The organism is Pseudomonas sp. Irchel s3b6, assembly GCF_900187415.1.
In the GTDB taxonomy this organism is placed as follows: domain Bacteria; phylum Pseudomonadota; class Gammaproteobacteria; order Pseudomonadales; family Pseudomonadaceae; genus Aquipseudomonas.
The window spans coordinates 1-56127 of record NZ_FYDM01000021.1 but is presented as its reverse complement, the minus strand read 5'-3'; the positions used below and the strand labels follow the sequence as shown (position 1 = coordinate 56127).

General features: G+C 59.8%; 52 protein-coding genes and 1 pseudogene (1 of these 53 only partly in view). 25 read left to right on the top strand and 28 right to left on the bottom strand.

The genetic code is table 11. The features are described 5' to 3' along the window. The 4 genes from CKW07_RS23425 to rpsU all read right to left on the bottom strand — a co-directional run. A protein-coding gene (locus CKW07_RS23425) for a bifunctional diguanylate cyclase/phosphodiesterase (protein WP_095147261.1) crosses the window boundary here: on the bottom strand, window positions 1–43 show its start. It extends 3701 nt beyond the left edge of the window; 43 of the gene's 3744 nt are visible here — the first part of the coding sequence; it begins with the start codon at window positions 41–43; its stop codon lies beyond the left edge, outside the window. Between the two features lie 123 nt (window positions 44–166). Continuing rightward, on the bottom strand, window positions 167–2014 hold the full coding sequence (gene rpoD, locus CKW07_RS23420) for an RNA polymerase sigma factor RpoD (RefSeq protein WP_095147260.1): 1848 nt from the start codon (window positions 2012–2014) through the stop codon (window positions 167–169). Between the two features lie 67 nt (window positions 2015–2081). Next, on the bottom strand, window positions 2082–4049 hold the full coding sequence (dnaG, locus tag CKW07_RS23415; protein ID WP_095147259.1) for a DNA primase: 1968 nt from the start codon (window positions 4047–4049) through the stop codon (window positions 2082–2084). A 485-nt stretch (window positions 4050–4534) separates the two neighbouring features. After that, window positions 4535–4750, bottom strand: coding sequence for a 30S ribosomal protein S21 (gene rpsU, locus CKW07_RS23410; protein ID WP_002551877.1), 216 nt, complete (start codon window positions 4748–4750; stop codon window positions 4535–4537). 199 nt (window positions 4751–4949) lie between these two features. Here rpsU and tsaD point away from each other — a divergent pair, with 199 nt between their 5' ends. Beyond that, complete coding sequence (gene tsaD, locus CKW07_RS23405; protein ID WP_095147258.1) at window positions 4950–5975, top strand: tRNA (adenosine(37)-N6)-threonylcarbamoyltransferase complex transferase subunit TsaD; 1026 nt, start codon at window positions 4950–4952, stop codon at window positions 5973–5975. Window positions 5976–6012: 37 nt separating this feature from the next. Here tsaD and plsY read toward each other — a convergent pair whose 3' ends face one another. After that, complete coding sequence (gene plsY / locus CKW07_RS23400; protein WP_095147257.1) at window positions 6013–6582, bottom strand: glycerol-3-phosphate 1-O-acyltransferase PlsY; 570 nt, start codon at window positions 6580–6582, stop codon at window positions 6013–6015. A 74-nt stretch (window positions 6583–6656) separates the two neighbouring features. Between plsY and folB the strand changes: the two genes are divergently transcribed. Further along, the gene (gene folB / locus CKW07_RS23395) at window positions 6657–7010 is read left to right on the top strand and encodes a dihydroneopterin aldolase (RefSeq protein WP_095147256.1); all 354 of its coding nucleotides are present in this window, start codon (window positions 6657–6659) and stop codon (window positions 7008–7010) included. Further along, window positions 7001–7519: a 2-amino-4-hydroxy-6-hydroxymethyldihydropteridine diphosphokinase gene (gene folK, locus CKW07_RS23390; RefSeq protein ID WP_095147255.1), complete on the top strand. Its 519-nt coding sequence runs from the start codon at window positions 7001–7003 to the stop codon at window positions 7517–7519. Before folB ends, folK begins: the two co-directional genes overlap by 10 nt. A 76-nt stretch (window positions 7520–7595) precedes the next feature. On the opposite strand, the gene CKW07_RS23385 is transcribed toward folK, so the two are convergent. The 11 genes from CKW07_RS23385 to CKW07_RS23335 form a co-directional block, all read right to left on the bottom strand. Next, complete coding sequence (locus CKW07_RS23385) at window positions 7596–8825, bottom strand: multifunctional CCA addition/repair protein (RefSeq protein WP_095147254.1); 1230 nt, start codon at window positions 8823–8825, stop codon at window positions 7596–7598. A 63-nt stretch (window positions 8826–8888) separates the two neighbouring features. Next, window positions 8889–10451 (bottom strand): SpoVR family protein, encoded by a 1563-nt coding sequence (locus CKW07_RS23380; protein WP_095147253.1) that lies wholly within the window; start codon window positions 10449–10451, stop codon window positions 8889–8891. Next, a complete protein-coding gene (locus CKW07_RS23375) occupies window positions 10448–11719 on the bottom strand; it encodes a YeaH/YhbH family protein (RefSeq protein WP_095147252.1) in 1272 nt (423 codons plus the stop codon). The genes CKW07_RS23380 and CKW07_RS23375 overlap by 4 nt, the downstream gene beginning before the upstream one ends. Window positions 11720–11837: 118 nt before the next feature. Continuing rightward, a complete protein-coding gene (locus CKW07_RS23370) occupies window positions 11838–13760 on the bottom strand; it encodes a PrkA family serine protein kinase (RefSeq protein WP_095082915.1) in 1923 nt (640 codons plus the stop codon). 284 nt (window positions 13761–14044) lie between these two features. Next, window positions 14045–14374, bottom strand: coding sequence for a thiosulfate sulfurtransferase GlpE (glpE, locus tag CKW07_RS23365; protein WP_095147251.1), 330 nt, complete (start codon window positions 14372–14374; stop codon window positions 14045–14047). Window positions 14375–14406: 32 nt separating this feature from the next. Beyond that, on the bottom strand, window positions 14407–15288 hold the full coding sequence (locus tag CKW07_RS23360) for a symmetrical bis(5'-nucleosyl)-tetraphosphatase (RefSeq protein ID WP_095147250.1): 882 nt from the start codon (window positions 15286–15288) through the stop codon (window positions 14407–14409). 1 nt (window position 15289) lies between these two features. Further along, window positions 15290–15670, bottom strand: a complete 381-nt coding sequence (gene apaG, locus CKW07_RS23355) for a Co2+/Mg2+ efflux protein ApaG (RefSeq protein ID WP_095147249.1) — start codon at window positions 15668–15670, stop codon at window positions 15290–15292. A 123-nt stretch (window positions 15671–15793) separates the two neighbouring features. Beyond that, window positions 15794–16612, bottom strand: a complete 819-nt coding sequence (gene rsmA / locus CKW07_RS23350) for a 16S rRNA (adenine(1518)-N(6)/adenine(1519)-N(6))-dimethyltransferase RsmA (RefSeq protein WP_095147248.1) — start codon at window positions 16610–16612, stop codon at window positions 15794–15796. After that, window positions 16609–17598 carry a 4-hydroxythreonine-4-phosphate dehydrogenase PdxA gene (gene pdxA / locus CKW07_RS23345; RefSeq protein ID WP_095147247.1) on the bottom strand — a complete coding sequence of 330 codons (990 nt, stop codon included), beginning with the start codon at window positions 17596–17598 and terminating at the stop codon, window positions 16609–16611. Before pdxA ends, rsmA begins: the two co-directional genes overlap by 4 nt. After that, window positions 17595–18911 carry a peptidylprolyl isomerase SurA gene (surA, locus tag CKW07_RS23340; RefSeq protein WP_141234474.1) on the bottom strand — a complete coding sequence of 439 codons (1317 nt, stop codon included), beginning with the start codon at window positions 18909–18911 and terminating at the stop codon, window positions 17595–17597. Before surA ends, pdxA begins: the two co-directional genes overlap by 4 nt. After that, entirely contained in the window at window positions 18892–21693 is a 2802-nt protein-coding gene (locus CKW07_RS23335) for an LPS-assembly protein LptD (RefSeq protein ID WP_095147245.1), read from the bottom strand. The genes surA and CKW07_RS23335 overlap by 20 nt, the downstream gene beginning before the upstream one ends. 130 nt (window positions 21694–21823) lie before the next feature. On the opposite strand from CKW07_RS23335, the gene CKW07_RS23330 reads away from it, so the two are divergent. The 3 genes from CKW07_RS23330 to CKW07_RS23320 are packed head-to-tail and all read left to right on the top strand — an operon-like array spanning window position 21824 to window position 24286. Then, window positions 21824–22849: an aminoglycoside phosphotransferase family protein gene (locus tag CKW07_RS23330; protein ID WP_095147244.1), complete on the top strand. Its 1026-nt coding sequence runs from the start codon at window positions 21824–21826 to the stop codon at window positions 22847–22849. Further along, window positions 22846–23517 (top strand): N-acetylmuramate alpha-1-phosphate uridylyltransferase MurU, encoded by a 672-nt coding sequence (gene murU / locus CKW07_RS23325; RefSeq protein WP_095147243.1) that lies wholly within the window; start codon window positions 22846–22848, stop codon window positions 23515–23517. Before CKW07_RS23330 ends, murU begins: the two co-directional genes overlap by 4 nt. A gap of 1 nt (window position 23518) precedes the next feature. Next, window positions 23519–24286, top strand: a complete 768-nt coding sequence (locus CKW07_RS23320) for a TerB family tellurite resistance protein (protein WP_095147242.1) — start codon at window positions 23519–23521, stop codon at window positions 24284–24286. A gap of 43 nt (window positions 24287–24329) precedes the next feature. Here the strand turns inward: CKW07_RS23320 and CKW07_RS23315 are convergent, their stop codons facing one another. Continuing rightward, entirely contained in the window at window positions 24330–25319 is a 990-nt protein-coding gene (locus CKW07_RS23315; protein WP_095147241.1) for an alpha/beta hydrolase family protein, read from the bottom strand. Window positions 25320–25393: 74 nt separating this feature from the next. Between CKW07_RS23315 and CKW07_RS23310 the strand changes: the two genes are divergently transcribed. The 10 genes from CKW07_RS23310 (at window position 25394) to trpE (ending at window position 37557) form a co-directional block, all read left to right on the top strand. Then, the gene (locus tag CKW07_RS23310; protein WP_095147240.1) at window positions 25394–27790 is read left to right on the top strand and encodes a PAS domain S-box protein; all 2397 of its coding nucleotides are present in this window, start codon (window positions 25394–25396) and stop codon (window positions 27788–27790) included. A 23-nt stretch (window positions 27791–27813) separates the two neighbouring features. Then, on the top strand, window positions 27814–28443 hold the full coding sequence (locus CKW07_RS23305) for a response regulator transcription factor (protein WP_095082940.1): 630 nt from the start codon (window positions 27814–27816) through the stop codon (window positions 28441–28443). A 279-nt stretch (window positions 28444–28722) separates the two neighbouring features. Next, entirely contained in the window at window positions 28723–29847 is a 1125-nt protein-coding gene (locus tag CKW07_RS23300; protein ID WP_095082942.1) for an ABC transporter ATP-binding protein, read from the top strand. Window positions 29848–29890: 43 nt separating this feature from the next. Continuing rightward, complete coding sequence (locus CKW07_RS23295; protein WP_095082944.1) at window positions 29891–30934, top strand: ABC transporter substrate-binding protein; 1044 nt, start codon at window positions 29891–29893, stop codon at window positions 30932–30934. Between the two features lie 126 nt (window positions 30935–31060). After that, window positions 31061–32308: an ABC transporter permease gene (locus CKW07_RS23290; protein WP_095147239.1), complete on the top strand. Its 1248-nt coding sequence runs from the start codon at window positions 31061–31063 to the stop codon at window positions 32306–32308. Between the two features lie 13 nt (window positions 32309–32321). Continuing rightward, entirely contained in the window at window positions 32322–33146 is an 825-nt protein-coding gene (locus CKW07_RS23285; RefSeq protein WP_095147238.1) for an ABC transporter permease, read from the top strand. A gap of 140 nt (window positions 33147–33286) precedes the next feature. Further along, the gene (locus CKW07_RS23280) at window positions 33287–34435 is read left to right on the top strand and encodes an iron-containing alcohol dehydrogenase (protein ID WP_095147237.1); all 1149 of its coding nucleotides are present in this window, start codon (window positions 33287–33289) and stop codon (window positions 34433–34435) included. 80 nt (window positions 34436–34515) lie between these two features. Then, window positions 34516–35190, top strand: a complete 675-nt coding sequence (gene rpe / locus CKW07_RS23275) for a ribulose-phosphate 3-epimerase (protein WP_095082952.1) — start codon at window positions 34516–34518, stop codon at window positions 35188–35190. Beyond that, the gene (locus tag CKW07_RS23270; protein ID WP_095147236.1) at window positions 35187–36005 is read left to right on the top strand and encodes a phosphoglycolate phosphatase; all 819 of its coding nucleotides are present in this window, start codon (window positions 35187–35189) and stop codon (window positions 36003–36005) included. The genes rpe and CKW07_RS23270 overlap by 4 nt, the downstream gene beginning before the upstream one ends. A 70-nt stretch (window positions 36006–36075) precedes the next feature. After that, window positions 36076–37557, top strand: a complete 1482-nt coding sequence (gene trpE / locus CKW07_RS23265) for an anthranilate synthase component I (protein ID WP_095147235.1) — start codon at window positions 36076–36078, stop codon at window positions 37555–37557. Between the two features lie 96 nt (window positions 37558–37653). Here the strand turns inward: trpE and estP are convergent, their stop codons facing one another. Further along, window positions 37654–39564: an esterase EstP gene (estP, locus tag CKW07_RS23260; protein WP_095147234.1), complete on the bottom strand. Its 1911-nt coding sequence runs from the start codon at window positions 39562–39564 to the stop codon at window positions 37654–37656. Between the two features lie 394 nt (window positions 39565–39958). Between estP and CKW07_RS23255 the strand changes: the two genes are divergently transcribed. The 4 genes from CKW07_RS23255 (at window position 39959) to CKW07_RS23240 (ending at window position 43213) form a co-directional block, all read left to right on the top strand. Beyond that, complete coding sequence (locus CKW07_RS23255; protein ID WP_095147233.1) at window positions 39959–40552, top strand: aminodeoxychorismate/anthranilate synthase component II; 594 nt, start codon at window positions 39959–39961, stop codon at window positions 40550–40552. A gap of 9 nt (window positions 40553–40561) precedes the next feature. After that, the gene (gene trpD / locus CKW07_RS23250; protein ID WP_095147232.1) at window positions 40562–41611 is read left to right on the top strand and encodes an anthranilate phosphoribosyltransferase; all 1050 of its coding nucleotides are present in this window, start codon (window positions 40562–40564) and stop codon (window positions 41609–41611) included. Further along, on the top strand, window positions 41608–42444 hold the full coding sequence (gene trpC / locus CKW07_RS23245) for an indole-3-glycerol phosphate synthase TrpC (RefSeq protein ID WP_095147231.1): 837 nt from the start codon (window positions 41608–41610) through the stop codon (window positions 42442–42444). The genes trpD and trpC overlap by 4 nt, the downstream gene beginning before the upstream one ends. Window positions 42445–42511: 67 nt before the next feature. Next, window positions 42512–43213 carry a lipoate--protein ligase family protein gene (locus CKW07_RS23240; RefSeq protein WP_095147230.1) on the top strand — a complete coding sequence of 234 codons (702 nt, stop codon included), beginning with the start codon at window positions 42512–42514 and terminating at the stop codon, window positions 43211–43213. Here the strand turns inward: CKW07_RS23240 and crp are convergent. After that, a complete protein-coding gene (gene crp / locus CKW07_RS23235; RefSeq protein WP_095082968.1) occupies window positions 43210–43854 on the bottom strand; it encodes a cAMP-activated global transcriptional regulator CRP in 645 nt (214 codons plus the stop codon). The genes CKW07_RS23240 and crp overlap by 4 nt on opposite strands. Window positions 43855–44090: 236 nt before the next feature. Between crp and CKW07_RS23230 the strand changes: the two genes are divergently transcribed. Both CKW07_RS23230 and speD read left to right on the top strand, forming a co-directional pair. Further along, window positions 44091–44513 carry an OsmC family protein gene (locus tag CKW07_RS23230; protein ID WP_005792019.1) on the top strand — a complete coding sequence of 141 codons (423 nt, stop codon included), beginning with the start codon at window positions 44091–44093 and terminating at the stop codon, window positions 44511–44513. Between the two features lie 238 nt (window positions 44514–44751). Then, window positions 44752–45546, top strand: a complete 795-nt coding sequence (gene speD / locus CKW07_RS23225; protein ID WP_095147229.1) for an adenosylmethionine decarboxylase — start codon at window positions 44752–44754, stop codon at window positions 45544–45546. A gap of 79 nt (window positions 45547–45625) precedes the next feature. On the opposite strand, the gene coq7 is transcribed toward speD, so the two are convergent. The 6 genes from coq7 to hemJ form a co-directional block, all read right to left on the bottom strand. Beyond that, the gene (gene coq7, locus CKW07_RS23220; protein ID WP_095147228.1) at window positions 45626–46273 is read right to left on the bottom strand and encodes a 2-polyprenyl-3-methyl-6-methoxy-1,4-benzoquinone monooxygenase; all 648 of its coding nucleotides are present in this window, start codon (window positions 46271–46273) and stop codon (window positions 45626–45628) included. Between the two features lie 159 nt (window positions 46274–46432). Then, on the bottom strand, window positions 46433–46771 hold the full coding sequence (locus CKW07_RS23215) for a histidine triad nucleotide-binding protein (protein ID WP_095082976.1): 339 nt from the start codon (window positions 46769–46771) through the stop codon (window positions 46433–46435). 81 nt (window positions 46772–46852) lie between these two features. Further along, window positions 46853–47641, bottom strand: a complete 789-nt coding sequence (locus CKW07_RS23210; protein ID WP_095147227.1) for an SDR family oxidoreductase — start codon at window positions 47639–47641, stop codon at window positions 46853–46855. A gap of 62 nt (window positions 47642–47703) precedes the next feature. After that, complete coding sequence (locus CKW07_RS23205; protein ID WP_095147226.1) at window positions 47704–48624, bottom strand: DUF805 domain-containing protein; 921 nt, start codon at window positions 48622–48624, stop codon at window positions 47704–47706. An 81-nt stretch (window positions 48625–48705) separates the two neighbouring features. Next, window positions 48706–49674, bottom strand: a complete 969-nt coding sequence (locus CKW07_RS23200) for a nitronate monooxygenase family protein (protein WP_095147225.1) — start codon at window positions 49672–49674, stop codon at window positions 48706–48708. A 33-nt stretch (window positions 49675–49707) separates the two neighbouring features. After that, on the bottom strand, window positions 49708–50139 hold the full coding sequence (hemJ, locus tag CKW07_RS23195) for a protoporphyrinogen oxidase HemJ (protein WP_095147224.1): 432 nt from the start codon (window positions 50137–50139) through the stop codon (window positions 49708–49710). A 134-nt stretch (window positions 50140–50273) separates the two neighbouring features. Here hemJ and argC point away from each other — a divergent pair, with 134 nt between their 5' ends. Both argC and erpA read left to right on the top strand, forming a co-directional pair. Continuing rightward, window positions 50274–51308, top strand: coding sequence for an N-acetyl-gamma-glutamyl-phosphate reductase (argC, locus tag CKW07_RS23190; protein ID WP_095082986.1), 1035 nt, complete (start codon window positions 50274–50276; stop codon window positions 51306–51308). Window positions 51309–51462: 154 nt separating this feature from the next. After that, entirely contained in the window at window positions 51463–51813 is a 351-nt protein-coding gene (gene erpA, locus CKW07_RS23185) for an iron-sulfur cluster insertion protein ErpA (RefSeq protein WP_027617200.1), read from the top strand. 73 nt (window positions 51814–51886) lie between these two features. On the opposite strand, the gene CKW07_RS23180 is transcribed toward erpA, so the two are convergent. Both CKW07_RS23180 and CKW07_RS23175 read right to left on the bottom strand, forming a co-directional pair. Beyond that, window positions 51887–52978, bottom strand: a complete 1092-nt coding sequence (locus CKW07_RS23180) for an anhydro-N-acetylmuramic acid kinase (RefSeq protein ID WP_095147223.1) — start codon at window positions 52976–52978, stop codon at window positions 51887–51889. A gap of 3 nt (window positions 52979–52981) precedes the next feature. Then, window positions 52982–54400 carry a peptidoglycan DD-metalloendopeptidase family protein gene (locus tag CKW07_RS23175; RefSeq protein WP_095147222.1) on the bottom strand — a complete coding sequence of 473 codons (1419 nt, stop codon included), beginning with the start codon at window positions 54398–54400 and terminating at the stop codon, window positions 52982–52984. A gap of 209 nt (window positions 54401–54609) precedes the next feature. Here CKW07_RS23175 and tyrS point away from each other — a divergent pair, with 209 nt between their 5' ends. Continuing rightward, window positions 54610–55809, top strand: coding sequence for a tyrosine--tRNA ligase (gene tyrS, locus CKW07_RS23170; RefSeq protein ID WP_095147221.1), 1200 nt, complete (start codon window positions 54610–54612; stop codon window positions 55807–55809). A 122-nt stretch (window positions 55810–55931) separates the two neighbouring features. On the opposite strand, the pseudogene CKW07_RS25550 reads toward tyrS, so the two are convergent. Next, window positions 55932–56127 (bottom strand): annotated as a pseudogene (locus CKW07_RS25550) (hypothetical protein); the annotation flags it as partial.

The window sequence follows — 56127 nt, the reverse complement described above, 5'->3', positions numbered from 1 at the left end:
AGGTCATCAGCGACAGTAAAAGTACGGCCGGGATTCTGGGCATAACGGTCTCGTTATGGCTCGGGGGGGATGTTTCGAGTGTAGACGGGCTGGCGGGGGGAGGTGGGGTGCGGGGAGGATAAATCTGTAGAAAGCAAAACCCCCGGCAGGGCCGGGGGTCTTGGGGTTACTCGTCGAGGAAGGAGCGCAGATGCTCGCTTCTCGTCGGGTGGCGCAGCTTGCGCAGCGCCTTGGCTTCGATCTGGCGGATCCGTTCACGGGTAACGTCGAACTGCTTACCGACTTCCTCAAGGGTGTGGTCGGTATTCATGTCGATACCAAAGCGCATGCGCAGGACCTTGGCTTCACGGGCTGTGAGGCCGGACAGCACTTCGCGAGTCGCTTCTTTAAGGCTCTCAACGGTTGCAACATCGATTGGCGACTGCATGGTCGAGTCTTCGATGAAGTCACCCAGATGGGAGTCTTCGTCATCACCGATCGGGGTTTCCATGGAGATCGGCTCTTTAGCGATCTTCAATACCTTGCGGATCTTGTCCTCAGGCATTTCCATGCGTTCGCCCAGCTCTTCCGGGGTCGGTTCGCGACCCATTTCCTGCAGCATCTGCCGGGAAATACGGTTGAGCTTGTTGATCGTCTCGATCATGTGCACCGGAATACGGATGGTGCGGGCCTGGTCGGCGATCGAGCGAGTGATCGCCTGACGGATCCACCAGGTGGCATAAGTCGAGAATTTGTAGCCGCGACGGTATTCGAACTTGTCTACCGCTTTCATCAAGCCGATGTTGCCTTCCTGGATCAGGTCGAGGAATTGCAGGCCACGGTTGGTGTACTTCTTGGCGATGGAGATCACCAGACGCAAGTTCGCTTCGACCATCTCTTTTTTCGCGCGGCGGGCCTTGGCCTCACCGATCGACATGCGACGGTTGATGTCCTTGATCTCGGCAATCTTCAAGCCGGTTTCGGCTTCAAGTGCGGTCAGCTTCTGCTGGCAACGAACTATGTCGGCCTGCAGGCGGCCAATGGCTTCAGCGTATTTGCTTTTGCCTTTGGCCAGGGCTTCGGTCCAGCTTTCGTCAACTTCGTTGCCCGGGAACTGGCGCAGGAAGTCGGCACGCGGCATGCGTGCATCACGAACGCAGAGCTGCATGATCGCGCGCTCTTGCTGACGCAGGCGATCCAGGGCGCTGCGAACACGCTCAACCAGGCCTTCGAATTGCTTCGGAACCAGTTTGATCGGCATGAACAGCTCGGCCAGCGCCAACATCTCGGCAATGGCTTGCTTGTTTTCACGACCGTGCTTTTTCAGCGCCTTGCGGGTGATTTCCATCTGGTCGGCCACAGCGCCAAAACGCTGGGCTGCGATGACCGGATCTGGACCGCTTTCGGCTTCTTCTTCGTCGTCACTGGCTTCAGCATCGTCGTCTTCGGCGTCGTCGTCCGCTTTCGCGGCCTTGGCGTCGACAGGCGGCGGCACTTCTGCAGCAGGCGGCGCAATGCCGTCGTCCGGGTCGATATAACCGCTCAGGACGTCGGACAGGCGACCACCTTCGGTGGTGACGCGAGTGTATTCGGAGAGAATGTGGTCAACCGTGCCAGGGAAGTGCGCAATTGCGCCCATCACTTCACGGATGCCCTCTTCAATACGTTTGGCGATTTCGATTTCGCCTTCACGTGTGAGGAGCTCTACCGTACCCATTTCACGCATGTACATGCGCACAGGGTCGGTGGTGCGACCGATGTCGGTCTCGACCGCTGCCAACGCAGCCGCTGCTTCTTCCGCAGCGGCCTCGTCGGTATCGGCGTCGGCCAGCATAAGGGCGTCCGCATCCGGAGCACTCTCGTGTACGGGAATCCCCATGTCATTAATCATGCGGATGATGTCTTCCACCTGTTCCGGATCTGAAATATCCTCCGGCAGGTGGTCGTTGACCTCTGCGTAAGTCAGATACTTCTGCTCACGACCCAGTTTGATCAACTCGATGATACGAGATTGCTGTTGCGCTTTTCCGGACATAACACCCTATCCACTGAAGGTCTTGGCGGGCAAAAAACAAGCCGAGGATTATACCTGAGCTATGACCTCACGCGCCAGTTGAGGTCGGGTTTGATGCGCAAACATTGCGACTTAAAAGGTCGCGCAGTTGATTTTTCTCGTCGCTGCTCAATTCGCTTTGACGTGCTTTCCTGAGTAGCTGTTCCAGATTTCGCTCGCGTTGGCGGGCTGACAAGCTAGTTATGGTGTCGAAAAACTGTTGTTCAAGGTTATCTCCCTCAATCAGCCATTCCTTTTCTGCCAGTGCCTTGAGCAAGCGACCCTGTTCGGTTCCATGCCAGCGTGCAATCAACTGAAATGAGTTTAGCTTGGGATTCTTCTGTACGGCTTCCAGTAGTGCCACCAGCAGCTGTGTGTTGGAGTGATCCTCGGCAGCGAAGTGCCCGGCGTCCTCGACTTTTTCAGCTAGCTGCGGGTAATGCAACAGCGTTCGCAAGGCTGCCAGTGTAGGTGGCTCTACGGCTGCCGGCACTCGTGGTGCCCGTGGTTGGTCGCGATCGCCGCCGCGCTTGCCGTTCTTGTCCCAGGGTTTCTTGTCCCATTTCTTGCCGCCGGCGCCGGTTTTCTTGGGCGTCCACTCTTGCTGCGGCGCATACATGTCATGCGCTTGCGGCTGGTGGTAGTCGCTGTAGTCCGGCATGGCGTCGTAATTGATGCCCGGGTCATAGGCCGGTGGCGCATCCTGCGGGGCGCTGTGTACCAGTTGGCTCACGGTTTCGCTGGTGAGGCCGGTAATTTCGGTCAGGCGTTGGCGCATCAGGGTGCGCAGGTTGGCGCCAGGTACTTTGTCGATCAGCGGTGCGGCGAGGGTGGCCATGTGGGCCTTGCCTTCGAGCGAGCGCGGGTCGGCTTCCTCGGTCAGTTGCTGGAAGAAGTAATCGGCCAGGGGCTGAGCGTGCTGATTGATGCGTGCGCGGAAGGCATCGGTGCCTTCGGAGCGGACCAGGGTGTCCGGGTCCTCGCCTTCGGGCAGAAACAGAAAGCGCGCGCGCCGGCCGTCCTGCAGGCTCGACAGCGTTGCTTCGAGTGCGCGCCATGCGGCGTTGCGGCCGGCCTGGTCGCCATCGAAGCAGAACAGCACGCTGGGCACGACGCGGAACAATCGCTTGAGGTGTTCTTCGCTGGTTGCGGTGCCCAGTGTGGCAACGGCATTGCGCAGGCCTTGCTGGGCCAGGGCGATAACGTCCATGTAGCCCTCGACGACGATGATTTCGTCGAGGTTGCGGTTGGTCTTGCGGGCTTCATACAGGCCATAGAGTTCCTGGCCTTTATGAAATACCGGAGTTTCCGGTGAATTCAGGTATTTCGGTTTGTCATCGCCCAGTACCCGGCCGCCAAAGGCGATGATGCGCCCGCGGCTGTCGCGGATCGGGAACATGACGCGATCGCGGAAGCGGTCGTAGCGCTTGCCGGTTTCGGCGTTTTCGATCAGCAGGCCGGCATCGATCATGGCCTTTTGTTGCAGCGTATCGCTGCTCAGGTGCTTGAACAGATTGTCCCAGCCCGGTGGGGCGAAGCCGAGGCCGAAATCGCGAGCGATTTCACCGGTCAGGCCGCGCCCCTTCAGGTAGTCGACAGCCGCTTTGCGCGCCGGGTGGCTTTTCAGGGCCTGGCGGTAAAAGTCGGCGGCGGCGGTCAGTAGCGGGTAGAGCGGCGAGTCGGTGGGTTGTCGCGGCTTGTGCGGACGACCGCTTTCCTCGCGAGGTATTTCCATGCCAGCGGCTTTGGCCAGTTCTTCGACGGCCTGGGGGAAATCCAGGTTGTCGTGGTCCATGATGAAGCCGAGGGCATTGCCGCCAGCGCCGCAGCCAAAGCAGTAATAGAACTGTTTGTCCGGGCTGACGCTGAAGGAGGGGGTTTTTTCCTTGTGGAACGGGCAGCAGGCGGTGTAGTTCTTGCCGGCTTTTTTCATTTGCAGGCGAGAGCTGACCACGTCGACGATGTCGGTGCGGTTCAGAAGGTCGTCAATAAAGCTCTGGGGAATTAGCCCGGCCATGGCGTTCTCGTCATCACTGCGTCTGAATGATTGGCCCACGCGAAGGGCGAACGGTGCCGGGTCATGGTTTTGAGGCGCGGCGGATGTGCGGCTCGACCAGGTATCGTCTGCGTATTCGCTGTCGGGGAGTGTATCTGCCGAAAATCCACTGAGGTTAGTACCAATCAGTATTCGACTGTTCGAAAGTGTTGCGCTGTATCCGGCGGTGCCCGGTGACAGGCCTCGGATAGCTAAAAATCAGGCACGCAAGAGGGTACCTTGGGCTGATCGTCGATAGAATCAGTAGGGTGTGCTCGTCAGTAGCCTTGGAAGGCTCGTCAGAAGAGACGTGCACTGCTGGCAAAAGAGCCAGGTCTGACGTGTGAAGCAGATTTGTCTCGGTCGCGTCTGCGGCTTCGACGGTGAAGCATCAAGCGATATCCGCAAATGCCATAAGCCCGGCTGAGGGCCGGGCTTGGCAGAAGCTTGCTACGGTCGTCTGCGTATTAGTACAGACGAACGGCGCGGCGCTGCTCGCGCTGAACTTTCTTGGCGTGACGCTTAACAGCAGCTGCTGCTTTGCGCTTACGCTCAGAAGTTGGCTTCTCGTAAAATTCGCGGCTACGAACTTCAGCCAGTACACCGGCTTTTTCGCAGGAGCGCTTGAAACGACGCAGAGCTACGTCGAAGGGTTCGTTCTCTTTAACTTTGACGGCTGGCATCCAGAGCTACCTTCATTCATTACCGGGGTCAACATCCTCGCGGCAAAAGAGCACTTGAAGACGTCGGTTTTTAAGGGTTGCGGATGTTAACCCCTCAACGCTCGGAATGCAAAGCCTCTGATCGAAAAGCGCTGGTCGGGGCATCCCGCGGCGACTATTATGCGCGCCTTCGAATTCAGCCTAAACAAGGCGCAAACCCATGCTAGTACTGGGATTAGAAACCTCCTGCGATGAAACCGGCGTCGCACTTTACGACAGTGAAAAAGGCCTGCTGGCCGATGCGCTGTTCAGTCAGATCGATCTGCATCGCGCCTATGGTGGCGTGGTGCCGGAGCTGGCATCACGGGATCACGTCAAGCGCATGCTGCCCTTGATTCGTCAGGTGTTGGCCGAAGCGGACTGCGTGCCGACCGAGATCGATGCCATTGCCTACACCGCGGGTCCCGGCCTGGTCGGCGCCTTGCTGGTGGGGGCTTCCTGCGCCCAGGCGCTGGCGTTTGCCTGGGGTATCCCGGCCTTGGGCGTGCACCACATGGAAGGGCATTTGCTGGCGCCGATGCTGGAGCCGCAACCGCCCGAGTTCCCGTTCGTCGCTTTGTTGGTGTCGGGTGGGCATACGCAGTTGGTTCGGGTCGATGGTATCGGTCAATACGAGTTGCTGGGGGAGACCCTGGATGATGCCGCCGGCGAAGCCTTCGACAAGACGGCGAAGATGATGGGGCTCAATTATCCGGGTGGTCCGGAAATCGCGCGCCTGGCCACGCAAGGCGTTGTCGGGCGTTTCGTCTTCCCGCGCCCGATGTGTGATCGGCCGGGTCTGGATTTCAGTTTCAGTGGCTTGAAAACCTTTGCCTTGAATACCTGGCAGCAGTGCGTCAGCGCCGGGGACGACAGCGAGCAAGCCCGCTGCGACATCTCGCTGGCCTTCCAGCAGGCGGTGGTGGAGACTCTGACCATCAAGTGCAAGCGCGCCCTGAAACAGGCGGGTCTCAAGCGCCTGGTGATTGCTGGAGGCGTGAGTGCCAACAAGGCCTTGCGTGCTTCCCTGGAAAAAATGCTGGGCGACATGAAGGGCGACGTTTACTACGCACGTCCGGAGTTCTGTACCGATAACGGCGCGATGATCGCATTTGCCGGTTGCCAGCGACTGCAGGCTGGCCAGCACGAAAGCCTGGCGATCAGTGTTCAGGCCCGCTGGCCAATGGAGCAGCTGTCACCGTTGTAACAAGCTGTTGAGTGTGAGCGATATTCGCCAGCGGTTGTTAGAAATGCCGTTCGCGCCCGGCAAACAGGTCGCGTAGATTGCCGCGATGGCGCCAGACAATCAGCGCCGTCAATGCGCTCATGGGCATTAACGCTGCCGGTTCTTGCCAGGCCAGTAGTGGCAGGGTCAGGGGCGTGGCGATGAGGGCGGCCAGCGAGCTGGTGCGGGTGAGGTAGAAGGTCAGGAGCCAGGCGCCAATGGCCAGGAGTGCCGCTGGCGGGTATAGCCCCAGCAGCATGCCGGCGGCCGTTGCAACACCTTTGCCGCCGCGAAAGCAGAAGTACAGCGGAAACAGGTGGCCGATGACGGCGCACACGCCAATCCAGCCCTGTTGTTGAATCGAAAGGCCTGCCAGCCCGGCAATCAGTACGGGCAGCAAGCCTTTGCAAAGATCGCCCAGCAAGGTGAGGGCGGCGAGTTTTTTGCCCGCCAGGCGTAACATGTTGGTGGCGCCGGCATTACCCGATCCACTCATTCGCGGATCGGGATTACCGGTCAGGCGGCTGAGCAAAATGGCGAAGGACAGAGAGCCAAGCAGGTAGGCGAGGATCGCCAGTAACCAAAACATGCTAACTATTCCGGGCGAGGACGCCCTGATTCTAACGGCGCATTGCGCCCTTGTCGTGCTGCGGAGAAAAGTGCTTGGACAGAGTGTTTATCGAGGGCCTGGAAGTCGACACGGTGATTGGTGCCTACGACTGGGAGCGCGGCATCCGTCAGTGCCTGCGTCTTGACCTGAGCTTTGCCTGGGACAACCGTCCGGCGGCGGCGGGTGATGACCTGACCCTGGCGCTCGACTATGCCAGTGTCACATCGCGTATCCAGGCGTTCGCCGAGCAGTCCAGCTACCAACTGGTGGAGACTTTTGCCGAGCGTTTGGCGGAAGTCTTGATGAGTGAATTCAAGATCACCTGGATGCGTTTGAAATTGACCAAGCCAGGCGCCGTCCCGGCTGCAACAGGCGTGGGCGTGGAGATCGAGCGCGGATGTCGCTAACTCAGGTATTTCTCGGGCTCGGCAGCAATGTCGAGCGCGAAGCTCATCTGCGGGCTGGGTTGGAAGCGCTGTCGGGCTTCCTGGTGGATATCCGCTGCTCGGCGGTGTTCGAAAGCCAGCCGGTCGGGATCAAGAGCGGACCGTTCTTCAATTTCGTGGTGTCTGCGTTTACCGATCTACCCTTGATGGAGCTGGATCGGCGATTGAAGTTCATCGAGGCCGACAATGGTCGGTACGCCCCGGATCGCAAGGGTTTGCCGCTGGATATCGACGTGCTGCTGTACGGCGATCTAGTGGGTAATTTCGATGGGTTGGTCCTGCCGCGAGCGGAAATCCTGAAAAATGCCTTTGTGTTATGGCCGCTGTCACTGATTGCGCCGGACAGGGTGCATCCGGGTGTTGGCAAAAGCTTCGCGACCTTGTGGGGCGAAGCGCAGATTGACCAGGTGTTGGCGCCGGTGGCGTTTGCGTGGCGCGGTGAGCAGTTGACGCCTTCGATCCTGCTGTGACGTTCATGGCGCCTTCGCGGGCAATCGGAGCACCGCTCCCATAGGTGCGGTGTCATTCTGGTGGGAAAGGGTTGGCTCAGGTCGACGCGGTTTCCTTGTAAGCCTTCAGTGCCTTGAGCCGCTCGCGCTTGATGGCCTCGCCCAGTTCCGGGCCCTTGAATCCCTGCTCCAGCAAGGGTTGAACCGCCACGCCGCGTGCGGCCGTGGCTGCGCCTCGCAAGTAATCGGCTTGTGGATAACTTCTCTGCTCAAGACCTTTTCGGCCTCGTGCATCCATTTCGCAGGCAGCGATGAATTCCTCGAATCGCTGCGGCCGTCGATACACGTCAAAGCTTTGCAGCAACTCCAGCAACGTCGAGGCTTTCAGCTCCAAGGCGCGATGGCAGTGGGTGTGGTATTCCCCCACCAGCAGCGCCAGTTCCTGGCAGTCGCGCGGTGCCTTGAAGCGTTCGTTGACGGCCTTGATCAGTTTCAGTCCCTTGTGTTCATGGGCGATGTGCCTGGGCCATTCGCTCTCGGGTGTCAGGCCTTTGCCAAGGTCGTGCAGCAAACAAGCCCAGCGCACGGTCAGTGGCTGTTTATGTGCGCCAGCCTGTTCCAGAACGCTCAGTGTATGGAGGCCGCTGTCGATTTCCGGGTGGTGGGCTTCAGGCTGCGGCACGCCGAACAGCGCATCAACCTCGGGCATCAGCACCTTCAGTGCGTCGCAGTCCCTGAGTACCTGGATGAAAACCTGAGGCTGGTTTTCCATCAGGGCGCGGGATATTTCTTTCCAGCTGCGTTCGGCAGTCAGTGCCTCAAGTTCGCCTGACTCACTGAGTTGGCGCATCAGTTCGAGGGTTTCGGGCGCGACCGTGAAACCGAGCCCGGCGTAACGGGCGGCGAAACGGGCAACGCGCAGGACTCGCAAGGGATCTTCGGCGAATGCGGGGGAAACATGGCGAAGTATGCGTGCCTCAAGATCGCGCTGGCCATGATAGGGGTCGGTCAGTTGGCCCTGATCGTCTTCGGCCATGGCATTGATCGTCAGGTCACGGCGAATCAGGTCTTCTTCCAGGGTGATTTCAGGGCTGGCGTGAAAGGTGAAGCCGCCGTAACCGCGCCCGCTTTTGCGTTCGGTGCGGGCGAGGGCGTATTCCTCGCCACTTTCAGGGTGCAGGAAGACCGGGAAATCGGCTCCGACCGGGCGATAGCCCTTGGCGAGCATCTCTTCGCTGCTGGCACCGACCACAACCCAGTCAATGTCGGTGACAGGCTTGCCGAGCAGGCGATCCCTGACCGCGCCGCCGACTTTATAAATCTGCATAAAAAACCTCCGTTAGCTCGACAGGATAACCCTTGTGTCGAACTTTCGGAGGTTCTGGAAGGTTCAAAGGTGAATGACGGCCAGGTCGAGCCGACCGTAGTCGCCCTCGCTGTGCTCGGCCCTGGGGGGCACGTGGTGGGTCTTCATCACTTGGTCACCCTGCAGGGTCTCCAGGTGGATATCGAAGCCCCAGAGGCGGTGCAGGTGCTTTAGAACCTCGTCTGTGGAGTCTCCCAGTGGTTTGCGGTCGTGTTGTTGATGGCGCAGGGTCAGCGAACGATCGCCACGGCGGTCGATGCTGTAGATCTGTATGTTGGGTTCGCGGTTGCCCAGGTTGTATTGGGCTGCCAGGGTTTCACGAATGGTGCGGTAGCCTTCCTCGTCATGGATGGCGGGAACCAGAAGGTCGTCCTTTTGATCGTCATCGAGAATGCTGAACAGTTTGAGGTCGCGGATCACCTTCGGTGACAGGTACTGCAGGATGAAACTCTCATCCTTGAAGCTGCTCATGGCGAACTTGATGGCTGACAGCCAGTCGGTCCCGGCGATTTCCGGGAACCAGCGGTAGTCTTCTTCCGTCGGCTCCTCGCACATGCGGCGGATGTCGCGGTACATGGAGAAGCCCAGGGTGTAGGGGTTGATCCCGCTGTAATACGGGCTGTCGAATCCGGGCTGGAAGACCACGCTGGTGTGCGAGGCCAGGAACTCCATCATGAAGCCGTCGGTTACCAGGCCTTCGTCGTACAGGTCGTTCATCAGGGTGTAGTGCCAGAACGTTGCCCAGCCCTCGTTCATGACCTGGGTCTGGCGCTGTGGATAAAAGTACTGCGCGATCTTGCGCACGATCCGCACGATTTCCCGCTGCCACGGTTCCAGTAGCGGGGCGTGTTTTTCGATGAAGTAGAGGATGTTCTCCTGCGGTTCGGCCGGAAAGCGTGCGTTGTCTTTCTCGCTGTACTTGCCGGCGCCTTTGGGGATGGTGCGCCACAGGTCGTTGATCTGCTTTTGCAGGTGTTCTTCACGGTCCTTTTGCCGGCGTCGCTCTTCTTCGGCGGAGATCGGGTAAGGGCGTTTGTAGCGGTCGACGCCGTAGTTCATCAGGGCGTGGCAGGAGTCCAGCAGGTCCTCCACAGCGTCGATGCCGTGGCGCTCCTCGCATTGCATGATGTACTGCTTGGCGAAGACCAGGTAATCGATGATCGAACTGGCATCGGTCCAGGTGCGGAACAGGTAGTTGCCTTTGAAAAAGCTGTTATGGCCATAGCAGGCATGGGCCACCACCAGTGCTTGCATGCAGATGGTGTTTTCTTCCATCAGGTAGGCAATGCACGGGTCGGAGTTGATCACGATTTCGTAGGCCAGTCCCATCTGGCCACGGCTGTAGGACTTTTCCGTGCTAAGGAAGTGTTTGCCATAGGACCAGTGGTGATAACCCAGTGGCATGCCCACGGACGCATAGGCATCCATCATCTGTTCGGCGGTAATCACTTCGATCTGGTTGGGGTAGGTGTCCAGCGCATAGCGGGCCGCTAGACGGCTGATTTCGCGGTCGTAGGCCTGGATCAGCTCGAACGTCCATTCCGAGCCTGTGGAAATGGGTTGGCGTTTCTGCTCTTTGGCGGTCATGTCACTAACCTGCGCTGGAAGAGTTCACGGAAGACCGGGTAGATATCTCCGGCCGAAACCAGCTGCTGCTGGGCAAAGGTGTCGGAATAGGCTTCGGCGATACGCTCGTACTCGTACCACAGGGCCTGGTGTTCGCGCGGAGTAATCTCTACATAAGTGTAATACTGCACGAAAGGCATGATCTGGTTGATCAGGATGTCACGGCAGATTGGCGAGTCATCGTTCCAGTTGTCGCCATCGGAGGCCTGGGCGGCATAAATGTTCCAGTCGTTGCTCGGATAGCGCTCGGCCATGATCTCCTGCATCAGTTTCAGGGCACTGGAGACAATGGTGCCGCCGGTTTCCCGAGAGTAGAAGAACTCTTCTTCGTCGACTTCCCGAGCGCTGGTGTGGTGGCGGATGAAGACGACGTCGATCTTTTCGTAGTTCCGTTTCAGGAACAGGTACAACAGGATGAAGAACCGTTTGGCGATGTCCTTGGTCGCCTGGGTCATGGAGCCGGAGACGTCCATCAGGCAGAACATGACCGCCTTGGAGCTGGGGTTGGGTTGCTTGATCAGCAGGTTGTACTTGAGGTCGAAGGTGTCGAGAAACGGCACACGATTAATGCGCGCGCTCAGGCGTTCGATTTCAGCCTCGATTTTCTGGATATCGCCGAAGTTGTCCGGTTCTTCCTGTTTGAGGCGTGCCAGTTCGTCCTTGGCTTCGCGCAGTTTTGCCCGGCTGCTGCCCGAGAGGGCAATACGCCGGGCATGGGCCGAGCGCAGGGTGCGGATGATGTTGATCCGTGACGGGTTGCCTTCGTTGCTGATACCGGCGCGCACGGTCTTGAAGGTATCGGTGCCGCTGAGGTTGCGTTTGACCAGGTTGGGCAGCTCCAGGTCCTCGAACATGAATTCGAGGAACTCTTCCTGGGTGATCTGGAACACGAACTCGTCCATGCCTTCGCCGGAATTGCCGGCCTTGCCCGGACCACGGCCACCCCCACCTCCCGGTGGGCGGGCAATGTGCTCGCCGGTCGTGAACTCCTTGTTTCCGGGGTGCACGATGGTCTGTTTACCGCCACGACCATGGTGAAGCACCGGCTCGTCGATATCGCGTCCGGGAATGCTGATTTGTTCGCCGTGCTCCATGTCCGTAATGGAGCGCCGGCTCACGGCCTCCTCGACGGCCTTTTTGATGTGGTCACGGTAACGCCGCAGAAACCGCTGGCGGTTTACCGTGCTCTTGTTCTTGCCATTGAGGCGTCGGTCGATCACATAACTCATAGGGGCCCTCCGGGCAGCTTCAAGTTGTGAGCGACAAGCTGCAAGTAGAAGCAGTTACCCGGCTCTCGGGTTTACGCGCTTTTCTCATGCAGCTTGTGGCTTGTAGCTTGCAGCTGTCTCATTGCGATTTCCGGACCCGCAGGTACCACTCGGACAGAAGCCGTACCTGTTTGTCGGTGTAGCCGCGCTCGACCATCCGTGTAACGAAGTCGTTGTGTTTTTGCTGATCCTCTTTGCTGGCCTTGGCGTTGAAGCTGATGACCGGCAGCAGATCCTCGGTGTTCGAGAACATTTTCTTCTCGATGACCACCCGCAGCTTCTCGTAGCTGAGCCACGTCGGGTTCTTGCCGTTGTTGTTGGCCCGGGCGCGCAGGACGAAGTTGACGATTTCGTTGCGGAAGTCCTTCGGATTGCTGATGCCCGCCGGTTTTTCGATTTTCTCCAGCTCTTCGTTGAGGGCGACGCGGTTGAGAATTTCGCCGGTTTCCGGGTCGCGGTACTCCTGGTCCTGAATCCAGAAGTCGGCGTACAGCACATAGCGGTCGAAGATGTTCTGTCCGTACTCGCTGTAGGACTCCAGGTACGCGGTCTGGATCTCCTTGCCGATGAACTCGATGTAACGCGGCGCCAGGTATTCCTTCAGGAAGCGCAGGTAGCGTTCGCGTGTTTCCGCCTGGAATTGTTCCTGTTCGATCTGTTGTTCGAGCACGTAGAGCAGGTGCACCGGGTTGGCGGCGATTTCGTGCGGGTCGAAGTTGAAGACCTTGGACAGGATCTTGAAGGCGAAACGGGTCGAAAGACCGTTCATGCCTTCGTCGACGCCGGCCGTGTCGCGGTACTCCTGGATCGACTTGGCCTTCGGATCGGTGTCCTTGAGGTTCTCGCCGTCATACACACGCATTTTCGAGTAGATGTTCGAGTTCTCGGGCTCCTTGAGGCGCGAGAGTACGGTGAACTGGGCGAGCATCTTCAGGGTATCAGGTGCACAGTGAGCCTTGGCCAAGGAGCTGTTGAACAGCAGCTTGTCGTAGATCTTCACTTCGTCGGTGACCCGCAGGCAGTACGGTACCTTGACGATATAGATCCGGTCGATGAAGGCTTCGTTGTTCTTGTTGTTGCGGAAGGTGTGCCACTCCGATTCGTTGGAGTGCGCCAGCAGGATCCCGGTGAACGGAATCGCGCCCAGGCCTTCGGTGCTGTTGTAGTTGCCTTCCTGGGTGGCGGTCAGCAGAGGGTGCAGCACCTTGATCGGCGCCTTGAACATTTCAACGAATTCCATCAGGCCCTGGTTGGACCGGCACAGTGCGCCCGAGTAGCTGTAGGCATCGGCGTCGTTTTGCGGGAACTCTTCGAGTTTGCGGATATCGACCTTGCCCACCAGCGCCGAGATGTCCTGGTTGTTTTCGTCACCCGGTTCGGTCTTGGCGACGGCGATCTGGTTGAGGATCGAGGGGTAGAGCTTGACCACTCGGAATTGACTGATATCGCCGCCAAACTCGGCAAGCCGCTTGGTCGCCCAAGGCGACATGATGGTGTTCAGGTAGCGCCGTGGAATGCCGAAGTCCTCTTCCAGGATCGCGCCGTCTTCGGTGGCGTTGAACAGCCCTAGTGGCGACTCGAATACGGGAGAGCCCTTGATGGCATAGAAGGGGACTTTCTCGATCAGCTGTTTCAGCTTTTCGGCCAGGGACGACTTGCCGCCACCGACGGGGCCGAGCAGGTAGAGGATCTGTTTCTTCTCTTCCAGGCCTTGGGCGGCGTGGCGGAAGTAGGAGACGATCTGGTCGATGCATTCCTCCATTCCGTGGAAGTCTTCAAAGGCCGGATAGCGGCGGATCACCTTGTTGGAAAAGATGCGCGACAGCCTCGAGTTGGTCGAGGTGTCCAGCAATTCCGGCTCACCGATGGCCAACAGCAGACGCTCGGCGGAGGACGCGTAGGCGCTACGGTCCTGCTTGCACAGCTCCAGGTACTCCTGCAGCGTGAGCTCTTCCTGGCGTGTGGACTCGAAGCGTTGTTGGAAGTGGCTAAAAATACTCATGACGACACCTCGCTCGATACGTGGAGCCGGCGCCGGATCAGTCGATGCTGGTAAGCAACTGAAAGTGCAGCTGCTTTTTACCCCCCCAGAACACCTTCAAAGCTATCAACCCTGAAAGGTTACTCCCGATGACCCGCACGCCGGTGTACCGGCTCTCCCCTGTTTTGGATGGCCTGAGCCTAAGGATAGTTCGGAATCGGGGAGGTAAAGGGGCAATGCGTAATTTGTTGTAAATGACCGTCCGTCAGCCCACGGCAGGCGTGGGCTGCAGCACTGAAAAAAAATTATTCGGACGTGCCTTGCGCCGTTTCCGAAGGATAAGTAGTGCGCCACAGTTCGAAGCCGCCGTCCATGCTGTAGACGTCGGAGAAGCCCTGGCTGATCAGGTAGGCGGCGGCACCCTGGCTGGAATTGCCGTGGTAGCAGACCACTACGGTTGGCGCGTCCAGATCGGCGGCGGCGATGAAGGCGTGCAGGGAATGGTTGTCCAGGTGCTTTGAGCCGCTGATGTGCAGTGCGGCAAAAGTCGCAGGGTCGCGGACGTCGACCACTACGGCACCTTGCTCTCGCAAGGCCTGCGCCTGTTCGGGGGGGATGCGTTTGAATTCGCTCATGGTGGGCTCCTGTGGCCTGGCTGGGAGCCAGCCTAGCGCTTGGCGCTGGCCGACAACGGTTCGGGGGTGGGTGAGGCGACAGGCGGTGCGAGGTGGCCGTGTTCGTCGCATTTGCAACTCAGGCGCTCGCCGGTGTCGATGTTCATCAGTGTCATGGCGCCACCCCAGACACATCCGGTGTCGAGGGCGAAGATACCGGGTTCGTTGCACTGGCCTTCCAGTGCCGCCCAGTGACCGAAAATGATCTTCTGGCCGCGGGTCTTGCGCTCTTTGTGCTTGAACCAGGGGGCGTAGCCGGGTAGGGCGGTGTCGATGCCTTCCTTGCTTTTGAGGTCAAGCTTGCCTTCGCGGGTACAGAAGCGCATGCGGGTGAAATAGTTGGTGATCACCCGCAAACGGGTCACGCCTTTGAGGTCGTTGTCCCATTTCGCCGGTTCGCTGCCGTACATGCCGTCCAGGTATGGGGCGAACAGATTGTCGTCACGCAGTGCGGACTCGACTTCGGCAGCGTACTTGATGGCTTTGCGCAGGGACCATTGCGGCGGTATGCCGGCATGCACCAGCACCATGTCGCGTTGTTCGTCGTAGTGCAGGAGTTTTTGCTGGCGCAGCCACTCAAGCAGATCCTTGCTGTCCGGGGCATCAAGGATTTCGCGCAGGGTATCGGCTTTCTTCAGGCGCTCGATGTTTTTCCCAGCCGCCAGCAGGTGCAGGTCGTGGTTGCCCAGTACGCACACCAGCGATTGGCGGATGCTATAGAGGAAGCGCAGGGTTTCCAGCGATTGCGGGCCTCGGTTCACCAGATCGCCGACCAGCCACAAGTGGTCCTTTGCCGGGTCGAAGGCGACACGCTTGAGCAGGCATTGCAGCGGCTCGAGGCAGCCCTGGAGATCGCCGACGGCGTAGGTTGCCATATCAGTGCAGGGCTCCGGGTACGGCCAGGCGGAATGGCGCGATGATGGCGTCGAAGTGGGTGCCGTCGTCGGCGAGCATCTGATAACTGCCTTGCATGTTGCCAACACGGGTGGTCATCACGGTGCCGCTGCTGTAGGTGTGACTCTTGCCGGGTTCGATCAGCGGCTGCTGGCCAACCACGCCGGCACCGCGAACCTCTTCGACATGCCCGTCGCCATCGGTGATCACCCAGTGCCGTGACAGCAACCTGGCCGGTAACAGGCCATTGTTCTGTACGGTAATGGTGTAGGCAAAGGCGAAGCGGTTGTGCTCGGGTTGTGACTGTTCTGCCAGAAAGCGAGTGACGACGCTGACGTCGACCTGATAACGAGGATCGGACATGCAAAAAGGCCTTAAAAGCAAAGCGGGACGCGGGGCGTGACTGATGTGGATCAGTCTAGGCCAAGTATCGGGTAGTAAACCAGACCGGGCGCCTGGTTCCTACCCGATAACGCTTCAGGCCACTCAGATGTCGGCCGGATTCTCGGCGACCTGTTCGCTGAGTTTGTCGGCCAGGCGCACGAAGGCTGCCAGGTCGAGCTGTTCCGGGCGCAGGCTGCCATCGACGCCGGCGGCTTCGATTTCGGCGCTGCTCAGCAGGGCCTTGAGGGTATTGCGCAGGGTCTTGCGGCGCTGGTTGAACGCCTCGCGAACGACGCGCTCCAGCAGGCGATGATCCTTGGCCGGGTGTGGCAGTACGGCGTGCGGCACCAGGCGAACAATGGCCGAGTCGACTTTCGGTGGTGGATTGAACGCGCCAGGGCCGACGTTGAACAGGTGTTCGACCCGGCAGTGGTACTGAACCATGATCGACAGGCGACCCCAATCACCACCACCCGGGCCTGCTGCCAAGCGCTCGACCACTTCCTTTTGCAGCATGAAGTGCATGTCGCGGATGATCCCAGCGTTGTTCAGCAGGTGGAAGATCAGCGGCGTGGAGATGTTGTAGGGCAGGTTGCCGACTACGCGCAGGCTGTTGGGGGCGGCATTCAGGCTGTTGAAGTCGAACTTCAGTGCGTCACCCTGATGCAGGTTGAAGTTGCTCTTGCCGGCGAATTGCTGGTTGAGGATCGGGATCAGGTCCTTGTCCAACTCAACGACATCAAGCTGGGCACCGCTGTTGAGCAGGCCTTCGGTCAGGGCGCCCTGGCCCGGGCCGATTTCCAGCAGGCGGTCGTCGGCCTTGGCGTGAATGGAGCGCAGGATGCGGTCGATAACACCGGCATCGTGCAGGAAGTTCTGGCCGAAGCGCTTGCGCGCCCGGTGTTGGTAGTGCTCGGTCATAAACGGGTCTCGGCCATCTGGTAGGCGGTTTCCAGGGCGACTTGCAGGCTGCCGGTGTCGATTTTTCCGCTGCCAGCCAGGTCCAGGGCGGTGCCGTGGTCGACTGAGGTGCGGATGATCGGCAGGCCAAGGGTCACGTTGACTGCCGCGCCGAAGCCTTTGTACTTCAACACGGGCAGGCCCTGGTCGTGGTACATCGCCAGCACTGCATCGCAGTGCTCCAGATATTTTGGGGTAAACAGAGTGTCGGCGGGCAGGGGGCCACGCAGGTCCATGCCTTCACCGCGCAGACGCTCAAGGGTGGGTTCGATAATGTCGATTTCTTCATGGCCCAGGTGTCCGCCTTCGCCAGCGTGGGGGTTGAGCCCACAGACGAGGATGCGTGGCCGGGCGATGCCGAATTTTTGCTGCAGGTCGGCATGCAGAATCCGTGTGACCCGCTCCAGGCGCTCAGGGGTGATGGCGTCGGCAATTTCCCGCAATGGCAGGTGCGTGGTGACCAGCGCAACACGCAAGCCATGGGTGGCCAGCATCATCACCACCTGGGCGGTATGGGTCAGGTCCGCCAGGAACTCGGTATGACCCGAAAAGGCGATGCCGGATTCGTTGATCACGCCCTTGTGCACCGGGGCGGTGATCATCCCGGCGAAGTCTCCGTCCAGGCAGCCTTGGCCGGCCCGGGTCAGGGTTTCCAGAACAAAAGCCGCATTGGCCTTGTCCAGTTGGCCGGCGGTGACCTTGGCGTTGAGCGGGGTGTCCCAGACATACAGACTGTTGGCTGGCGCAGGAATATCTGGCCAGCTGTTCGGCGTTACCGGCAGCAGATCGACAACCACACCCAGCTGCGCGGCCCGCTCAAGGAGCAGGTCGCGGCTGGTAATGGCAATCAGGGGATGCGGCTGGGCTTGCGAGGCGAGCAGCAGGCACAGGTCTGGACCTATGCCGGCCGGTTCGCCGGGTGTCAGAGCGAAGCGTTGGGGTTTCACTTCGCCGCCTGGTCGACGCCAGGGAGCTTGATTTCAACGTAGGCTTCGTCACGGATCTGACGCAACCAGGTTTGCAGCTCTTCGTCGTACTTGCGGTTGCGCAACACCGTCATCGCTTGCTGTTCGCGAGCCTGGGAGGTGCTGTCGGTGGCGCGACGGCCAAGGACTTCCAGAACATGCCAGCCATAAGGGCTCTGGAATGGTTGGGACAGCTGACCTTGTGGAGTCTTGTCCATCACGGCGCGGAATTCCGGTACCAGAGCGTTCGGGTCGATCCAGTTCAGGTCGCCGCCATTAAGGGCGGAGCCCGGGTCTTCCGAATAGCTTTTGGCCAGTTCGGCGAAGTCTTCGCCCGCTTCAATGCGCTCGTAGAGTTTCTGCGCCAGGCGCTTGGTCTCTGCTTCGCTACGGATTTCGCTTGGTTTGATCAGGATGTGGCGAACGTGGATTTCGTCACGCACCTGATTACCACCGCCGCGCTTGGCCAGCAGCTTGAGGATGATGAAACCGCCTGGCGTGCGTGCAGGTTGGGTCACGTCACCGACCGCCATGGCACTCAGTTCGCGGTCGAACGGTGGAGGCAGTTGAGCGGCCTTACGCCAGCCCATGTCGCCGCCTTCCAGGGCATTGTCGCTTGCCGAGCGGGCGATGGCCAACTGGGCGAAATCAGCGCCTTGCTTGAGCTGCTGATAGATCTCCATGGCCTGGCGTGCAGCGCTCTGAATCGCTTCGGAGTTGGCGCTTTCCGGGGTTGGAATCAGGATGTTGGCCAGGTGCAGTTCTTCGGACAATTGCATTTTGCCGAGGTCGGAGGCAAGGAAGTTCTTCACTTCCTGCTCGGACACCTGGATGCGTTCGGCCACACGACGCTGACGCACACGGCTGACGATCATTTCACGGCGAACCTGGTCGCGAGCGTCTTCATAAGACAAGCCATCGCGGGACAGGGCGGCGCGGAATTGATCCACGGTCATGTTGTTGCGCTGGGCAATGGTGCCGATTGCCTGGTTCAGTTCTTCATCGGTAATACGGATGCCGGAGCGTTCGCCGATCTGCAATTGCAGGTTCTCGACGATCAGGCGCTCCAGCACCTGTTGCTCCAGGACACCAGCCGGTGGAACGGCCGAGCCGCGCTTGGCGATGGTTTGCTGAACTTCGCGAACCCGCTGGTCCAGTTGGCTTTGCATGACCACGTCGTTGTCAACGATGGCCACCACTTTGTCGATGGACTGCACCGCGGCGCTAGCCGCGGTGCTCAGGAACAACGCGCCCAGCATCAGCGGGCGCAGACAATCAGAAAGCTTGGTCTTCACGTTCACGATAACCTTGGATGCCTTTGTCGAGGAAGCTCTCTACCTTGGCGCCAGTAACGCCACCGAGGCCCTTCAGAACAATTTGGAGGAAAATGCCGTGGTCGCCTTTCTCGTTTTCCGGCGCTTCTTGACTGAACTCGTCATACGAAACCCAGTAACGGTTGATCAGGCGCAGTTTCCAGCAGCAGTTGTCGTACTCGAAGCCACCGAAGGCTTCCAGGGTACGGTTGCGGTTGTAGTCGTACTGCCAGCGGCTGATGGCGTTCCATTGTGGCACGACAGGCCAGATGACCGAGAAGTCGTGCTGCTGGATCTTGTAGTAGTCCTTCACGTAGCCAGGCTGGCCCGGGGTGCCGTAGTCGCCACCACCCACGGTCCATTTACCGGTGTTCTCGTCGTAACGGACCTGGTCATTGCGATAGCGATAGCCGGCGTTGATGACCTTGTTCGGGTTATCTTCAGGCTGGTAGTGGAACATCGCGCTGCCCGAGCGAGGGCTGCGGCTGTCCGGGTCCCAGTTGTAGTCGGCCGTGGTGCGCCAATCGCGGTTCCAGCGGTATTCGTATTCCAGGGCATACGGAGAGACGTCGGAGTGCGCGTCTTCGCGGGTTTTTGCATCGATACCCGGCAACTGGACTTCACGGTCCTTGAAGTACAGGGCCTGGCCAACACTGATGCGTTGACGTTCGAAGCCGTTCTCTTCGATCCAGCGGTTGGTCACGCCCAGCGACAGTTTGTTTTCGTCGCCGACACGGTCAGAGCCGGTGAAGCGGTTATCACGGAACAGCGAGGAATAGCTGAACGTGGATTCGCTGGTGTCGAAAACCGGAATGTCGGACTGGTCTTTCTCGGGAACATAGAGGTAGTACAGACGCGGTTCCAGGGTCTGGCGGTAGTTCTTGCCGAACCATTGGGTATTGCGGTCGAAATACAAGCCGCTGTCGACGCTGGCAATCGGTACGGCGCGATTCTGGTTACTGTCGTAAGTGCCATTGAGGCGATCGCTTTCGGCGTTCTGCGCCGCGATCTGGCTCTTGCCGATGCTGTCCAGGTCCAGGTCGTACTGGGTGTATTGGTACTTGAGCGACGGCTTCACGAAGCCATAGGTCCAGTCGAGCGGCAGGCTGACGCTTGGCGCCAGGTTCATGCGGTCGCCGGTGGCTCGCGCCAAGCCTTGGACGTTGTTGTCGAGACGAGACTCTGGATCGCCGTTCTCATTGATGTAATTGCCTGTCTGCAGGTCCCGATCAAAGCGCACGAGTTCTGTCTGATAGGCGAAGTTCAACCCACCCGGCTTTTGTGGCAGGAAACCATTGAAGGTGATCTGCGGCAAACGATCATATGGCGTAGTGTTGGACACCGATGCCAGCTCGAACGCCTGGGCGTTGAGGCGTGCGGTGAAGGTATCGCCACGATAGCTGACCGCACCTTGCTGATTCACGAAATCGGAAACGCTCTGGACGCCCAACTGATCGGTTTGCAGATCCTGGAAGTAGTACGGATCACTGATCTTGGTGTAGTCGACTTCGGTCAGGACGCGCGAATCCAGGCCGCCCTTGTGCTGCCAGTTGTACATGTAGCGGGTTTTTTCGTAGTCCGACTGCAGCTTGCGCTCGTCTTCCTTGTCGTCCAGATAGGCTGCGCCGAACTGGCCTTCGCTGGATTCGGTCAGGTAACGGAATTCACCTTCCATCAACAGGCCGCGTTTGCTCATGTAACGCGGATACAACGTGGCATCGTAGTTGGGTGCCAGGTTGAAGTAATACGGTGTGACCAGCAGCATGCCGGTATCGCTGCCGCTGCCGATGGTCGGCGGCAGGAAGCCAGACTGGCGGCGATCATCGATCGGGAAGTAGATGTACGGGGTGTACATCACCGGGATGTCCTTGACTCGCAGCGTCACGTTGGTCGCGGTACCGAAGCCGGTCGCCGGGTTCAGGGTGATGTTGTTGCCCTTGAGCTGCCAGGCGTTGCTGCTCGGTTCGCACGAGGTGTAGGTGCCATCCTTGAGGCGGATGATCGCGTTCTCGGCCCGCTTGGCGTACAGCGCGCTGCCGCGAATGCGGGACTTGTGCATCACGTATTCGGCGTTGTCGACCTTGGCTTCACCGGTGTCGAGCTGCACGTCGGCGTGATCGCCGACAATCAGTGCACCGTTGTCGCGCACGCGCACATTGCCGCTCAGTTCGCCACGGTTCTCGGCCTGGTACAGGCTGGCCTCGTCGGCCTCGGCCTGCATGCTGCCCTGGCGCATGACCACGTCACCGGCCAGGGTCGCAATCTGCTCTTCCTGCTGGTAGCGGGAGGCTTTGGCTCCGATGAAGGTGGGGGCGTCGCTCTTGGCCGTCGTGTCATTCATGCCAGGACGAGTCGGCTCGACATAGGCGCCCGCGCAATAAGGGCCTGTTTCGGCCAGTTGCGCCGCGGTGAGCTGCTCGCGCGGAACCCAGTCGAGGTGGCTGTAGTCAGCACTGCGCGACTTCAGGCCACGGCCCTTGGCTTCGGTGACCAGTACCGGTTTGTCGGCGGTTTCGACTTCAGTTGTGCTGTCTGCTGCCGATTCGTTGTTCGAACTGACCGCACTGGCATCATGCACAGGGCGCGGGGGCAGTTGAGCCGCGTTGGTTTTCGGCGCGCAGTCCCAGGCACCCGAAGCAGAGACTGAGCAGTCATACTGTTCCGCGGCGACCACGAAGGAAGTGGCTAGAGGTTGCATGGCCAGCAGACTGCCGGTCACAAACAACGGAAATTTTTTACGAAACGCGGGGGATTTCAATGCCATCTTATTAGTCCGGGCTTCCTGCGTGCCATCTGCCCGCGGTGTGGGCCGCACGCCTCTCGATGGTCTGAAAAAGATGCTGGATAATAAAGCATGACCCGCTTGACGGCTAGCGCCGTCGGAGACCCTTGTAATGCCTGATCAAGATGTACGCTTGCAACACCTGAAAGTTTGGCTCGATGAGCAATTGGCAATTGTATTTGCCGCTCAAGGATGGGGGGATGTACCCCAGGCCACGTTGACTGCGGCCAGCAGCGACGCGAGCTTCCGTCGGTATTTTCGCTGGGAAGGCGGCGACAGGAGCTTTGTCGTGATGGACGCTCCCCCCCCTCAGGAAAACTGTAAGCCCTTTGTGGATATCGCCATTTTGCTGGCGAAATCGGGCATCAATGTGCCGAAAATCTATGCAGAGGATCTTGATCGCGGTTTTCTTTTGCTCAACGACCTGGGTAATCAGACCTATCTGGACGTGATCAACGGCGAAAATGCCGACGATTTATTCAAGGATTCGCTGCAGGCATTGCTGGCCTTCCAACAGCTGCCGATGACTGCACCGCTGCCCAGTTATGACGTGGCACTGCTGCGCCGCGAACTGGAACTGTTCCCCGAATGGTATGTGAAGCGAGAGTTGGGTATCGAGTTCGATGCCACTCAGCAGGCACTCTGGCAGCGTGCCAGCGACCTGTTGATCGACAGTGCCCTGGCCCAGCCGAAAGTGCTGGTGCACCGCGACTACATGCCGCGCAACCTGATGATCAGCAAACCGAACCCGGGTGTGCTGGATTTCCAGGACGCAGTGTACGGGCCGGTGACCTATGACGTGACCTGTCTGTTCAAGGACGCTTTCCTCAGTTGGCCCGAGGCGCGCGTGCGTGACTGGCTGGAAAGCTACTGGCAACAAGCTGGCAGCGTCGGAATCCCGGTTCAGCCGGATTTCGAAGACTTCCTGCGCGCCAGCGATCTGATGGGCGTGCAGCGGCATTTGAAAGTGATCGGGATCTTCGCCCGCATCTGCCACCGCGATGGCAAACCGCGGTACCTCACGGACGTGCCCCGGTTCTTTGCTTATATAGAGGCCGTGCTGGCTCGTCGTCCTGAACTGGCTGACTTGGGCACATTGCTGACCAGCCTGCGCGCCTCGGTGGGAGTCTCTGCATGAAGGCAATGATTCTGGCGGCCGGCAAAGGCGAGCGTATGCGCCCGTTGACACTGACCACGCCCAAGCCGTTGGTGCGCGTGGGGGGGATGCCATTGATCGAGTATCACCTGCGGGCACTGGCGGCAGCCGGTTTCAGCGAGGTGGTGATCAATCACGCCTGGTTGGGACAGCAGATCGAAGACTATCTGGGCGACGGTTCTCGCTATGGCCTGAAGATTCAGTATTCGCCTGAAGGCGAGCCGCTGGAAACCGGCGGCGGGATCTTCCGTGCATTGCCGCTGCTGGGCGAGGAAGCCTTTGTGGTGGTCAACGGTGATATCTGGACGGATTACGCCTTCGCCGCCTTGCGTGAACCGCTGGCAGGGCTGGCTCATCTGGTGCTGGCCGACAATCCGCCCCACCACCCGCGGGGTGATTTCAGTCTGGTCGAGGGGCAGGTGCATGACGCCGGGGCGGACGCACAAACCCTGACCTACAGTGGCATCGCGGTGCTGCATCCGAAGCTCTTTGCCGGTTGCCGTGAGGGCGCCTTCAAGCTGGCGCCGTTGTTGCGCGAGGCCATGGCCCAAGGGCAGGTGACGGGCGAGCGACTGCAGGGGCATTGGGTCGACGTGGGCACGCACGAGCGTCTGGCCGAAGTTGAACACTTGCTGCAAGCGAGCCGCTGAGATGCTGTGGCCAGGGACTCTGATTGGAGCCGGGGCTGGCTTTGCCATAGCCAGCATACCGGGGGCCATGCTCGGCGCTTTGTTGGGACAGGCGCTGGATAGACGCCTGCAACTGCAAAGCCTGGGGCATTTGCGTGAGCAACTGGGCGGTCGTTCGATGTTGCGTAACGATGAACTGCTGTTTGTGTTGCTCGGGCGCCTGGCCAAGAGTGACGGCCGGGTGGTGGATAGCCATATCTACCAGGCACGTCAGGAAATGCGGGCGCTGGAGATGAACGATTTTGCGCAGCAACGGGCGATCGCCGCATTCAATCGGGGCAAGTCCGGGCGTGATCGCTTGCGTGGCTATTTGCGGCGATTGCGGGCCCAGCCTCATGCGGCGGAGGGGGTCTTGCGTGCGTGTTGGCGGATGGTCTGGGCGGACGGACGGGCCGGAGCTGCCGAGCGCGAGTTGATTGCACGGTGGGGCAAATGGCTGGGCTGCACGCCTGGACAGGTGCAGGCACTGGCCAGTGACTACGAACCGCACAAGCGAGAGCGGCCCAACAGTGGCGAGGCGTATCAGGAGGCGATGCGCCTGTTAGGGGTGTCTGTCACCAGTGAGCCGTCACAGATCAAGCGCGCGTATCGTCGCCTGCTCAGTCGCCACCATCCGGACAAGATTGCCGGCAGTGGCGCGACACCGTCCCAGGTGCGTGAGGCGACAGAAAAGACCCGGGAGTTGCACAACGCTTACACGTTGATTCGTCAGCGGCGGGACTTTCGTTAGTCGGGCTGCCTGAAGGAGGGCCTGTGGTGAGGCCCGGGCTCGATCAGCTTTGTGCGCTCTGTGGACTCAACCAGCCACGCACGCGGCGGAACAGTTGCTCCTGCTGGGCCGCACTGTTACCCGGCAGTGTCTTGAGGGGAATCTGCCTGAAGGTCGAGTCTTTCAGGCGCTTGCTCGCTTTCAAGCGCTCCTGGGCCGCGTTCTGGGCGGTCGCTTTGTCCATGTAGTAGAGGTCCAGCGTTGCCAGCTTCAGTTGGGTCGTCAGTTCGCTTAAACCGGGCTGGGGAGCAGGTGCCTGGGCCGCAATCATTACCAACTTATCAACCTGTGCCGGTTGTCTTTCGTTCAGGTAGCGTGCAGCCCAATAGGCTCCGGTGCCGTGGCCCAGCAAGACAATGCCGCGCACACTCTGTTGCTCGGCGAAGTCGATCGCGGCATCGATGCGTGCGTAGATCCGCTCGGCATCGGCCTTGAGTCGCTCCTCGCCGGTTTCGGCGAGCGGGCGATCCGCAATATCCCCTTCGCCGCCGGCCACTTGTTCGATGGGCGCCGCCGTACTGGCGTCCTTGTTCTGTGTCTCGGTAGTGGCGGCGGGTGGCGGGGCCTCGACGATACGTGGCTGTGGGGCATTGCTTTGCAGGTCTGGCAGGGTAAGACTCAGACTGCCCCAGTCGGCATCGGGCAATTTTTGCCGTAAAGGACCGATTGCTTGAGGCCAGTCAGCCGTTTCACCGACGCCCGGGAGGATAATCACGGCACCCTTGGGGTCACTGGTGTTGGCCGGCTTCCAGAGTGCCAGAAAGGTCTCGCTGCCCGCCTGTAACCGTTGTTGCTCCTGGGCGGGGACCGTGCGCTCAAGAGCGGCAGCGTCTTCTTGGCTACGCTCAGGCAGTGGCTGGCGCTCCAGGGTTTTTTCTTCGGCTGTTTTTTCAGGTGTCGCGGGCGCCGGGTCGGCAGCCTGAACTGAAAAGGCACAAGGCAGTATCAGCGACAGGCACAATGCTGGCAGTGCCGAGCGGTAGACAGGGGGCATCGGATATTCCAGGCCAGAAGTAATCCCGGCAGCCTAATGGGTTGGTCAGTATTTGTCAGTGTGTGAGACTTCGGATGATGCGTTTTCGCTGCCTGTTGGTTATCGGCTGTTGTTGGCTTCCCTTGATGGCGTGGGCGATCGCCGTACCACCTGCGCGCGTCGTACCGCTGAGCAGTGACCAGCGTCAATGGCTGGCGCAGCACGGCGAGTTGCGTGTGGGGGTGGTCCTGCAAGCGCCTTATGCCCAGTACGACCGGCGCTTGCAGCGTTTGTCCGGGGCCAATATCGAGTTGATGCAGTGGTTGGCCGGCGCACTGAATGTCGAGCTGACCTGGCGTCATTTTTCCGATCTGACGCAACTGGAGGCCGCAGCGCGCGAAGGTGAGGTCGACGTCGCCCCTGGCCTGACGCAAACCCCGGCAGGCTTGCGGCTGTGGCAATTCACCGACCCCTACATGCGTGTGCCGCAACTGGTGGTGGGCGAGCAGAAAACCGCAGGGGCGGTGGAGCTGGAAAAACTCGACAGTCAATCGCGGGTCGCGGTGCGAATGCCGAGTGCAATCGCCGATTATTTGCGCAGCAATTACGCCAACCTCAACCTGCAAGGCGTACCGCTGGAGCGTCAGGCCCTGCAATTGCTGCTGACTCAGCAGGCGCGCTACGCCGTCGTCGATGAGGCCCAACTGAGTCGGTTGTCTGCCGAACCTGAGTTTTCCGGGTTGGTCGTGGTTGGCGATATCGGGCTGCCGCAGTTGCTGAGGGTGGCGACACGCCGCGACTGGCCGGAGTTGGCCGGCATTGTCGAAAGTGCGTTGCATGCGATACCGGCCAAGGATCTGGAACAGCTGCACGCACGCTGGCTACAACCCAAATACCCGCAGTTGTCGGAGTCACCGGGGTTCTGGCAAAACCTCTGCCTGCTGCTGGTCGTGGTGGCGTTCGGTGCCATGGCCATCGTGATCTGGCAGCGTCGTCAGCAACACGTGCTGGAGCAGCGCTTGCTGGCCGCGAGGGAGAACATTGCACGGCGCGAAGCCAGCGAAGAAGCGTTGCGCCTGACCCAGTTTTCAATCGATCAAAGTACCGTCGGAATCCTTTGGGTCAATTGGGACAGCCATGTGCGTTACGCCAACCGTGCCGCCGAGAACATGCTTGGTTATGCACCGGGCGGCGTTATCGATCGGCCGCTGATCGACTTTGAACCGGGCCTGCACATGGACCGTTGGTTGAACCTCTGGAAGCGTGCCCGGGCCAGTGAAGAGGGGGCACAAAGTTTCGAAACCAACTGCGTGCGTGCCGATGGCAGTATTTTGCCAGCTGACGTGTCGTTGAGTTTCCTGCGCTTTCGCGACAGCGAATACCTGGTGGTTTACCTCAATGATGTCACCGAGCGGCGTCGGGCCTTGGCCGCCTTGCGAGAAAGCGAGGCACGGTTGCAGGGGATCGCCGCCAACGTTCCCGGTCTGGTGTTTCGGCTGGAGCGGGCGCCAGTGACCGGGCAAATCGACTTTGCCTACATCAGCGAAGGCAGCGAAAGCCTGGTGGGGTACTCGCCCGCGACCTTGAGCCATCGCGACATGGGCCTGCGCAGCTTGGTGCATCCGGATGACAAGGCCAGTTATCACCAGACCCAGGACCACGCCCTGGATACCGACAGCGACTGGTCGTGGCAAGGGCGAATCGTCACCCGCCAGGGCCAGCAGCGCTGGGCGGAAATCAAAGCCATCACCCGCCGTCTCGACGACGGTGCCTTTGTCTGGGACGGCATTGTCTGGGACATCAGCGAGAGCAAGCGCATCGAACTGGAGCTGGCCAGTTCGCGGGAGCAATTGCGTGAGCTGTCGGCGCACCTGGAAAGTGTGCGCGAAGAGGAAAAAGCGCGGATTGCTCGCGAGGTTCACGATGAGCTGGGGCAGATGCTGACCGTGCTCAAGCTGGAAACATCCATGTGTGAACTGGCCTACGCCGATCTGGATCCGGGCCTGGGGGAGCGCCTCAACAGCATGAAACGCCTGATCGCCCAGCTGTTCCAGTTGGTGCGCGACGTCGCCACGGCATTGCGTCCGCCGATTCTCGACGCCGGGATCGCTTCGGCGATCGAGTGGCAGGCCCGGCGCTTCGAAGCGCGCACGCATATACCGTGCCTGGTGCAGGTGCCGGATAATCTACCGAGTCTCAGCGATGCCAAGGCTATTGGCCTGTTCCGGATACTGCAGGAAGCACTGACCAATGTCATGCGCCATGCTCAGGCGCATACTGTAGAGCTGACGCTGGTGCTGGAAGACGACGAGTTATGCCTGACGATCAGCGATGACGGTGTAGGTTTTGTCGCCCCTACGGGCAGGTCAACGTCTTTTGGGTTGGTTGGCATGCGTGAGCGGGTGTTGATCATGGGGGGGCAACTGATCCTGGACAGCGAGCCGGGTGAAGGCACAACCCTCAAGGTCCGCGTACCGTTGCTTGAAGCCTGACGCTGTTTTTTCTGGAGAAATCTGTGATCCGTGTACTGGTAGCCGAAGACCACACCATCGTCCGCGAGGGCATCAAGCAGTTGATCGGCCTGGCCAAGGATTTGCTGGTGGTAGGGGAGGCGAGCAATGGCGAACAACTGCTGGAAACCTTGCGCCACGTTCCCTGCGAGGTGGTGCTGCTCGATATCTCCATGCCAGGCGTCAATGGGCTGGAAGCCATCCCGCGGATCCGCGCGCTGAACAATCCACCGGCCATTCTGGTGCTGTCGATGCACGACGAGGCGCAAATGGCTGCTCGGGCATTGAAGGTGGGGGCTGCCGGCTATGCCACCAAGGACAGCGACCCGGCGCTGCTGTTGACCGCTATCCGCAAGGTGGCTTCGGGGGGACGTTACATTGACCCGGAACTGGCGGACCGCATGGTCTTCGAAGTCGGCCTGACGGATTCTCGGCCGTTGCATTCGCTGCTGTCGGAGCGTGAGTTCTCGGTGTTCGAGCGCCTGGCGCAGGGCGCCAACGTCAACGATATCGCCCAGCAACTGGCGTTGAGCAGCAAGACCATCAGCACCCACAAGGCGCGGCTGATGCAGAAACTAAACATCACCTCCCTGGCGGAACTGGTGAAGTACGCGATGGAACATAAACTCCTCTGACACAACCATTCCACGGGTTCACTGCTATCCGACGTGGGAGCGGCGTGACATATCCATTTACGACAGCTTGCGATATCGCTGTTGCCCGTTCTTGCGGCTTGTAGCTGACAGCTTGCCTCTGCGTTTGTCAAAACGCGCCATCCTTGTAGGGCAATCCCTACCCCCAGCCTTCCATCCGGCTGAGGCGATTCTCTCCTGCGCCCCGATTTGCGTGGTCTTGAGGCTCCACTAGGCTTAGTCCTCAGCAGTCCTACATATAAAGAATACAAAGGTGCGGGTATGAGCGAGGTTGATTCAAGCGCTGGGGCGAATGATGTACTGGTCAGCTTTCGTGGCGTGCAAAAGAGCTACGACGGCGAGAACCTGATCGTCAAAGACCTCAACCTGGACATTCGCAAAGGCGAATTCCTCACCTTGCTCGGGCCGTCCGGCTCCGGCAAGACCACCAGTCTGATGATGCTCGCCGGCTTTGAAACGCCGACGGCGGGCGAGATCCTGCTGGCAGGCCGTTCGATCAACAACGTGCCGCCGCACAAGCGCGACATCGGCATGGTGTTCCAGAACTACGCATTGTTCCCGCACATGACGGTGGCCGAGAACCTGGCATTCCCGCTGACCGTTCGCGGGTTGAACAAAAGCGACGTCAGTGACCGGGTCAAGCGCGTACTGAGCATGGTTCAACTCGACAAGTTCGCCCAGCGTTACCCGGCGCAGCTTTCCGGTGGCCAGCAACAGCGTGTGGCCCTGGCCCGGGCATTGGTGTTCGAGCCGCAACTGGTGTTGATGGATGAGCCGCTGGGCGCGCTGGACAAGCAACTGCGTGAACACATGCAGATGGAGATCAAACACCTGCACCAGCGCCTCGGCGTGACGGTGGTCTATGTGACCCACGACCAGGGCGAAGCCCTGACCATGTCCGACCGCGTAGCCGTGTTCCATCAAGGCGAAATCCAGCAGATCGCTCCCCCGCGCATGCTGTACGAAGAGCCGAAGAACACCTTTGTCGCCAACTTCATCGGTGAGAACAATCGTCTCAACGGCCGTCTGCACAGCCAGAACGGCGACCGTTGCGTGGTCGAGCTGGGGCGTGGTGAGAAGGTGGAAGCGCTGGCGGTGAATGTCGGCAAGACCGGCGAGCCGGTGACCTTGTCCATTCGTCCGGAGCGCGTGAGCCTCAACGGCTCCAGTGAGTCATGCGTCAACCGCTTCTCCGGGCGGGTGGCGGAATTCATCTATCTGGGCGACCACGTCCGGGTACGCCTGGAAGTCTGTGGCAAGACCGACTTCTTCGTGAAACAGCCCATTGCCGAGCTGGATCCGGCGCTGGCCGTTGGAGACGTGGTTCCGCTTGGCTGGCAGGTCGAGCACGTTCGAGCGCTTGACCCACTTCTAGAGGCGAACTGATCGCCCCCTGCTTCACCAACCCTGCACGTGGAGAGAATAATAAATGTCAAAATCCCTGAAATTCACCGCCCTGGTCGTGGGCATGCTGGGTGCGGCGCACGCGATGGCGGCGGGCCCGGACCTGACCGTGGTGTCGTTTGGCGGCGCGAACAAGGCGGCACAGGTCAAGGCCTTCTACGCACCCTGGGAAGCCGCGGGCCATGGCAAGATCATCGCCGGTGAGTACAACGGTGAAATGGCCAAGGTCAAAGCCATGGTCGACACCAAGAGCGTGTCCTGGGACCTGGTAGAAGTCGAGTCGCCTGAGCTGTCCCGTGGTTGCGACGAAGACATGTTCGAGCAACTGGACCCTGCGTTGTTCGGCAAGAACGAAGACTACGTCAAGGGTGCGATACAGCCCTGTGGCGTGGGCTTCTTCGTGTGGTCGACCGTGCTGGCCTACAACGCCGACAAGCTGAAAACCGCACCGACCAGTTGGGTCGATTTCTGGGACACCAAGAACTTCCCGGGCAAGCGTGGGCTGCGTAAAGGGGCCAAGTACACCCTGGAATTCGCCTTGATGGCCGACGGCGTCGCACCAAAGGACGTCTACAAAGTGCTGGCCGGCAAGGACGGTCAGGACCGCGCCTTCAAGAAACTCGATGAACTCAAGCCAAGCATTCAGTGGTGGGAAGCCGGCGCGCAACCGCCGCAGTACCTGGCTTCCGGTGACGTGGTCATGAGTTCGGCCTACAACGGTCGAATCGCAGCCGTGCAGAAAGAAAGCAACCTGAAAGTGGTATGGAACGGCGGCATCTACGACTTCGACGCCTGGGCCATTCCAAAAGGCCTGGACAAAACCCGCGCCGAAGCCGCGAAGAAATTCATCGCCTTCTCGGTGCAGCCGCAGCAGCAGAAGACCTACTCGGAAAACATCGCTTACGGCCCGGCCAATACCCAAGCCGTACCGCTGTTGGCTCAGGACGTCCTGAAAGACATGCCGACCACTCCGGAAAACATCGCCAATCAGGTGCAGATCGACGTCAGCTTCTGGGCTGACAACGGTGAGCAACTGGAGCAGCGTTTCAACTCGTGGGCTGCGAAGTAACCACCACCCTGTGCAGGTGGGCTCGCCCACCTGCGGGGGCGAGCTTTTGTGGCGAGGGAGCAAGCTCGCTCGCCACAAAAGCCCGCTCCCACATTAACGATTGATCCAAGAATTTCGGAGTTCGCCATGGCCATCGCCGTTCCCTTGAACGAGGGCACCCAAAGCACCTTGAAGCAGCGCCTGGCGCGTGCCGAGCGGGTCAACCGCTGGAAGGCGCAAGCCTTGATCGCCCCCCTGGTGCTGTTTCTGTTGCTGGTGTTCCTGGTGCCGATCGTGGCGCTGCTCTACAAAAGTGTCGGTAACCCGGAAGTGGTCGGTGGCATGCCGCGCACCGTGGCTGCCATTGCGTCCTGGGATGGCCGAGGCCTGCCTGCGGATCCGGTCTACAAGGCCGCCAGCGAAGACCTGGCCGAAGCCCGCAAGCATCAAACCCTGGGCGATCTGTCCAAGCGACTGAACATGGAGTTGGCCGGCTATCGCAGCCTGCTGACCAAAACCGCCCGCGCGCTACCGTTCAAGACCGAGCCGGCTTCTTATAAGGAAGCGCTCGAAGCCCTGGATGAGCGTTGGGGTGATCCGGCCTACTGGCAGGCCGTCCGTCGCAACACCAGCAGCATCACTCCTTATTACCTGTTGGCGGCAGTCGACCACCGGATCGACGATCTGGGGGAAATCGCTCCGGCAACCCCCGATCAAGCCATTTACCTCGATATCTTTGCCCGAACCTTCTGGATGGGCCTGGTCATCACCGCGATCTGCCTGGTGCTGGCCTATCCCCTGGCTTACCTGCTGGCCAACCTGCCGTCACGGCAAAGCAACCTGCTGATGATTCTGGTCCTGCTGCCGTTCTGGACCTCGATTCTGGTGCGAGTAGCGGCGTGGATTGTCTTGCTGCAGTCCGGTGGCCTGATCAACAGCGCCTTGATGGCCATGGGCATCATCGATAAACCGCTGGAACTGGTGTTTAACCGCGTCGGGGTTTACATCTCGATGGTGCACATCCTGCTGCCATTCATGATTCTGCCGATCTACAGCGTGATGAAGGGGATCTCGCCGACCTACATGCGTGCGGCGATTTCCCTGGGTTGCCACCCGTTCGCCAGCTTCTGGCGGGTGTACTTCCCGCAGACCTATGCCGGTGTCGGCGCCGGTTGCCTGTTGGTGTTTATCCTGGCGATTGGTTACTACATCACCCCGGCGCTGCTGGGCAGTCCGAACGATCAGATGGTCAGCTACTTCGTCGCGTTCTACACCAACACCAGCATCAACTGGGGCATGGCGACCGCGCTCGGTGGGCTGCTGTTGCTGGCCACGGTCGTGCTCTATCTGATTTACAGCTGGCTGGTAGGCGCGAGCCGCCTGCGCCTGAGCTAAGGGGAGAATCGAAATGCTGAGTCCGTATATGTCGCCCGTCGAGCGGGTGTGGTTCTACAGCTTGCGCATTCTCTGCGGGCTGATCCTGTTGTTCCTGATTCTGCCGGTGCTGGTCATCATCCCGTTGTCGTTCAACTCGGGGAGTTTCCTGGTGTATCCGCTGCAAGGTTTCTCGTTGCATTGGTATCAGGACTTCTTCGCCTCCGCCGAATGGATGCGGGCGTTGAAGAACAGCATCATCGTTGCTCCGGCGGCCACCGTTCTGGCGATGGTCTTCGGTACGCTGGCGGCGATCGGCCTGACCCGTGGTGACTTCCCCGGCAAAGCGCTAGTGATGGCGCTGGTGATTTCGCCCATGGTGGTGCCGGTGGTAATCATCGGTGTGGCGAGCTACCTGTTCTTTGCTCCACTGGGCCTGGGCAACAGTTTCTTCTCGCTGATCGTAGTGCATGCGGTGCTGGGTGTACCGTTCGTGATCATCACGGTGTCGGCCACCTTGCAGGGATTCAACCACAACCTGGTGCGTGCAGCGGCCAGCCTGGGGGCTTCGCCACTGACGGCATTCCGTCGGGTGACCTTGCCACTGATCGCGCCTGGCGTGATCTCCGGGGCACTGTTTGCCTTCGCCACCTCGTTCGATGAGGTAGTGGTGACACTGTTCCTCGCTGGCCCCGAGCAAGCGACCTTGCCACGGCAGATGTTCAGCGGCATCCGCGAAAACCTCAGCCCGACCATCGCCGCCGCCGCGACGCTGCTGATCGCCTTCTCGGTGATCCTGTTGCTGACCTTGGAATGGTTGCGTGGGCGTAGCGAGAAATTGCGCACGGCCCAGGCCTGACGGATTGCTTTGTGGCGAGGGAGCATGCTCCCTCGCCACGGGTAGCAGGACATCCGCCCATTCACTGGCTGAATAACAGACAAACCCGAATCCATAGCTACTATTGTGCCCAGCTCCCCTATCTATAAGAGGCTGCGCACATGAGTCTTTCCTCTTTCAAAATCGCTCACAAACTGCTCACCGGCGCGAGCGCCATCGAGCAGCTGGCCGCTGAGTTGACCCGCCTGGATGTCGATCACCCACTGATTGTCACCGATGCTGCACTGGTCAAATCCGGTACGGTAGAGCTGGCGCTGGCCCAATTGGGCGGGCGTACTTTCGAGATTTTCGACCGGGTGCTACCCGACCCGGAAATCGCCATCGTCGAAGACTGCATGCGCGTCTACCGTGAAGGCGGGCATGACGGCCTGATCGGCCTGGGTGGCGGCAGTGCCATCGACATCGCCAAAAGCGTGGCGGCCTACGCCGGTTATCACGGGGCGCTTGAGGATCTGTTCGGTGTCGATCAGGTACCACGCAAGGGCCCGCCGCTGATCGCCATCCCGACCACCGCCGGTACCGGATCGGAAGTCACCAATGTGGCGATCCTTTCCGACAAGGTGGCGCAACTCAAAAAAGGCATCGTCAGCGATTACCTGTTACCCGATGTGGCCCTGGTCAGTCCGCAGATGACTTTGACCTGCCCGCGCAGCGTGACCGCCGCCAGCGGTATTGATGCGCTGGTGCATGCGGTGGAGTCCTATCTGTCGGTCAACGCATCGCCGATTACCGACGCGTTGGCCATTGGCGCGATCAGGTTGATCGCCAATGCGTTGCCCAAGGCCTATGCCAACGCCTCGAACCTGCAGGCCCGTGAAGACATGGCCACCGCCAGCCTGATGGCCGGCATGGCCTTCGGCAACGCGGGTGTCGGCGCGGTGCATGCCCTGGCGTATCCGCTGGGCGGGCGTTTCAATATTGCCCACGGCGTGAGTAATGCCCTGTTGCTGCCCCATGTCATGACCTGGAACAAGATGGCCTGTGTGGAGCGTATGCAGGACATCGCCGAGGCATTTGGCGTGAAGACGGCGCACTTGAGTGTTCAGGACGCGGCGGACCAGGCGGTTGAGGCCATGGCGCGACTCTGTGCCGCAGTGGAGATCCCTCAAGGCTTGCGCAGTTTCGGGGTGCCGGAGGACGCGATCCCGGCGATGGCCGTGGAGGCCGCGGGAATCGAGCGATTGATGCGCAACAATCCGCGCCAGTTGAGTGCTGTCGATATCGAGAAGATTTACCGGGCTGCCTACTGATCATTGCACTCACGGTGTGCGCGTCAAAGCATGAGGTATACAATGCGCGCCATCGTGATCCTGCTCAAAAAAGGTGCGTCATGCAGCCCTTCGCAATTGCTCCGTCGATTCTCTCCGCCGACTTCGCCCGCCTGGGCGAAGAAGTGGACAACGTTCTGGCCGCGGGTGCCGACATCGTTCACTTCGATGTCATGGACAACCACTATGTGCCAAACCTGACCATCGGGCCGATGGTCTGCTCGGCTTTGCGCAAGTATGGCGTGACCGCGCCGATCGACGCGCACCTGATGGTCTCCCCGGTAGACCGCATCATCGGTGACTTCATCGAAGCTGGCGCGACCTACATCACCTTCCACCCGGACGCCTCGACCCACGTCGACCGTTCCCTGCAAATGATCCGCGAAGGCGGTTGCAAGGCGGGCCTGGTGTTCAACCCGGCGACCCCGCTGGACGTGCTCAAGTACGTGATGGACAAGGTCGACATGATCCTGCTGATGAGCGTCAACCCAGGCTTCGGCGGGCAGACGTTCATTCCAGCGACCCTCGACAAGCTGCGTGAGGCTCGTGCACTGATCGACGCATCGGGCCGTGATATCCGCCTGGAAATCGACGGTGGCGTGAACGTGAATAACATCCGTGAAATCGCGGCGGCAGGTGCCGATACTTTCGTGGCCGGTTCTGCGATCTTCAACGCGCCGAACTACCAGGAAGTGATTGAGAAGATGCGCTCCGAACTGGCTCTGGCTCGCCCATGAGCGGGTTTGAGCAGCTGTTCCCGGGGCGCCTGCCGCGGTTGGTGATGTTCGATCTGGATGGCACTTTGATCGATTCGGTCCCGGACCTGGCAGTGGCTGTGGATAACATGCTGCTCAAACTGGGGCGTGAACCGGCCGGTCTGGCCGCGGTGCGCGAGTGGGTTGGCAACGGTGCGCCGGTGCTGGTGCGGCGCGCGCTGGCGGGCAGTATCGACCACAGCCGCGTCGATGATGGCGAGGCCGAGCACGCCCTGGCGATTTTCATGGAGGCCTACGCGGACGGCCATGAGTTGACGGTGGTCTACCCCGGCGTACGCGACACCCTGAAGTGGTTGTACAAACAGGGCGTCGAGATGGCGTTGATCACCAACAAGCCGGAGCGCTTTGTCGCGCCACTGCTGGACCAGATGAAAATCGGCCGCTACTTCAAGTGGATCATTGGCGGTGACACCCTGCCGCAGAAAAAGCCCGATCCGGCCGCGCTGTTTTTCGTGATGAAAATGGCCAACGTCCCGGCCTCGCAATCCTTGTTCATCGGTGACTCGCGCAGCGACGTGCAGGCGGCCAAGGCGGCGGGCGTACAGTGTGTGGCGTTGAGCTACGGCTATAACCATGGCCGGCCGATTGCCGAAGAATCACCGGCACTGGTGATCGACGATCTGCGCACGCTAATTCCCGGTTGCCTGGACCCGGCTGCTGAGATAACGTTGCCCGACGCTGTTCAATCCCCTCCTGGAAATTCCATCGTGGTGGTCACTCGCAAACTCTGGATGAAAGTCATCAAGGCCCTGGCCCGCTGGCGTTGGCGCGCCTGACGTGATCCTGGCCGGCTATCCGGCGCGTTTGCACACCTGACTGTTTGACCCTCACGCCACGAGGCACCTCATGATCCGCGAAGAATTCCTGCGTTTGGCCGCTGCCGGCTACAACCGTATCCCGCTGGCCTGCGAAACCCTTGCCGACTTCGATACACCACTGTCGATCTACCTGAAACTGGCCGATCAGCCCAATTCCTACCTGCTGGAATCGGTACAGGGCGGAGAGAAATGGGGCCGTTACTCGATCATCGGCCTGCCGTGCCGCACGGTGCTGCGGGTGCATGATCACCATGTCAGCGTGACCGTTGATGGCGTTGAGGTGGAAAGCCACGATGTCGAAGACCCGCTGGCGTTCGTCGAAACGTTCAAGGCCCGTTACAACGTGCCGACCATCGCCGGTTTGCCGCGCTTCAACGGTGGTCTGGTGGGCTACTTCGGTTACGACTGCGTACGTTACGTGGAGAAGCGCCTGGGCAAGTGCCCGAACCCGGATCCGCTGGGGGTGCCGGATATCCTGCTGATGGTGTCCGACGCGGTGGTGGTGTTCGACAACCTCGCCGGCAAGATGCACGCGATCGTGCTGGCGGATCCTTCGCAGGAAAACGCCTTTGAGCAAGGCCAGGCGCGACTTGAAGAGCTGCTGGAAAAGCTCCGTCAGCCGATTACCCCGCGCCGTGGCCTGGATTTCAGCCAGCAGCAGGCAGCGGACCCGGTGTTCCGCTCCAGCTTCACCCAGGATGATTACGAGCGTGCGGTGGACACCATCAAGGAGTACATCCTCGCCGGTGACTGTATGCAAGTGGTGCCGTCGCAACGGATGTCCATCGACTTCAAGGCCGCGCCGATCGATCTGTACCGTGCGCTGCGTTGCTTCAATCCGACGCCTTATATGTACTTCTTCAACTTCGGCGACTTCCACGTCGTTGGCAGTTCACCGGAAGTGCTGGTGCGGGTCGAAGACAACCTGATCACCGTGCGCCCGATTGCTGGCACTCGCCCACGGGGCGCCAACGAGGAAGCGGATCGGGCGCTGGAAGAAGACCTGCTGTCGGATGACAAGGAAATCGCCGAGCACCTGATGCTGATTGACCTGGGCCGTAACGACACCGGCCGCGTCTCGGAAATTGGCTCGGTGAAACTCACCGAGAAAATGGTGATCGAGCGTTATTCCAACGTGATGCACATCGTGTCCAATGTCACCGGGCAGCTGAAAGCCGGCTTGACGGCAATGGACGCGCTGCGGGCGATTCTGCCGGCCGGCACCCTGTCGGGCGCACCGAAGATTCGGGCGATGGAAATCATCGACGAACTGGAACCGGTCAAGCGGGGTGTCTACGGCGGCGCGGTGGGTTATTTCGCCTGGAACGGCAACATGGACACTGCCATTGCCATTCGTACCGCCGTGATCAAGAACGGCGAGCTTCATGTGCAAGCGGGTGGCGGCATCGTTGCCGATTCTGTGCCTGCGCTGGAATGGGAAGAAACCCTGAACAAGCGCCGCGCGATGTTCCGTGCCGTGGCCCTGGCCGAACAAACACCGCAAGGCTGATCCTGTGGCGAGCGAGCTTGCTCCCTCGCCACAAAATCCGAGGCATTAAAAAACGCTGCCCCCGTGAGGAGGCAGCGTTTTTTATTGCCCGACGCTTCAGAAGTCCAGTGCGAGTCCTACGTTGATGGCTTGCTGGGTGAAGTCATCATCCTTGCGGATGTTGTAGCCGGCACGCAACGCCAGGTCGGCGGTCAGTTTATGGCTGACGCCCAGGTTCAGGCGGTTGGTATGGGACTGCGGGGTATAGCCTTCCAGGGTGTAATGGTTGTCCGGGAGGCTGTTGAGGTTCATGGTCACGTCCTGAGTGTCGTCTTCATACTCGCGTTCGTTGGCGTACTCGCCGTACACCTGGGTTTGCGGGGTGAACTGATACTTGCCTTGCAGACCGATACCCAGGCGTCTTGAGTTACGTTTCTGGTCGTCGTAGGTCAGGGCCGTGGCGTCGTTACCGTCCTCCGAATAACCATCGACTTCGACCTTGGCAAAGTCAGCGCTGACGAACGGCGACAGGTGCCATGGGCTGCTTGCCTGTTGCGCGATGTCGTAACCGATTCGGCCGCTGGCCGCCAGCACTGTACCGTCGGTGTCTCCTTTCTCTCCTCGCTGGTTGGCGCCCAGGTCGAACTTGCGTTTGAGGCTGTCATAGTCCAGGTGCCCGGCGGTCAGGGCGCCATCGGCCCACCAGCGGTTTTGCTGGTACTGGGCGAATGCGGTGCCCATGTAGGTGTTGAGCTTGTAGTCCGAATCGTTGTTGCCGGCCTCCAGGTCCTGGCGATAGAAGCCGGCCGCGACGCCTACGCGCCACGCGTCGTTAAGGCGATAGCTGCCACCGATGTTCAGGTTGTAGCCATTGCCGTCACCACTGACGGCGCTGTTCTGGCCGTCAAAATCCAGATGCTGGCCACCGCCGGCGACGATGGCTCGCCATTGGCCAACGCCTTGCCAGTTTTCCCAGTCCGCTTGCCATTGGTTACGCAATTCATCCTGATGCGCGCGCAGTGTCCCGTGGGCCATTTCTGGCAACAGTGTCAGCTCCCAAGGTGCCGCCAGCAGGGAGTAGGCATAGTCGGCAATCAGGCGCTGTCCGGCTTCGGTCGGGTGAACCGAGTCGTTGTAGATCAGCTTGCTGGGATCGGGGGTGGCACTGTTGATACCGTATGTGGCGTTTTCCGTGCAGCCGCTGCCGCTGAAGCAGGTGGCGGTGAGGTTCTGGTCGGTGGCCAGGCCGAACTGCGCCGGATCGGCAAAGGCCTCATTGAGCAGCACTGGAATATTGAGGGGAATGACCTCGGCGTCGACGGTTTGCAGTTGCCGCACCAGCTCGCTGTTGAACTGGGCGCTGAGCTGGGAAGTAAAGGCTTGCAGCGGGCTACCGTTGATGGCCGGCGTCAGGCCAATGTCTGGCAGCAACCAGACCATGATGTACTTGGCGCCTGCACCTTGCAGGGTTTGCACGCTGTCGACCAGTCGATCAGCGGCGGCACTGGCCTGTGCTGGATTGAGTACCCGGCCTTGAAGGAAATCGTTACCGCCACCGGAGAGGTAGTAGAGCGCGTTCGGGTCGGCGCGAAAGCCGTTGGCCGGTAGATAGCCAGGCTTGGTGCGCTCGCCGGCGCTTGATGTGCTGGTGATCGAGTCAAGGATCTGGTCAGTACGGTAGCCGCCAACGGCCCAGTTGTTGCCGTCTGGCAGGCCCTGGCTGGCACGGGTGGCCGAGGTCGAGGCCGCCGTGTCGTCGGCGGAAAACCCCAGTTTGCCCCCCAGCAACTGTGTCGAGTTGGCGGAGCGCTCTTCCCCGGTGCCGTCCTTGTAAGTCGGGCCTGTGCGGTTGGTGAAGCGCTGTGTCGCACCTGCCGGGCCGCCCGGGTCGGCAAATTGCCCCGCGTCGTTGAGGCTGTCGCCAAATACAATGAAGTTCGAGTACGGGGTTGGGGCGGCATTCGCCTGGGCGCAGGCCATCGCAAGAAGACAACCCGCCAGCGGTACAATCAGCGTCTGTTTGATCATGATCAAGTCCGTTTATTTATTGTTGTATTGAACGAAACGACAGTACCAAAAACTTTTGCGCTTTTGCTATGGCCAAAGGCCGCCTCTGTTGCGTGCGCTGCGCCATATTGCACCCTCTGCTCAGCTAAGTTACTGTGCTGGAACGTATGAATGAGACCTTCCCCGTGTTGATCGTCAGCAAACTCCTGGATCAAGTCGTCAAGGCACACGCCCGTTGGCGTTGGCGCGCCTGAACTTTCTCTGCCGGCCTGGCCGGACCTGTACCGTTTTGCCTTCTTTACCCGTATGAACGACCGCTGTTGCTGAATGCCAGCAACTGACCGTGTGTAGCGCGACTGCGGGTCAATCATTCGAAGGCTGTCTTAAAAGTCAGTGAATTCAAGAGGTTCCAGCCATGTTGCTGATGATTGATAACTACGACTCCTTTACCTACAACGTTGTGCAATACCTTGGCGAGCTAGGCGCCGAGGTCAAGGTCGTGCGCAACGACGAGCTCACCATTGCCCAGCTCGAAGCGCTCAAGCCTGAGCGTATCGTGGTGTCCCCCGGCCCATGCACCCCAACCGAAGCCGGCGTGTCGATCGAAGCCATCAAGTATTTCGCCGGCAAGCTGCCAATCCTCGGTGTCTGCTTGGGGCATCAGTCCATCGGCCAGGCGTTTGGTGGTGACGTGGTACGGGCCCGCCAAGTGATGCACGGTAAGACTAGTCCGGTATTCCACGAGGACAAGGGTGTGTTCGCCGGGCTTAACCGTCCGCTGACCGTTACCCGTTATCATTCGTTGATTGTCAAACGCGAAACCCTGCCCGACTGCCTGGAACTGACCGCCTGGACCCAGCTCGAAGATGGCTCGGTCGATGAAATCATGGGCCTGCGCCACAAGACCTTGAACATCGAAGGGGTGCAATTCCACCCTGAGTCGATTCTCACCGAGCAGGGTCATGAACTGTTTGCCAACTTCCTCAAACAAACCGGCGGCACGCGCTAAGGACTTTCCATGGATATCAAGACTGCCCTGAGCCGTATCGTCGGCCATCTGGACCTGAGCACTGAGGAAATGCGCGATGTGATGCGCGAAATCATGACCGGGCAATGCTCGGATGCGCAGATTGGCGCGTTCATGATGGCCATGCGGATGAAGAGCGAGAGCATCGACGAGATCGTGGGTGCGGTATCGGTCATGCGCGAGCTGGCAGACAAGGTCGAGCTGAAAACCCTCGACGGCGTTGTCGATGTGGTGGGTACGGGCGGCGACGGGGCGAACATCTTCAACGTGTCGACCGCGTCCTCCTTTGTGGTGGCCGCGGCCGGTTGCACCGTTGCCAAGCATGGTAACCGTGCGGTCTCCGGCAAGAGCGGCAGCGCCGACCTGCTGGAGGCAGCCGGGATCTACCTGAACCTGACGCCTGTGCAAGTGGCACGCTGCATCGACAACGTTGGTATTGGTTTCATGTTTGCCCAATCCCATCACAGTGCGATGAAATACGCCGCAGGTCCACGCCGCGATCTGGGTCTGCGCACGCTGTTCAACATGCTCGGCCCGCTTACGAATCCGGCCGGTGTGAAGCACCAGGTCGTGGGTGTGTTCAGTCAGGCATTGTGCCGGCCGTTGGCCGAGGTCTTGCAACGCCTGGGCAGTAAACATGTGCTGGTGGTGCATTCGAAGGACGGCCTGGACGAGTTCAGCCTGGCAGCCCCGACCTTTGTCGCGGAACTGAAAGACGACCGGATCAGCGAGTACTGGGTCGAACCAGAGGATTTGGGCATGAAGAGTCAGAGCCTGCATGGTCTGGCGGTGGAAAGCCCGGCAGCCTCGCTGGAGCTGATTCGCGATGCGCTGGGGCGTCGCAAAACCGAAAACGGTCAGAAAGCCGCGGAAATGATCGTGCTCAATGCCGGTGCCGCGCTGTACGCCGCTGATCATGCCAGCAGCCTGAGAGAAGGCGTGGCCCTGGCTCACGACGCTCTGCATACGGGGCTGGCACGAGAAAAACTTGAAGAATTGGGTGCGTTTACCGCGGTATTCAGAGTGGAGAATGAGGCATGAGTGTACCGACGGTGCTGGAAAAGATTCTCGCCCGCAAGGTTGAGGAAGTGGCCGAGCGCAGCGCGCGCGTGACACTGGCCGAGGTCGAAGTGCTGGCCAAGGCCGCGGACGCGCCTCGTGGTTTTGCCCAGGCGTTGCTGGCCCAGGCCAGGCTCAAGCAGCCAGCGGTGATTGCCGAAATCAAGAAGGCTTCACCCAGCAAGGGCGTGATTCGCGAGAATTTCGTACCGGCAGAGATTGCCCGCAGCTATGAGAAGGGCGGCGCGACCTGCTTGTCGGTGCTCACCGATATCGACTACTTCCAGGGCGCGGACATCTACCTGCAACAGGCTCGCGCCGCGTGCAAGCTGCCGGTCATCCGCAAGGATTTCATGATCGATCCGTACCAGATCGTTGAAGCCCGCGCACTGGGCGCCGATTGCGTACTGCTGATCGTTGCCGCGCTGGACGATGTGAAAATGGCCGAACTGGCCTCTGTCGCCAAAGGCGTGGGGCTCGACGTGCTGGTGGAAGTCCACGACGGTGATGAGCTGGAGCGGGCATTGAAAGTGCTCGATACTCCGTTGGTCGGGGTGAACAACCGCAACCTGCACACCTTTGACGTCAGCCTGGAAACTACCCTCGACCTGTTGCCGCGCATCCCGCGTGATCGCCTGGTCATCACCGAAAGTGGCATCCTCAACCGCGCCGATGTCGAGCTGATGGAAATCAGCGAGGTGTACTCGTTCCTGGTGGGCGAAGCCTTCATGCGCGCCGAGAATCCGGGCGCGGAACTGCAGCGCTTGTTCTTTCCGGAGCGTGGCGTGCCCGTCAGCGGCTCTACACTCGACTGAACCTGACTCAATCAAGAAGCCGGCAATGCCGGCTTTTTTGTAGCCACAGACAAGGATTCTCACTGCCATGACTCAACCCATTGCCTTGACCGTCGAAGCCGGACTGCAAGCTGAGCAGGACCTGTTGGCGACGGTGTGTGCCGGCGCCCAGGAGTTCGGCTTGTTGTTTTGGCAGCCGAGTGATCGTGCGCTGGTCATGCCCAGGCGCTTGAGTCGCTTGCCGGGGTTCGACGTGGCATGCCAGGCGTCGGCGGCGAATGGCTGGCCGGTGCTGCTGCGCGAAACCGGTGGTGAACCGGTGCCGCAGTCGGCGGCGACCATCAACATCGCACTGGTCTACGCGCCGCCGCGCAGTGAAGGGGATCATGGGCGTATCGAAACGGCTTATCGGCGGTTGTGCGATCCGATTTGCCAGTTGCTGACGGAATTGGGTGGCCATGCATCGCTGGGTGAAGTCGAAGGCGCTTTCTGTGACGGGCGTTTCAACGTCAATCTAGACGGGCGCAAGATGGTCGGTACGGCTCAGCGCTGGCGCCAGAGCAAGGGCGGGCAACGTCCGGTCGGGTTGGTGCATGGGGCATTGTTGCTGGACGACGAACGCGAGTCGATGGTGGCGGCGGTAAACCGCTTCAACGAAGTCTGCGGCCTGGAGCAGCGGGTGCGGGCGCAGAGTCATATCGCCCTGCACGAACACTTCGCCGCGCCCCATGCGGTCGAGCGTCTGGACAGTCTGTACCGGGAGATGCTGGCCGAGATGCTGCCGGCTTAACGGGTGCCGAACACGACCATGGTTTTACCTTTGACGTCGACCAGATTGCGCTCTTCCAGGTCCTTGAGCACGCGTCCGACCATTTCCCGCGAGCAACCGACGATGCGCCCGATTTCCTGGCGGGTGACTTTGATCTGCATGCCGTCAGGGTGGGTCATGGCGTCGGGTTGCTTGCACAACTCCAGCAGGCAGCGGGCGACGCGGCCCGTGACGTCGAAGAACGCCAGGTCGCCGACCTTGCGCGTGGTATTGCGCAGGCGTTGGGCAATCTGACCGCTGAGCACGTACAGAATGTCCGGATCTTGCTGGGACAACTCGCGGAATTTGCAGTAGCTGATCTCGGCCACTTCGCACTCGACCTTGGCGCGAACCCAGGCACTGCGTTCCTGCTCATGGCCTGCTTGCTCGAACAGCCCCAGTTCCCCGAAGAAGTCCCCTGCGTTGAGGTAGGCGATGATCATTTCCCGCCCGTCATCATCCTCGATCAGGATGGTCACTGAACCCTTGATGATGAAGAACAAGGTGTCGGAACGATCGCCGGCGCAAATGATGTTGCTCTTGGCCTGGTACCGACGGCGCTGGCAATGCATCAACAGTTTGTCGAGGTTCTTGATTTTGGGTGTTGGGGTAACAGCAACCATGGTTGTATCCCGAAAAGACTTCACGGTGTGGTGTGTTTTTTTTATGTGCCGCGGATGACGGTCGCGCAAAGGCGGGTCGGGCGTCAGTGATTTGGCGCCAGCTTACCAGACGCATTCCGTCGTTATTCGAGAATTTATCAATCGCGATGGCGTCGTGTAGGCGCTCAAGCTGGCGGCTGTCAATCGAAGGCCCTGTGCTAAGCTGGCGACCCTTTTTTTACAGTGGAGTCTGGGCGATGAAGGCACGCATCCAATGGGCTGGCGAAGCCATGTTCCTCGGTGAATCCGGCAGCGGTCACGTCGTGGTCATGGACGGTCCGCCCGAGGCTGGTGGTCGTAACCTGGGCGTTCGGCCGATGGAAATGCTCCTGCTCGGTGTCGGTGGTTGCAGCAACTTCGACGTGGTCAGCATTCTGAAAAAGTCTCGCCAGGCCGTGGAGAGTTGCGAAGCGTTCCTGGAAGCCGAGCGCGCGACTGAAGATCCGAAAGTCTTCACCAAAATCCATATGCATTTTGTGGTCAAGGGCCGGGCGCTGAAAGAAGCCCAGGTCAAACGCGCTATCGAGCTGTCGGCCGAGAAGTATTGCTCGGCCTCGATCATGCTCGGTGCGGCCGGCGTTGCCATCACCCACGACTACGAAATCATCGAGTTGGGTTGAATCGACATTCAACTATCATAAAAGCAGTGCAGACTCTGGCGATCACTGGCCCAGGTCTGCATAATGCGCCACTTTTTTCAGGGCAGTGATCGGTCGGTCGACAGGTCACCCACCCGAACAGACAACCAAAATCGCCATCGCGAAGAGGTGTTAACCGTCCTACGCAGGTGCGTTGTTCGCATCTGACGGGCATGCTTGATCACGCGGCCGGGCCGCATACACAGAGAGTTTTTAAACGGTGAAAAGCAAACTCAAGCTCCATGGGTTCAATAACCTGACAAAGACCTTGAGCTTCAACATCTATGACATCTGCTACGCGGAAACCCCGCAAGACCAGCAGGCGTATGTCGAATACATCAACCAGATGTACGACGCCGAACGTCTCACGCAGATCCTCACGGAAGTTGTCGATATCATTGGTGCCAACATCCTGAACATCGCCCGTCAGGATTACGATCCCCAAGGCGCCAGCGTGACCATTCTGATCTCCGAGGAACCGGTGACACCCACCGAGAGCCAGATCGAAGAGTCGCCGGGTCCGATACCCGAAATCATCCTGGCCCACCTCGACAAGAGCCACATCACGGTGCATACCTACCCGGAAATCCATCCGGTGGACGGTATTGCAACCTTCCGTGTGGATATCGACGTGTCGACGTGCGGGGTCATTTCACCGCTTAAGGCGCTCAACTTCCTGATTCACCAGTTCGAGTCGGATATCGTCACCGTGGATTACCGCGTTCGTGGCTTTACCCGTGATGTCGAAGGCAAGAAGCACTTCATCGATCACGAGATCAACTCGATCCAGAACTACCTTTCCGATGATACCCGCGACGGTTACCAGATGACCGACGTGAACGTGTACCAGGAAAACATGTTCCACACCAAGATGCTGCTCAAGGACTTCGAACTGGATAACTACCTGTTCGGCGACGCCACCAGCAACCTGTCGACGGAGCAGCGTGCTCAGGTGACCGAGCGTGTGAAACACGAAATGCTCGAGATCTTCTACGCGCGCAACATGCCGAGCTGACTCTTGAAGTAGAGAAGGTTCGAGCAAAAGGAAAGGGCGCTGAATCAGCGCCCTTTTTTGTGTTCGTCAATTGACGGAATCAGATGCGGTAGGTGCTCTTGGTCATGACCTTGGCCAGCAGGCTCATGCCGAATTTCACCGGTGCGGGGAAGCGAAAGCCACCGGCATCCAGCGCACTTTCCGCATGCTGTTCTTCGTCGATGCGCATCTGCTCAAGAATGGCCCGGGACTTCTCGTCCTCGGCGGGCAGTTGTTCCAGGTGTTCGTTCAAGTGCTTGCACACCTGGTCTTCCGTCGCGGCGACGAAACCGAGGCTGACTTTATCGCTGATCAACCCGGCGACGGCACCAATGCCGAACGACATGCCGTAGAACAACGGGTTGAGGATGCTGGTGTGGCTGCCGAGCTGATGGATGCGCTGTTCGCACCACACCAGGTGATCGATCTCTTCTTCCGCCGCATGCTCCATGGCAGCTCGCACTCGCGGCAGCTTGGCGGTCAGGGCCTGCCCCTGGTACAGCGCCTGGGCGCAGACTTCACCGGTATGGTTGATGCGCATCAGGCCGGCGACGTGACGGGTGTCTTCGTCGCTCATTTTCGCATCGGGCTGCAGGATGGCGGGCGAAGGGCGATAAGGCTGGCCACTGAAAGGCAGCAAAGTGCGCATCGCGGTGTCGGCTTGCAACAGAAGACGGTCAATGGGCGAGTAGTGACGTTGGGTAGTCATGCTGACCTCCGGGAAGAATCTCGGTGGCCAGTTTACCGCAATCGGCCGGTGATGGTTTGCGCTGGGTCATTGCAGAAGACCACCAGGCATTGGCAGATACTGGTTTTGTGGCGAGGGAGCTTGCTCCCTCACCACGGAAAATCCGAGCCGGTCCGCAAATCAGCCCGGCGGCCAGTGCATCTGGCGCTGACCCAGTACGTGCATATGGATGTGGTAGACGGTTTGCCCGCCCAGCTGATTGCAGTTCATCACCACGCGAAAACCTTCTTCGCAGCCCAGTTCCAGTGCCAGGCGTTGGGCGGTGAACAGAATGTGTCCGGCCAGTGCCTTGTCGTCCTCGGTGAGGTCGTTGAGGGTACGAACCGGCTTTTTCGGGACGACCAGAAAATGCACGGGGGCCTGTGGGGCGATGTCGTGGAAGGCCAGAACCTGGTCATCCTCGTAAATGATCTTGGCAGGTATTTCTCTGTTGATGATCTTGGTGAACAGAGTATCCACAGCTGTTTCTCCATGTTGATGGGCCGGGCTGAGTGTACTGAAGGGGATGTACTCGCGCCCAGCCTTTTACGGTGATCGAGTTCAGCGCGGGCAATAGGCCTTGTTGATCATGCCCACGATGGTTCGCGTGAGCCAGCGCGAACCCAGGCGCGGCAGGAAGGCGACCCAGCGATTGCGGCGACCGGGGATGATAATGGCGCGGTTTTTCTCCAGGGCTCGTACCGTGTACAGCGCCACTTCCTCGGGGCTCATCAACAGCTTGCTGTTGCCGAGCTTGTTGTCGTCGAGCTGGGCGGTGCGGAAGAATGCCGTACGGGTCGGGCCGGGACACAGTACCGAGACCTTGACCGCGCATTTTTTCAGTTCTACCCGCAAACCTTCCGAGAAGTGCAGCACATAGGCCTTGCTGGCGTAGTAGGTGCTCATCCACGGGCCCGGGTTGAAGGCGGCCACGGAGGCCACGTTGAGAATCTGCCCGCCACCCTGCAAGGCCATGCTGTTGCCGATGGCATGGCACAGGCGGGTCAGGGCCAGAATGTTCACTTCGATCAGGTCCTGCTCGGTCATCCAGTCCTGTGCGAGAAACGGGCCGCAGGTACCGATGCCGGCGCAGTTGACCAACAGGTCGATCTGTCGATCACCTTCTTCGAGCTCCAGCAGAAAGCCGGACAGGCGCAGTGGCTCGCCCAGGTCGCAGGCGCGAAACAGCACCTCGACGCCAAAGCGCTGGGTCAGTTCGATCGCGATGCTTTCAAGCTGATCACGTTGGCGGGCCACCAGTATCAGGCTGCGGCCACGACGCGCCAGTGCTTCGGCCATGGCCAGGCCAATGCCGCTGGAAGCACCAGTGATCAGAGCGTAACGGGTCATGCAGTTCTCCATCGCAACGGCTCGCGGCCTGTGGACAGAGAGGTCACAGGTATCAAGCGCGTTTATTCTTTCTCATAGTCTACAGGGGGCAGGGGGGCTTGCGCCGCGCCGTCTGCTTCAACCTTGTCAGTCAACGGGCTACTTTCGTAGCGGCTGCCCAGGGCGTTTTCATATTCTTCGGACAGGCCGGCGAGGCCCCCAGCCAGCGCGCCGACAACGGTCAGCACAATCACAACCAGCCACAGCGCGCTCAGCACTTTGACGGCGGTGCTGTTGGGTGGCTGTGGAGGGCCGTAGCGGTTAGCTCCGTCATTGCCCGGGATGACTGCCAGCGCCAACGGAAAAAGGCCGCCCACAAACGGTACCAGATTCAAGAACCACAACCAGCCTGACCACCCCAGGTCGTGCAAGCGTTGCACGCTGATGGTGATATTCACATAGAAGTAAGCCAGCAAGGCGACGACACAAACAAGTGCGCCCAACACCCGTTGATCGTCGGCCAGCAACCCTAATCCGAGGGTGCCGGCAACGGCACCAATGATCATTAGGGCGGCCAGGGACCAGGCGAGATAACGCAGGCGACCGATTCGTCCCTGGACGCTGAACACCTTGAGTTCGGAAAACGCTGGCAAGGCCTCACCCACTGGAGCACGGGGAGGTGCATAAGGAGACGCATCACGCTCGGGCGCGACTGGCGCCACAGGGCTGGCAGGGGGTGGCTGGACGTCGGTCAGGTTGAGCTCGATGGCCGGTTCGGCTTCGATACGCGCATCAATGCCGGTTTTCGACAGCGCATTGAGATAGGTATGAGCGTCCGCCTGGGACAGGTCGCGCTTGAGTGTCACGGGGTTGCCGGTGAAGAGCCGATCGATGGCGGTGACGTCGCTTTTGAAGAGCGCCGCGAGGTTGAGTTTGGCCGTGGTGATGTCGACCCCTGGCAGCAGGGCTCCGTCGAAGACAATCTTGAAACGGTTTTCGCTCATGCCTGGGCTTCCTTGTCACGCGTCTGGGGGGTAGTGCAGGGCAGTTTAGGCCAGCCGGAACCGGCTGGCCCGAGGTTTACGTTAACGCGGCCAGCGATTGGGTAGCCGGGCGGCGAATGCCTGAGCCTCGCGGTACTCGGCATCCAGCCGGGCGACCAGCTCATCAACGCTTGGCAGGTCGTCGATCTCACCGACACCCTGGCCGGCCGACCAGACGGTTTTCCAGGCTTTCGCTTCATCGCTCACAGGCTTGAGCTTGGCGCCGAAGTTGATTTCACCCTTGCCTTGCAGCGCATCGATATCAAAACCGGCGTTGAGCAGGCTTTGACGCATGAAGCTGGCTGGAACGCCGGATACCGCTGGCGTATGGACAATGTCGGCGGCTCTGGAAGACAGCAGCATCGCTTTGTAAGCTTCGGGTGCATGACTTTCAGTGGTGCCGATAAAACGTGTGCCAAAGTAGGCCAGATCCGCCCCGAGCAGTTGCGCGGCGAGAATCTCATGGCCGTGGTTCAGGCAGCCGGCCAGCAGCAGGGTTTTGTCGAAGAACTGGCGGATCTCGGCGATCAGCGAGAACGGGCTCCAGGTACCGGCGTGACCACCGGCGCCTGCGGCAACAGCGATCAGGCCATCGACACCGGCTTCGGCCGCCTTCTCGGCATGACGACGGGTCGTCACGTCGTGAAATACCAGGCCGCCGTAGCTATGCACCGCATCAACCAATTCCTTCACCGCGCCCAGGCTGGTGATCACGATGGGCACTTTGTGCTCGATGCAGATCTTCAGGTCCGCTTCCAGTCGCGGATTACTGTGGTGAACGATCAGGTTTACGGCATAGGGCGCCGGGTTCTCCAATAACGCCAGTCCCGCCTCGATCTCCTCCAGCCACGCCTTGAAGCCGCTGCTTTCACGCTGGTTAAGCGCAGGAAAGCTGCCGACCACGCCATTGCGGCAGCAGGCGAGTACCAACTGAGGGTTGGAAATCAGGAACATGGGCGCGGCCACGACAGGCAGGCGCAACTGTTGTTCGAGCAAAGCGGGCAGCGACATTGGAAGTACCCCGAGTGAATGTGACCTGTAGGTTTAGAACGGCCGTACGACGACCAGAATTACAATAGCCAGTAACATCAGAACCGGGACTTCATTGAACCAGCGATAGAAGACATGGCTGCGGGTGTTCTCGCCACGGGCAAAACGCTTCACCTGCGCGCCGCACATATGGTGGAAGCCAATCAGTAGCACCACCAGCGTCAGTTTGGCATGCATCCAGCCGCCCTGAGCGAAGTAGGCACCGGGATTGAGGCTGATCAGCCAGCCGCCGAAGATCAGCGTGGCAATCATCGCCGGCCCCATGATCCCCCGATACAGCTTGCGCTCCATGACGCTGAAGCGCTCCTTGCTGATGCTGTCCTCGCTTTGGGCGTGGTAAACGAACAGGCGCGGCAAGTAAAACAGGCCGGCAAACCAACAGACGACACTGATGATGTGAAAAACTTTGAGCCACAGATAAAGCATTTTTAGTTGTTCCCAGGTTCACGGTAACGAGATAGTAGAGGCTTGAGCCTCCGTACGTCACCTTGACGGTTGTCGCAGGCCCGGGCGCACCCTATCATCGACGGCTTTCCAGTGGGTTCGTTGAGGGCAGGTTTATGGTCAAGGTCGGTATCGTCGGCGGCACGGGTTACACCGGTGTCGAATTGCTGCGTCTGTTGGCACAGCATCCGCAAGCAGAAGTGGTCGTGATCACTTCCCGATCCGAGGCCGGCCTGGCCGTTGCCGACATGTACCCGAACCTGCGCGGTCACTACGACGGCCTGGCGTTCAGCGTTCCGGACGTCAAGACCCTGGGTGCTTGCGACGTGGTGTTCTTCGCCACGCCCCATGGTGTGGCTCACGCGTTGGCGGGCGAATTGCTCGCGGCCGGGACCAAGGTCATCGACCTGTCGGCCGACTTCCGCCTGCAGGACGCCGATGAGTGGGCCAAGTGGTACAACCAGCCGCACGGTGCGCCAGAACTGCTGGAGGAGGCTGTTTACGGCCTGCCGGAAGTCAATCGTGAGCAGATCAAGCAGGCTCGCCTGATTGCTGTGCCAGGGTGCTACCCGACCGCCACGCAATTGGGTTTTTTGCCCTTGCTCGAAGCCGGTCTGGCCGATACCACGCGCCTGATCGCTGACTGTAAATCCGGCGTCAGCGGTGCCGGTCGTGGCGCGGCCGTCGGTTCGCTGTACTCCGAGACTTCGGAAAGCATGAAGGCCTACGCGGTAAAAGGGCATCGTCACCTGCCTGAAATTCGCCAGGGCCTGCGCCGCGCGGCGGGTAAAGACGTGGGGCTGACCTTCGTTCCGCACCTGACACCAATGATTCGCGGTATCCACTCCACGCTCTATGCCACCGTTGTCGACCGTTCGGTGGACTTGCAGGCGCTGTTTGAAAAGCGTTATGCCAACGAGCCGTTCGTCGATGTCATGCCGGCCGGCAGCCATCCGGAAACCCGTAGCGTGCGGGGTGCCAACGTTTGCCGAATTGCGGTTCACCGTCCACAGGATGGCGATCTGGTGGTGGTCCTGTCGGTGATTGACAACCTGGTCAAGGGCGCGTCCGGTCAGGCGGTGCAGAACCTAAACATCCTGTTTGGCCTGGATGAGCGACTGGGGCTGTCTCACGCCGGGATGTTGCCGTAAGAACAGCCATAAGCTGCAAGCTTGAAGCTACAAGCTTGCAGCTCAGTATTTGTAGCTTGCCGCTGCTCCTAGAATAGTTGACCGATTTTCTGGGAGAAGCGGATAATGCGCGTCATCACGCATTATGGCGGCGTAACGCCGGGAGATAGTCAGCATGAGCGTCGAATCCTTCACCCCCACGGCTTTGCAATTCACCCACGGTGCCGCGCACAAGGTGAAGAGCCTGGTCGATGAAGAGGGTAATGATCGCTTGAAGCTGCGCGTATTCGTTACGGGCGGCGGTTGTTCAGGGTTTCAGTACGGCTTTACCTTCGATGAAGAAGTGGCTGATGACGACACCATCGTCGAGCGCGAGGGTGTCAGCCTGGTCGTCGATCCGATGAGCTATCAGTACCTGGCCGGTGCCGAGGTGGATTATCAGGAAGGTCTGGAAGGTTCGCGGTTTGTGATCAAGAACCCGAACGCGACCACGACCTGTGGCTGCGGTTCTTCGTTCTCGATCTGATCGATCCGGGCAGTATCAGCGGTACTCAGCGCCGCATGGCTTCACGGCCATGCGGCGTTTTGCTGTCTGCTGTTCAGGCGGGATAGATGGCGCCAAGCACCCGCAGACCGCGTGCGCCGGTGACGCTTGGACGGTTGGCCGGAATGCTTTCGAGGCAGCAGTGGGCCAGCCAGGCGAAGGCCATGGCTTCGACCCAGTCCGGATCTACGCCGTAAGCGGCAGTACTGTCGACCTGGGCATTGGGCAGCAGGCTGGCGAGGCGAGCCATCAGCGTCGTGTTATGGGCGCCGCCGCCGCACACCAGCAGTTCCTGCGTGTCGGCCTGTGCCGCTTGTAGAGACTCGACGATGGTCAGTGCAGTCAATTCCAGCAAGGTGGCTTGCACGTCTTGCGCTGCGAACACGGGAAGTCGTGCCAGGTGCTGTGTCAGCCAGTGCAGGTTGAACACTTCGCGGCCGGTGCTTTTCGGGCCCTTGGTCAGGAAGAACGGGTCACTGAGCAAGGCTTTGAGCAAGGTCGGCTCGACTGTGCCGCTCGCCGCCCATTGGCCATCGCGGTCGAACGTTTCGTTGCGTTGCTGATGGATCCAGGCGTCCAGCAGGACATTCCCGGGGCCACAGTCAAAGCCCGAGACCGGCTTGGCAGTCTCGATCAGGCTCAGGTTGCTGAAGCCGCCCACGTTCAGAACCGCACGGTTGCCCCCGCGTTGTTCAAACAAGGCTTCATGAAAGGCCGGAACGAGGGGGGCGCCTTGCCCGCCAGCCGCCACATCGCGGCTACGGAAGTCACTGACGACGGTGATACCGGTCAATTCGGTGAGCTGGGCAGGGTTACCGATCTGAACGGTAAAGCCCCGCGCCGGCTCGTGACGAATGGTCTGGCCGTGGCTGCCGATGGCCCGGATATCAGCGGCGCTGAGCTGTTGATCGGTCAGGAGGGCATTGATGCCCTGGGCGGCCAGTGCGACCCAGTGCTGCTGGGCAATCGCGGAGCGGGCAATCTCGTCGGGCCCGCTGGCACACAAGCCGAGCAGCTCGGTGCGCAGGGAGTCGGGCATCGGGATGTAGTGCGTGGCGATCAGCCTGATCGCCGTTGTTTGCTCGATCAGCGCAATGTCCAGGCCGTCAAGGCTGGTACCGGACATCACGCCTATATAGAGCGCCATGGCTTAGCGCTTGCTCGAAGCCAGCATCGTGGCCTTTTCTTGATCCATGCGCGCCATCAGCGGCTGGCTCTGTTGCAGGAAGCGCGCACGTTCGTTCTTGGCGATCGGGTCTGCCATCGGCAGCTTCTGGCCCAGAGGGTCGACGTGAACGCCGTTGACCTGGAACTCATAGTGCAGGTGCGGACCGGTCGAGAGGCCGGTGGTGCCGATGTAACCGATCACCTGGCCCTGCTTGACGCTACCGCCGGTCTTCACGCCTTTGGCGAAGCCTTGCATGTGGCCGTACAGGGTCTGGTAGGAATTGCCGTGCTGGATGATCACGGTATTGCCGTATCCACCGCGACGGCCAGCCAGCAGCACTTTACCGTCGCCGGCCGCCTTGATCGGCGTGCCACGAGGGGCGGCGTAATCGACGCCTTTGTGGGCGCGTATTTTGTTCAGAATTGGATGCTTGCGTCCCATGGAGAAACGCGAGCTAATACGGGCGAAGTCCACCGGCGTGCGAATGAACGCCTTGCGCATGCTGTTGCCATCGGCGGTGTAGTAGCTGCTGTTGCCTTGCTTGTTGGTGTAGCGCACGGCGGTGTAGGTCTTGCCGCGGTTAGTGAAGCGGGCGGACAGGATCGGGCCGTTGCCGACGGCTTTGCCGTTGACGACTTTCTGTTCGTAGATCACATCGAATTCGTCGCCCTGGCGAATGTCCTGGGCAAAGTCGACGTCGTAGCCAAACACGCTGGCCATGTCCATGGTCAGGCTATGGGACAGGCCTGCGCGAGCGGCGGACTGCGACAGCGAGCTGTTGATCACGCCGTGCACATAGGCGGAGCGCACGGTTGGCTTGGCCGTGGTGCGGCTGAAGGTATAGCCCTTGGCGTTCTTGCTCAGGCTGATGCTGTCAAGATCGCTGACCTTGCTGTGCAGCTGGGTGAGCTGGCCGTCGGGGTCGAGTTCGAACTCGAGCTTCTGGCCGCGTTTAAGCCGGGTGAACTGCTTGGCTTGCTTGTCGCTGGCCAGGATTTCGCTCGCCAGCGTGGAGGGCAGGCCTACTTTTTCAAACAGCGTGGAAAGCGTGTCACCTTTGGCGACTATGACTTCCTTGTGGCTGGGGCTTTTCTTTTCTTCAATCACTGGTGCCGGGGCGGCTTGAGCCGTCTGCGGGGTGTCGTCGATGCTGTTTTCAATCTGAGCGAAGGGAGATTGTACGGGGTCGTTTGTGGCTTGAACGGCGTCAGCAGCGTCTTGATCTTGTGTCAGTTGTTCAACAGGGCTTTCCAGTTCAAGGTTCAGGGTTGTCTTTTTGGCTTCGACGTCACTGGATGGAAACACCAGGAGTGCCAGGCTGAGCAGGGCGGCAATGCCACTTGCCGCGAGCAGGTGAGTCTTCGGATAAAGCGGAGGCGCTTTAGACGGTTCTGTGGTCATAGGTAATTTGACTTTGGAAAAGATGATATGGAAAAAATGAATAACAAGATGAAGATGAAATAACTGTATAAAATATAACCAAATCGCCTTTTAAGCAAGCCGCGGATGCTCTGTTCGTGGATTGATGCCCGTGCGCCGGGCAAAACTTGTATTTGGTGCGCGATCTTGTATGGTTGGTTCCCTTTGAATCTGAGCCTTGCAGGTTGGTTATGAAGTCGGTTGAAGAGCAGCTAGCGCTGATCAAACGTGGTGCGGAAGAATTGTTGGTCGAGTCCGAGCTGGTCGAGAAGCTCAAGCGCGGCCAGCCGCTGCGTATTAAGGCTGGCTTCGATCCGACCGCGCCGGATCTGCACCTGGGTCATACGGTGCTTATTAATAAGCTGCGTCAGTTCCAGGATCTGGGGCATCAGGTCATCTTCCTGATTGGTGACTTCACCGGGATGATCGGTGATCCGAGCGGCAAGAGTGCTACGCGTCCGCCGTTGACTCGCGAGCAGGTTCTCGAGAATGCCGAGACCTACAAGACTCAGGTATTCAAGATCCTTGATCCGGCCAAGACCGAGGTGGCGTTCAACTCCACCTGGATGGATCAAATGGGGCCGGCGGACTTCATTCGCCTGACCTCGCAGTACACCGTGGCTCGCATGCTCGAGCGCGATGACTTCAACAAGCGTTACTCGACCAACCAGCCTATCGCTATTCATGAGTTCCTGTATCCGCTGGTTCAGGGCTATGACTCGGTGGCGTTGCGCGCGGACGTCGAGTTGGGCGGCACGGACCAGAAGTTCAACCTGCTGATGGGGCGTGAGTTGCAGCGCAGCTATGGTCAGGAAGCTCAGTGCATTTTGACCATGCCTCTGCTTGAAGGTCTGGATGGCGTGAAGAAGATGTCCAAGTCCCTGGGCAACTACGTCGGTATCCAGGAGGCGCCGGGCGTCATGTACGGCAAGCTGGTGTCGATTCCGGATGTGCTGATGTGGCGCTATTTCGAATTGCTCAGCTTCCGTTCGATGGATGACATCGATGCCTTGCGCGCGGATGTCGAGGCGGGCGCGAATCCGCGGGACATCAAGATCAAGCTGGCTGAAGAGATCGTTGCGCGCTTCCATGGTGAAGAGGCTGCGGCGAACGCTCATCGTGCGGCGGGTAATCGCATGAAGGAAGGCGAGTTGCCGGATGATTTGCCTGAGATCGAGCTGTTCGCTGCCGAGGATATGCCTATTGCGGCTGTCCTTAATAAAGCAGGGTTGGTGAAGAACTCGGCGGTGGCTCGTGATCTGCTGGGTTCGGGTGGTGTGCGTATCGATGGCGAGGTGGTTGATCGCTCCTTTATATACGTACTGGGCGCGACCCACGTTTGCCAGGCTGGCAAGAAGGCATTTGCTCGCATTACGCTCAAATCCGAATAAAGCTGAAATAAGGGGTTGACGGCGGATTTTATCTGTCTATAATTCGCCCCACTTCCGGCGCAGTCGAAACGGAAAACTCCTTGGTAAACAAAGAGTTACGCAGTTTTCGGCAGCAAGTTGCTTCAGGTCATCGAAGTCGAAAGGAAGTTGAAAAAGAGGTGTTGACAGCAGTGTGTAACGCTGTAGAATCCGCCTCCCGCTGACGAGAGATCGAAAGCGCAAGTGGTTGAAGTTGCAAAGGATTCTTTGAAAGCTTCTGAAAATAACCACTTGACAGCAACAGAGGCTGCTGTAGAATGCGCCTCTCGGTTGAGATGA

What these genes read in the sequence shown, in the direction of transcription:
- CKW07_RS23380 (WP_095147253.1), bottom strand. Translation starts at nt 10,451, where the DNA reads ATGACCGCCAAAGAGCAGAAACGCCAACCCATTTCCACAGGCTCGGAA.
- CKW07_RS23370 (WP_095082915.1), bottom strand. Translation starts at nt 13,760, where the DNA reads ATGAGTATTTTTAGCCACTTCCAACAACGCTTCGAGTCCACACGCCAG.
- dnaG (WP_095147259.1), bottom strand. Translation starts at nt 4,049, where the DNA reads ATGGCCGGGCTAATTCCCCAGAGCTTTATTGACGACCTTCTGAACCGC.
- CKW07_RS23300 (WP_095082942.1), top strand. Translation starts at nt 28,723, where the DNA reads ATGAGCGAGGTTGATTCAAGCGCTGGGGCGAATGATGTACTGGTCAGC.
- CKW07_RS23200 (WP_095147225.1), bottom strand. Translation starts at nt 49,674, where the DNA reads ATGTCGCTGCCCGCTTTGCTCGAACAACAGTTGCGCCTGCCTGTCGTG.
- CKW07_RS23270 (WP_095147236.1), top strand. Translation starts at nt 35,187, where the DNA reads ATGAGCGGGTTTGAGCAGCTGTTCCCGGGGCGCCTGCCGCGGTTGGTG.
- rpe (WP_095082952.1), top strand. Translation starts at nt 34,516, where the DNA reads ATGCAGCCCTTCGCAATTGCTCCGTCGATTCTCTCCGCCGACTTCGCC.
- tsaD (WP_095147258.1), top strand. Translation starts at nt 4,950, where the DNA reads ATGCTAGTACTGGGATTAGAAACCTCCTGCGATGAAACCGGCGTCGCA.
- CKW07_RS23290 (WP_095147239.1), top strand. Translation starts at nt 31,061, where the DNA reads ATGGCCATCGCCGTTCCCTTGAACGAGGGCACCCAAAGCACCTTGAAG.
- rpoD (WP_095147260.1), bottom strand. Translation starts at nt 2,014, where the DNA reads ATGTCCGGAAAAGCGCAACAGCAATCTCGTATCATCGAGTTGATCAAA.
- CKW07_RS23375 (WP_095147252.1), bottom strand. Translation starts at nt 11,719, where the DNA reads ATGAGTTATGTGATCGACCGACGCCTCAATGGCAAGAACAAGAGCACG.
- CKW07_RS23335 (WP_095147245.1), bottom strand. Translation starts at nt 21,693, where the DNA reads ATGGCATTGAAATCCCCCGCGTTTCGTAAAAAATTTCCGTTGTTTGTG.
- murU (WP_095147243.1), top strand. Translation starts at nt 22,846, where the DNA reads ATGAAGGCAATGATTCTGGCGGCCGGCAAAGGCGAGCGTATGCGCCCG.
- trpD (WP_095147232.1), top strand. Translation starts at nt 40,562, where the DNA reads ATGGATATCAAGACTGCCCTGAGCCGTATCGTCGGCCATCTGGACCTG.
- CKW07_RS23330 (WP_095147244.1), top strand. Translation starts at nt 21,824, where the DNA reads ATGCCTGATCAAGATGTACGCTTGCAACACCTGAAAGTTTGGCTCGAT.
- CKW07_RS23310 (WP_095147240.1), top strand. Translation starts at nt 25,394, where the DNA reads ATGATGCGTTTTCGCTGCCTGTTGGTTATCGGCTGTTGTTGGCTTCCC.
- folK (WP_095147255.1), top strand. Translation starts at nt 7,001, where the DNA reads ATGTCGCTAACTCAGGTATTTCTCGGGCTCGGCAGCAATGTCGAGCGC.
- coq7 (WP_095147228.1), bottom strand. Translation starts at nt 46,273, where the DNA reads ATGACTACCCAACGTCACTACTCGCCCATTGACCGTCTTCTGTTGCAA.
- argC (WP_095082986.1), top strand. Translation starts at nt 50,274, where the DNA reads ATGGTCAAGGTCGGTATCGTCGGCGGCACGGGTTACACCGGTGTCGAA.
- CKW07_RS23180 (WP_095147223.1), bottom strand. Translation starts at nt 52,978, where the DNA reads ATGGCGCTCTATATAGGCGTGATGTCCGGTACCAGCCTTGACGGCCTG.
- CKW07_RS23255 (WP_095147233.1), top strand. Translation starts at nt 39,959, where the DNA reads ATGTTGCTGATGATTGATAACTACGACTCCTTTACCTACAACGTTGTG.
- rpsU (WP_002551877.1), bottom strand. Translation starts at nt 4,750, where the DNA reads ATGCCAGCCGTCAAAGTTAAAGAGAACGAACCCTTCGACGTAGCTCTG.
- glpE (WP_095147251.1), bottom strand. Translation starts at nt 14,374, where the DNA reads ATGAGCGAATTCAAACGCATCCCCCCCGAACAGGCGCAGGCCTTGCGA.
- estP (WP_095147234.1), bottom strand. Translation starts at nt 39,564, where the DNA reads ATGATCAAACAGACGCTGATTGTACCGCTGGCGGGTTGTCTTCTTGCG.
- hemJ (WP_095147224.1), bottom strand. Translation starts at nt 50,139, where the DNA reads ATGCTTTATCTGTGGCTCAAAGTTTTTCACATCATCAGTGTCGTCTGT.
- CKW07_RS23230 (WP_005792019.1), top strand. Translation starts at nt 44,091, where the DNA reads ATGAAGGCACGCATCCAATGGGCTGGCGAAGCCATGTTCCTCGGTGAA.
- CKW07_RS23295 (WP_095082944.1), top strand. Translation starts at nt 29,891, where the DNA reads ATGTCAAAATCCCTGAAATTCACCGCCCTGGTCGTGGGCATGCTGGGT.
- apaG (WP_095147249.1), bottom strand. Translation starts at nt 15,670, where the DNA reads ATGTCCGATCCTCGTTATCAGGTCGACGTCAGCGTCGTCACTCGCTTT.
- CKW07_RS23205 (WP_095147226.1), bottom strand. Translation starts at nt 48,624, where the DNA reads ATGAGCGAAAACCGTTTCAAGATTGTCTTCGACGGAGCCCTGCTGCCA.
- CKW07_RS23385 (WP_095147254.1), bottom strand. Translation starts at nt 8,825, where the DNA reads ATGCAGATTTATAAAGTCGGCGGCGCGGTCAGGGATCGCCTGCTCGGC.
- CKW07_RS23280 (WP_095147237.1), top strand. Translation starts at nt 33,287, where the DNA reads ATGAGTCTTTCCTCTTTCAAAATCGCTCACAAACTGCTCACCGGCGCG.
- CKW07_RS23360 (WP_095147250.1), bottom strand. Translation starts at nt 15,288, where the DNA reads ATGGCAACCTACGCCGTCGGCGATCTCCAGGGCTGCCTCGAGCCGCTG.
- trpC (WP_095147231.1), top strand. Translation starts at nt 41,608, where the DNA reads ATGAGTGTACCGACGGTGCTGGAAAAGATTCTCGCCCGCAAGGTTGAG.
- CKW07_RS23315 (WP_095147241.1), bottom strand. Translation starts at nt 25,319, where the DNA reads ATGCCCCCTGTCTACCGCTCGGCACTGCCAGCATTGTGCCTGTCGCTG.
- erpA (WP_027617200.1), top strand. Translation starts at nt 51,463, where the DNA reads ATGAGCGTCGAATCCTTCACCCCCACGGCTTTGCAATTCACCCACGGT.
- plsY (WP_095147257.1), bottom strand. Translation starts at nt 6,582, where the DNA reads ATGTTTTGGTTACTGGCGATCCTCGCCTACCTGCTTGGCTCTCTGTCC.
- rsmA (WP_095147248.1), bottom strand. Translation starts at nt 16,612, where the DNA reads ATGACCGAGCACTACCAACACCGGGCGCGCAAGCGCTTCGGCCAGAAC.
- CKW07_RS23210 (WP_095147227.1), bottom strand. Translation starts at nt 47,641, where the DNA reads ATGACCCGTTACGCTCTGATCACTGGTGCTTCCAGCGGCATTGGCCTG.
- CKW07_RS23240 (WP_095147230.1), top strand. Translation starts at nt 42,512, where the DNA reads ATGACTCAACCCATTGCCTTGACCGTCGAAGCCGGACTGCAAGCTGAG.
- tyrS (WP_095147221.1), top strand. Translation starts at nt 54,610, where the DNA reads ATGAAGTCGGTTGAAGAGCAGCTAGCGCTGATCAAACGTGGTGCGGAA.
- trpE (WP_095147235.1), top strand. Translation starts at nt 36,076, where the DNA reads ATGATCCGCGAAGAATTCCTGCGTTTGGCCGCTGCCGGCTACAACCGT.
- CKW07_RS23175 (WP_095147222.1), bottom strand. Translation starts at nt 54,400, where the DNA reads ATGACCACAGAACCGTCTAAAGCGCCTCCGCTTTATCCGAAGACTCAC.
- CKW07_RS23285 (WP_095147238.1), top strand. Translation starts at nt 32,322, where the DNA reads ATGCTGAGTCCGTATATGTCGCCCGTCGAGCGGGTGTGGTTCTACAGC.
- crp (WP_095082968.1), bottom strand. Translation starts at nt 43,854, where the DNA reads ATGGTTGCTGTTACCCCAACACCCAAAATCAAGAACCTCGACAAACTG.
- CKW07_RS23320 (WP_095147242.1), top strand. Translation starts at nt 23,519, where the DNA reads ATGCTGTGGCCAGGGACTCTGATTGGAGCCGGGGCTGGCTTTGCCATA.